Annotated in this window: 45 protein-coding genes, 1 tRNA gene and 5 pseudogenes; 34 read left to right on the forward strand and 17 right to left on the reverse strand. The window is 44.3% G+C overall.

Going from position 1 to position 54,133, the window contains the following annotated elements; all coding sequences use genetic code 11:
* Positions 1–116 precede the first annotated feature (116 nt).
* Positions 117–193 (forward strand) — tRNA-Asp (locus AAY47_RS09400).
* A 299-nt stretch (positions 194–492) separates the two neighbouring features.
* On the forward strand, positions 493–1,326 hold the full coding sequence (locus AAY47_RS09405) for an endonuclease/exonuclease/phosphatase family protein (protein WP_255334796.1): 834 nt from the start codon (positions 493–495) through the stop codon (positions 1,324–1,326).
* A 112-nt stretch (positions 1,327–1,438) separates the two neighbouring features.
* On the opposite strand, the gene AAY47_RS09410 is transcribed toward AAY47_RS09405, so the two are convergent.
* Positions 1,439–2,824: an amino acid permease gene (locus tag AAY47_RS09410; RefSeq protein WP_047769199.1), complete on the reverse strand. Its 1,386-nt coding sequence runs from the start codon at positions 2,822–2,824 to the stop codon at positions 1,439–1,441.
* Between the two features lie 166 nt (positions 2,825–2,990).
* Here AAY47_RS09410 and queE point away from each other — a divergent pair, with 166 nt between their 5' ends.
* A complete protein-coding gene (gene queE / locus AAY47_RS09415; RefSeq protein ID WP_047769201.1) occupies positions 2,991–3,662 on the forward strand; it encodes a 7-carboxy-7-deazaguanine synthase QueE in 672 nt (223 codons plus the stop codon).
* Between the two features lie 34 nt (positions 3,663–3,696).
* Here queE and queD read toward each other — a convergent pair whose 3' ends face one another.
* Complete coding sequence (gene queD / locus AAY47_RS09420; protein WP_047769203.1) at positions 3,697–4,059, reverse strand: 6-carboxytetrahydropterin synthase QueD; 363 nt, start codon at positions 4,057–4,059, stop codon at positions 3,697–3,699.
* A gap of 276 nt (positions 4,060–4,335) precedes the next feature.
* On the opposite strand from queD, the gene cysJ reads away from it, so the two are divergent.
* The 16 genes and pseudogenes from cysJ (at position 4,336) to rpoS (ending at position 19,905) form a co-directional block, all read left to right on the forward strand.
* A complete protein-coding gene (gene cysJ, locus AAY47_RS09425) occupies positions 4,336–6,144 on the forward strand; it encodes an NADPH-dependent assimilatory sulfite reductase flavoprotein subunit (protein ID WP_047769205.1) in 1,809 nt (602 codons plus the stop codon).
* A 1-nt stretch (position 6,145) separates the two neighbouring features.
* Positions 6,146–7,885 (forward strand): assimilatory sulfite reductase (NADPH) hemoprotein subunit, encoded by a 1,740-nt coding sequence (cysI, locus tag AAY47_RS09430; protein WP_152669794.1) that lies wholly within the window; start codon positions 6,146–6,148, stop codon positions 7,883–7,885.
* Positions 7,882–8,616, forward strand: coding sequence for a phosphoadenylyl-sulfate reductase (locus AAY47_RS09435; RefSeq protein WP_047769209.1), 735 nt, complete (start codon positions 7,882–7,884; stop codon positions 8,614–8,616). The genes cysI and AAY47_RS09435 overlap by 4 nt, the downstream gene beginning before the upstream one ends.
* A 42-nt stretch (positions 8,617–8,658) precedes the next feature.
* Positions 8,659–8,802: pseudogene (locus tag AAY47_RS21695) on the forward strand (Tn3 family transposase); the annotation flags it as partial.
* A 168-nt stretch (positions 8,803–8,970) separates the two neighbouring features.
* Complete coding sequence (gene cysG, locus AAY47_RS09440; protein ID WP_047769211.1) at positions 8,971–10,392, forward strand: siroheme synthase CysG; 1,422 nt, start codon at positions 8,971–8,973, stop codon at positions 10,390–10,392.
* 10 nt (positions 10,393–10,402) lie between these two features.
* Positions 10,403–11,311: a sulfate adenylyltransferase subunit CysD gene (gene cysD, locus AAY47_RS09445; RefSeq protein ID WP_047769213.1), complete on the forward strand. Its 909-nt coding sequence runs from the start codon at positions 10,403–10,405 to the stop codon at positions 11,309–11,311.
* A gap of 11 nt (positions 11,312–11,322) precedes the next feature.
* The gene (cysN, locus tag AAY47_RS09450; RefSeq protein ID WP_047769215.1) at positions 11,323–12,765 is read left to right on the forward strand and encodes a sulfate adenylyltransferase subunit CysN; all 1,443 of its coding nucleotides are present in this window, start codon (positions 11,323–11,325) and stop codon (positions 12,763–12,765) included.
* Positions 12,766–13,365, forward strand: coding sequence for an adenylyl-sulfate kinase (gene cysC / locus AAY47_RS09455; RefSeq protein WP_047769217.1), 600 nt, complete (start codon positions 12,766–12,768; stop codon positions 13,363–13,365). It begins immediately after the preceding gene.
* 210 nt (positions 13,366–13,575) lie between these two features.
* Entirely contained in the window at positions 13,576–13,869 is a 294-nt protein-coding gene (gene ftsB / locus AAY47_RS09460; protein WP_047769219.1) for a cell division protein FtsB, read from the forward strand.
* 31 nt (positions 13,870–13,900) lie between these two features.
* Complete coding sequence (gene ispD, locus AAY47_RS09465; protein WP_047769221.1) at positions 13,901–14,680, forward strand: 2-C-methyl-D-erythritol 4-phosphate cytidylyltransferase; 780 nt, start codon at positions 13,901–13,903, stop codon at positions 14,678–14,680.
* On the forward strand, positions 14,677–15,183 hold the full coding sequence (gene ispF / locus AAY47_RS09470; protein ID WP_047769223.1) for a 2-C-methyl-D-erythritol 2,4-cyclodiphosphate synthase: 507 nt from the start codon (positions 14,677–14,679) through the stop codon (positions 15,181–15,183). Before ispD ends, ispF begins: the two co-directional genes overlap by 4 nt.
* Positions 15,170–16,213 carry a tRNA pseudouridine(13) synthase TruD gene (gene truD / locus AAY47_RS09475; protein ID WP_047769225.1) on the forward strand — a complete coding sequence of 348 codons (1,044 nt, stop codon included), beginning with the start codon at positions 15,170–15,172 and terminating at the stop codon, positions 16,211–16,213. The genes ispF and truD overlap by 14 nt, the downstream gene beginning before the upstream one ends.
* Positions 16,214–16,331: 118 nt before the next feature.
* On the forward strand, positions 16,332–17,096 hold the full coding sequence (gene surE / locus AAY47_RS09480; protein ID WP_047769228.1) for a 5'/3'-nucleotidase SurE: 765 nt from the start codon (positions 16,332–16,334) through the stop codon (positions 17,094–17,096).
* Positions 17,090–17,716 carry a protein-L-isoaspartate(D-aspartate) O-methyltransferase gene (locus tag AAY47_RS09485; protein ID WP_047769230.1) on the forward strand — a complete coding sequence of 209 codons (627 nt, stop codon included), beginning with the start codon at positions 17,090–17,092 and terminating at the stop codon, positions 17,714–17,716. Before surE ends, AAY47_RS09485 begins: the two co-directional genes overlap by 7 nt.
* 149 nt (positions 17,717–17,865) lie before the next feature.
* Positions 17,866–18,855: a murein hydrolase activator NlpD gene (gene nlpD, locus AAY47_RS09490; protein WP_047769232.1), complete on the forward strand. Its 990-nt coding sequence runs from the start codon at positions 17,866–17,868 to the stop codon at positions 18,853–18,855.
* A gap of 54 nt (positions 18,856–18,909) precedes the next feature.
* Positions 18,910–19,905, forward strand: a complete 996-nt coding sequence (gene rpoS / locus AAY47_RS09495) for an RNA polymerase sigma factor RpoS (RefSeq protein ID WP_047769233.1) — start codon at positions 18,910–18,912, stop codon at positions 19,903–19,905.
* 347 nt (positions 19,906–20,252) lie between these two features.
* On the opposite strand, the gene miaE is transcribed toward rpoS, so the two are convergent.
* Positions 20,253–21,038, reverse strand: coding sequence for a tRNA isopentenyl-2-thiomethyl-A-37 hydroxylase MiaE (gene miaE, locus AAY47_RS09500; protein ID WP_200897759.1), 786 nt, complete (start codon positions 21,036–21,038; stop codon positions 20,253–20,255).
* 17 nt (positions 21,039–21,055) lie between these two features.
* Positions 21,056–23,617 carry a DNA mismatch repair protein MutS gene (mutS, locus tag AAY47_RS09505; RefSeq protein WP_047769277.1) on the reverse strand — a complete coding sequence of 854 codons (2,562 nt, stop codon included), beginning with the start codon at positions 23,615–23,617 and terminating at the stop codon, positions 21,056–21,058.
* A gap of 434 nt (positions 23,618–24,051) precedes the next feature.
* Between mutS and AAY47_RS22675 the strand changes: the two are divergent.
* The 5 genes and pseudogenes from AAY47_RS22675 to yjiA all read left to right on the forward strand — a co-directional run.
* Positions 24,052–24,213 (forward strand): annotated as a pseudogene (locus AAY47_RS22675) (type I methionyl aminopeptidase); the annotation flags it as partial.
* Between the two features lie 293 nt (positions 24,214–24,506).
* Positions 24,507–25,898: a phosphoethanolamine transferase gene (locus AAY47_RS09510; RefSeq protein WP_160300195.1), complete on the forward strand. Its 1,392-nt coding sequence runs from the start codon at positions 24,507–24,509 to the stop codon at positions 25,896–25,898.
* Positions 25,899–26,201: 303 nt separating this feature from the next.
* The gene (locus AAY47_RS09515) at positions 26,202–28,355 is read left to right on the forward strand and encodes a carbon starvation CstA family protein (protein ID WP_047769236.1); all 2,154 of its coding nucleotides are present in this window, start codon (positions 26,202–26,204) and stop codon (positions 28,353–28,355) included.
* A gap of 117 nt (positions 28,356–28,472) precedes the next feature.
* Positions 28,473–28,676, forward strand: a complete 204-nt coding sequence (locus AAY47_RS09520; protein ID WP_047769237.1) for a YbdD/YjiX family protein — start codon at positions 28,473–28,475, stop codon at positions 28,674–28,676.
* A gap of 20 nt (positions 28,677–28,696) precedes the next feature.
* Positions 28,697–29,659 (forward strand): GTPase, encoded by a 963-nt coding sequence (gene yjiA, locus AAY47_RS09525; protein ID WP_047769279.1) that lies wholly within the window; start codon positions 28,697–28,699, stop codon positions 29,657–29,659.
* 349 nt (positions 29,660–30,008) lie between these two features.
* Here yjiA and AAY47_RS09530 read toward each other — a convergent pair.
* Positions 30,009–30,575: pseudogene (locus AAY47_RS09530) on the reverse strand (tyrosine-type DNA invertase); the annotation flags it as partial.
* Positions 30,576–31,535: 960 nt separating this feature from the next.
* On the reverse strand, positions 31,536–32,861 hold the full coding sequence (locus AAY47_RS09535; RefSeq protein ID WP_047769282.1) for an amino acid permease: 1,326 nt from the start codon (positions 32,859–32,861) through the stop codon (positions 31,536–31,538).
* 37 nt (positions 32,862–32,898) lie between these two features.
* On the opposite strand from AAY47_RS09535, the gene AAY47_RS22680 reads away from it, so the two are divergent.
* The 4 genes from AAY47_RS22680 to AAY47_RS09555 all read left to right on the forward strand — a co-directional run bounded on the left by AAY47_RS22680 (position 32,899) and on the right by AAY47_RS09555 (position 35,536).
* On the forward strand, positions 32,899–33,183 hold the full coding sequence (locus tag AAY47_RS22680; protein WP_235428330.1) for a hypothetical protein: 285 nt from the start codon (positions 32,899–32,901) through the stop codon (positions 33,181–33,183).
* Positions 33,184–33,750: 567 nt separating this feature from the next.
* Complete coding sequence (locus tag AAY47_RS09545; protein WP_047769240.1) at positions 33,751–34,422, forward strand: CsgG/HfaB family protein; 672 nt, start codon at positions 33,751–33,753, stop codon at positions 34,420–34,422.
* A gap of 80 nt (positions 34,423–34,502) precedes the next feature.
* A complete protein-coding gene (locus AAY47_RS09550) occupies positions 34,503–34,871 on the forward strand; it encodes a DUF4810 domain-containing protein (protein ID WP_047769284.1) in 369 nt (122 codons plus the stop codon).
* Positions 34,871–35,536 carry a DUF799 domain-containing protein gene (locus AAY47_RS09555; protein WP_047769242.1) on the forward strand — a complete coding sequence of 222 codons (666 nt, stop codon included), beginning with the start codon at positions 34,871–34,873 and terminating at the stop codon, positions 35,534–35,536. The genes AAY47_RS09550 and AAY47_RS09555 overlap by 1 nt, the downstream gene beginning before the upstream one ends.
* A 61-nt stretch (positions 35,537–35,597) precedes the next feature.
* Here AAY47_RS09555 and AAY47_RS09560 read toward each other — a convergent pair whose 3' ends face one another.
* The 3 genes and pseudogenes from AAY47_RS09560 to AAY47_RS09565 form a co-directional block, all read right to left on the reverse strand.
* On the reverse strand, positions 35,598–36,938 hold the full coding sequence (locus AAY47_RS09560; protein ID WP_047769244.1) for an MATE family efflux transporter: 1,341 nt from the start codon (positions 36,936–36,938) through the stop codon (positions 35,598–35,600).
* Positions 36,939–37,283: 345 nt separating this feature from the next.
* A pseudogene (locus AAY47_RS21700) lies at positions 37,284–37,430 on the reverse strand (polyamine aminopropyltransferase); the annotation flags it as partial.
* 108 nt (positions 37,431–37,538) lie between these two features.
* Complete coding sequence (locus AAY47_RS09565; protein ID WP_047769246.1) at positions 37,539–37,895, reverse strand: YacC family pilotin-like protein; 357 nt, start codon at positions 37,893–37,895, stop codon at positions 37,539–37,541.
* Between the two features lie 814 nt (positions 37,896–38,709).
* On the opposite strand from AAY47_RS09565, the gene hpt reads away from it, so the two are divergent.
* Positions 38,710–39,255 (forward strand): hypoxanthine phosphoribosyltransferase, encoded by a 546-nt coding sequence (gene hpt, locus AAY47_RS09570; protein WP_047769248.1) that lies wholly within the window; start codon positions 38,710–38,712, stop codon positions 39,253–39,255.
* Positions 39,256–39,454: 199 nt separating this feature from the next.
* Here hpt and can read toward each other — a convergent pair whose 3' ends face one another.
* On the reverse strand, positions 39,455–40,108 hold the full coding sequence (gene can / locus AAY47_RS09575) for a carbonate dehydratase (RefSeq protein WP_047769250.1): 654 nt from the start codon (positions 40,106–40,108) through the stop codon (positions 39,455–39,457).
* Between the two features lie 185 nt (positions 40,109–40,293).
* Between can and AAY47_RS09580 the strand changes: the two genes are divergently transcribed.
* Together AAY47_RS09580 and AAY47_RS09585 are read left to right on the forward strand one after the other, a co-directional pair.
* A complete protein-coding gene (locus AAY47_RS09580) occupies positions 40,294–41,217 on the forward strand; it encodes an ABC transporter ATP-binding protein (RefSeq protein ID WP_047769252.1) in 924 nt (307 codons plus the stop codon).
* On the forward strand, positions 41,217–41,987 hold the full coding sequence (locus tag AAY47_RS09585) for an ABC transporter permease (protein WP_047769253.1): 771 nt from the start codon (positions 41,217–41,219) through the stop codon (positions 41,985–41,987). The genes AAY47_RS09580 and AAY47_RS09585 overlap by 1 nt, the downstream gene beginning before the upstream one ends.
* A 71-nt stretch (positions 41,988–42,058) precedes the next feature.
* Here the strand turns inward: AAY47_RS09585 and panC are convergent, their stop codons facing one another.
* The 7 genes from panC to sfsA all read right to left on the reverse strand — a co-directional run bounded on the left by panC (position 42,059) and on the right by sfsA (position 48,230).
* Positions 42,059–42,916, reverse strand: a complete 858-nt coding sequence (gene panC, locus AAY47_RS09590; protein ID WP_047769255.1) for a pantoate--beta-alanine ligase — start codon at positions 42,914–42,916, stop codon at positions 42,059–42,061.
* Between the two features lie 39 nt (positions 42,917–42,955).
* Entirely contained in the window at positions 42,956–43,747 is a 792-nt protein-coding gene (gene panB / locus AAY47_RS09595; protein WP_047769258.1) for a 3-methyl-2-oxobutanoate hydroxymethyltransferase, read from the reverse strand.
* Positions 43,748–43,779: 32 nt separating this feature from the next.
* A complete protein-coding gene (gene folK, locus AAY47_RS09600) occupies positions 43,780–44,262 on the reverse strand; it encodes a 2-amino-4-hydroxy-6-hydroxymethyldihydropteridine diphosphokinase (protein WP_047769260.1) in 483 nt (160 codons plus the stop codon).
* Between the two features lies 1 nt (position 44,263).
* Positions 44,264–45,622 (reverse strand): polynucleotide adenylyltransferase PcnB, encoded by a 1,359-nt coding sequence (gene pcnB, locus AAY47_RS09605; protein ID WP_235428331.1) that lies wholly within the window; start codon positions 45,620–45,622, stop codon positions 44,264–44,266.
* A 304-nt stretch (positions 45,623–45,926) separates the two neighbouring features.
* On the reverse strand, positions 45,927–46,811 hold the full coding sequence (gluQRS, locus tag AAY47_RS09610) for a tRNA glutamyl-Q(34) synthetase GluQRS (protein ID WP_047769262.1): 885 nt from the start codon (positions 46,809–46,811) through the stop codon (positions 45,927–45,929).
* 56 nt (positions 46,812–46,867) lie between these two features.
* Positions 46,868–47,323, reverse strand: a complete 456-nt coding sequence (gene dksA, locus AAY47_RS09615; RefSeq protein ID WP_047769264.1) for an RNA polymerase-binding protein DksA — start codon at positions 47,321–47,323, stop codon at positions 46,868–46,870.
* 196 nt (positions 47,324–47,519) lie between these two features.
* Positions 47,520–48,230, reverse strand: a complete 711-nt coding sequence (sfsA, locus tag AAY47_RS09620; protein ID WP_047769265.1) for a DNA/RNA nuclease SfsA — start codon at positions 48,228–48,230, stop codon at positions 47,520–47,522.
* Between the two features lie 103 nt (positions 48,231–48,333).
* Here sfsA and hrpB point away from each other — a divergent pair, with 103 nt between their 5' ends.
* The 3 genes and pseudogenes from hrpB to AAY47_RS09635 form a co-directional block, all read left to right on the forward strand.
* Entirely contained in the window at positions 48,334–50,814 is a 2,481-nt protein-coding gene (gene hrpB, locus AAY47_RS09625; RefSeq protein WP_200897758.1) for an ATP-dependent helicase HrpB, read from the forward strand.
* Positions 50,815–50,863: 49 nt separating this feature from the next.
* Positions 50,864–53,338 (forward strand): bifunctional glycosyl transferase/transpeptidase, encoded by a 2,475-nt coding sequence (gene mrcB / locus AAY47_RS09630; protein ID WP_047769269.1) that lies wholly within the window; start codon positions 50,864–50,866, stop codon positions 53,336–53,338.
* 240 nt (positions 53,339–53,578) lie between these two features.
* Positions 53,579–54,067 (forward strand): annotated as a pseudogene (locus AAY47_RS09635) (type I restriction-modification system subunit M N-terminal domain-containing protein); the annotation flags it as partial.
* Between the last annotated feature and the right edge of the window lie 66 nt (positions 54,068–54,133).

Below are 54,133 nucleotides of genomic sequence, written 5' to 3' on the forward strand. Positions count from 1 at the left end.
ACGCCGTAGCGCCGATGGTAGTGTGGGGTCTCCCCATGTGAGAGTAGGACACTGCCAGACATTGATTAAAAAACGTGTTGCCGGCCCAAAAGGCAGCACAGAGAAAGAAATTCGGTGGTGCGGTAGTTCAGTTGGTTAGAATACCGGCCTGTCACGCCGGGGGTCGCGGGTTCGAGTCCCGTCCGCACCGCCACCGTATTTAGAAAAAGCCCTGAGAGATGCCTCTCAGGGCTTTTTCTATTGCCTATATTCTTATCAATGATTTTAAATTCGTATTTTTCATATATACACGATAAACTTCAAGTTGCCATCCGCAAGACGACGCGAGGCCTTATATTTCCCCGCTGCGCGGGGAAATATAACACGCATCTTGACGTTAGATTGGTATATAGTTACACAACCATGTTGGTTTTTTAAGCGCTAGAGATTGAAATCAATTACCAAAATGTCATATTAATGGAGATAAAGGTGTTGAAGTAAGCTGGGGGAAACTTGATTAGGAATAGTCAGTTAAGAAAAAGTTGGGCGAGAAAAGATTACGCTCAAAAAAATTTTGCCATGAGATATGTTGCTGGACGGCCTGTGGAACGGGTTTTTCCTACTTCTAGGCAATTACTTGAGGATGCGTCGCTACCACGAGGGAAACCGCTCCTTGAGCATGATAGTGAGCTTTCTGTCGCCATCTGGAATATCTACAAACAACAACGGCCATCATGGCAACATGTTTTGGCTTCTTTGATTGAGAAAAGTGACCTTGTCTTACTGCAAGAAGCACAAACGACTCCAGCTTTCTTGAAATTCGTGACGGAGAGCGGTTTGGTCGCCGATCAGGTTCCTGCATTTGCTATTCCTCAACACCCATCAGGTGTGATGACATTGTCCTCGTCTTCACCCGTTTATTGCTGTCCACTGCGTGAAAAAGAACCGATATTTAGACTATCTAAATCGTCATTAATTACAATTTATCCATTGCCAGATAAACGCCAGTTAATGGTAATAAACGTGCACGCCATTAACTTTAGCCTTGGTGTTGATGTTTATAGTCGACAATTAAATAACATTGGTATTCATATAAACTTACACAATGGCCCCGTCATTTTTGCAGGAGATTTTAATGCATGGAGTCGGCAGAGGTTAAAAATATTAGAACGTTTTGCCCACCGTATGCATTTAAAAGAAGTCTATTTTGATGATGATCATAGAACGATTGTTTTTGGCAAACCGCTGGATTTTGTTTTTTATCGTGAATTAAAAGTTTCCCGTGCAGCAGTTGTAATGACGGGTGCTTCTGATCATAACCCATTGATGGTGAACTTCTCTTTATGACGATTTCTCTGTGTGATGATAACTGATGGATAAAGCGATTATCTGATCTCGCAAAGAAAAGATAAAAAAAGCGTCGGAGATTACCGACGCTTTTTAGACATATTTAAGTCGTTTACTGGTTAGAAGCGCGTTTTGCTGATAAGTTCTTCTTCACACCGAAGAAATAGGCTAGAGTCAGAATAAATACCCAACCTAGACCAACATATAGTGCGTCTCTTGTTTGTTCAAAATAGCCCAGCAATCCGATGATACTGACCATGAAGATGAGTGCGGTTGCAGGAGCGACAGGCCACATTGGGATTGGAAATTTCAATGTCTTGGCTTCTTCCGCGCTCATTTGGCGACGCATGGCAATTTGCGAGATTAAAATCATCAACCATACCCAAACAGTTGCAAATGTGGCAACAGAAGCAATAAGAATGAAGATCTCTTCGGGGATCAGATAATTTAGCACTACGCCAAGTAACAGAACCGCAGTCATGACAAGAACCGTCATCCAGGGCACACCATTACGAGTTAATTTTTTAAATGATTCGGGAGCTTGTCCTTCTTGTGCCATACCATACATCATCCTGCCGGCACCAAAAATATCACTATTGATAGCGGAAATCGCAGCGGTAATCACGACCACATTTAAAATATTTGCGGCTGAATTCATGCCTAAATTGGAAAATATCTGTACAAATGGGCTTCCATCCTGACCAATTTGATTCCATGGATAGATACTCATCAGGATACACAGAGTCAAAACATAGAAGATCAAGATACGAAACGGGACAGCATTAATTGCCTGAGGGATCGTTTTTTCTGGATTTTTTGCTTCACTGGCAGTGATACCAATGACTTCGATGCCACCAAAAGCGAACATAACAATGGCGAATGAAGCTATCACCCCACTGATACCATTTGGCATAAAACCGCCATGCTCCCATAAATTGGACAAACCGGTTGCATGCTCAGTTACTTGCCCGAAACCGTAAAACATAATGGCAAGGCCGCCGATAATCATGGCAATAATGGCAGTGACTTTAATGATTGAAAGCCAAAACTCCATTTCACCAAAGATTTTTACGTGACATAGATTCAAGGCACCAATAAAACATACAATCCCTAAAACCCAAATCCACTGATCAACATGTGGGAACCAGAGCTTCATATACGTGCCGAATGCAGTAACGTCAGCCAGGCAAACAAACAGCATTTCAAGAATATAGATCCAGCCAGTTAAAAAACCGGCCAAAGGTCCCAGATAATGGCTGGCATATTGCGAAAAAGAACCAGAAACAGGATGGTGAACGGCCATTTCGCCAAGTGCTCTCATCACAATAAATACGGCAGCTCCACCGAGTAAATAGGCCAACAATACCGCGGGGCCAGCTTGCTGTATTGCTGCTGCTGAGCCATAAAACAGCCCCGTGCCTATTGCAGAGCCTAAAGCCATAAAGCGGATGTGCCGCACGCTTAGACCCTGTTTAAGCTGATTTTCATTATTTTGCATTCGTTATTCCCATCTATCCTTTCAGCCTGAGAGTATTTAGGCATACGATGCTCTGTCTGGCATGAGATGCCAGCAAAAGCAACCTGGTACAATACCATAAAGATGGATGTTCGCGGGATAGATATCTGTAATAATAAGGGCAGTTTATTAAAACCAGAGTTTTTTTATGATTTACCCAATAAATGAAATCTTCCAAACTTTACAGGGAGAAGGCGTGTTTACCGGTGTACCTTCGGTTTTCATTCGATTGCAAGGATGTCCGATAGGGTGCAGTTGGTGCGATACCAAACATACGTGGGAAAAAGAGGCTGATAAACAGCAGCCGATGGAAAATATTTTGCTGAAATCGCAAGACAGCGATCTGTGGGGCGTTGCCACTGCAAGACAATTGCTGAACATATTCACTCGCCAAGGTTATAGCGCGAAACATATTGTCATTACCGGGGGAGAACCGTGCTTATATGACTTGCGTCCTTTGACTGAAACACTGGAAACTGAAGGCTATCAGTGTCAGCTAGAGACGAGCGGTACACACGCAATTCAGTGCTCTGATAAAACGTGGGTGACGGTTTCTCCGAAAGTGAAAATGCGCGGAGGCTATCAGGTCTTGCCTGAGGCTATGAAACGCGCTAATGAAATTAAGCATCCTGTCGGGCGGCAGCGCGATATTGAAGCATTGGATGAATTATTGACTATGCTTGATGGAAACCCTACTCCGGTTATTGCTTTACAGCCGATCAGCCAGAAAGAAGATGCTACTCGCCTGTGCATCGAAACGTGCATTGCCCGTAATTGGCGTTTTTCGATGCAGACCCATAAATACTTAAATATCGCTTAAATCTCATTCAGCACCAGGCTCTGGTGCTGAATCCTTATTCTCCCCGATAGATACAACCTGCGCTACAAGTCTCTTTAACCATAACAGCACTGAGTTGGGGCAACGTCGGTTTTAACTTTTCCCAAATCCACGTGGCCAACACTTCGCTGGTTGGATTTTCAAGCCCGGGAATCTCATTGAGATAGTGGTGATCGAGCTGTTCCCAGACAGGTTTAAAGGCAGCTTTGACATCGGCAAAATCCATGAGCCAGCCACTAAGCGGATCGACGTCTCCGGTGACCTCCAGCCGTACCATAAATGAATGCCCATGCAAACGCCCACATTTGTGCCCTTCCGGTACGTGTGGAAGGTGATGTGCTGCTTCGAATTGAAAATCTTTAAAGATGGTTGTACTCATTGTGCTTTCCCCTGATTTCAAAAGGTCGGCTATTCTACCTGAACTTTGCGAGCTTAACGTGATTTTTCTGGAAGTAAAAAGCACAACGCTTAACGGCTTTATTGATATATTAAATCTGTAAATAAAGTTAGGCGTTTTGGTTATGAGATATTGCGATCCTTTCTTTAAATACAGTTCCTATTCTGGGATAACCTTAATCAATTCATGTTGATGGCTGGATTGATTCCTACGTTTTTTACAACATGGATACTGGCTATAGCAAAAGGCACTGGGACAATGACCGCAAAACCACCTTCAATCGCATTACTACCTGTTTCTCCAGAGCAATTATCACGCTTGCAATCTGCAATTAGCGATTTTTCTCCCCATCAATTAGCCTGGTTGTCTGGCTATTTTTGGGGAATGGTGAATCATCAGCCACAAACTGGGGCAGAGACACCAGTCGTTTCTGCACAGGAAACAGTGACTTTGCTCTCCGCATCGCAAACAGGCAACGCCCGTCGCCTGGCTGAACAACTAAGAGATTCACTATTAGCGGGAAATATCAATGTAAACTTAATTAATGCGGGTGACTATAAATTTAAGCAAATTTCCCGGGAACGTGTATTGATTATTATTGCTTCAACGCAAGGTGAAGGCGAACCTGCCGAAGAAGCCGTAGCACTCCATAAGTATCTCTATGCCAAAAAAGCGCCATCAATGAAAGAGACGGTATATGCCGTATTTGGTCTTGGGGATACGTCGTATGAAAACTTCTGTCAGGCAGGGAAAGATTTTGACCGTCGTCTGCATGAGCTTGGTGCTCAACGCCTACTGGATCGTGTTGATGCTGATGTGGAATATCAAGAACAAGCTATTCAATGGCGTCAGCAAATTACGGATATCTTAAAGCAGCGCTTGTCAGTACAAGCAAATACTGTCACGCCGCCTGCCACTTTATCTACTATTTCAGCGCAGGTTCAGGAAACCCAACCGTATACCAAAGAAAGCCCTCTAACGGCTTCCCTGTTGACTAATCAGAAAATAACGGGACGTGGTTCTGACAAAGATGTTCGCCATATTGAAATTGATTTAGGGGATTCAGGACTGCGCTATCAACCAGGGGATGCACTTGGCGTTTGGTTTGAAAACGATCCGGCTTTAGTGGATGAATTAATAGCCCTGCTTTGGTTGGAAGGTTCAGAGCAGGTCAATGTGCATGGAAAATCACTTCCATTGCGTGAGGCGCTGATTAGCCATATAGAGTTGACCCAAAATACCGGTGTGATTGTTGGGAAATATGCAGCGTTGGCCAAAGATGAAAAACTGTTATCGCTCGCCGCTAATAAACAAGCATTGCAGCAATACGCTCAGACAACACCTATTGTCGATATGGTCAGGGCTGTGGCTTCACACCCAGAAGCCCAACAATTTATTGATTTATTGCGCCCACTGACCCCACGTCTCTATTCCATCTCCTCTTCACAATCTGAAGTGGAAAACGAAGTCCACATTACCGTGGGAGTCGTTCGTTATGACATTGAAAGGCGTGCCCGTACAGGCGGAGCGTCGGGTTATCTGGCGGATCGTTTGCAGGAAGATGACAACATCCGCGTGTTTATCGAACAGAACGACAATTTCCGTTTACCGGTTGATCCTAATACCCCCATCATCATGATTGGACCGGGAACGGGGGTTGCTCCGTTTAGGGCATTTTTGCAGCATCGTGACCGTCAGGGAGCTGAAGGTAAAAACTGGCTGTTTTTTGGTAACCCGCATTTTATTGAAGATTTTCTTTATCAGGTTGAATTCCAGCGCTATGTGAAAGAGGGCTTATTGACCCGCATTGATTTGGCATGGTCAAGGGATCAGCAGCATAAGATCTATGTACAAGACAAACTGCGTGAACAGGGAGGCGAAGTCTGGCGCTGGATTCAGGATGGTGCCCATCTGTATGTCTGTGGCGATGCGAGTCGCATGGCAAAAGATGTAGAACAAGCCCTATTGGACATTATTTCACAACATAGTGGCATGGATGCTGAACAGGCTGATGAATTCTTGAGTGAATTGCGCCTTGAGCGCCGTTATCAGAGAGATGTTTACTAATATGAGCAATGTGAGCAAAGAAAAAACAGGTACTTTGATCGTTGAAGGCAAACTTGCAGACAGTGAACGCATGAAGTTAGACAGCAATTATCTGCGAGGAACGATTAGCGAAGATTTAAAAAATGGGCTGACAGGCGGATTTGAGGGGGATAATTTCCTCCTTATCCGCTTTCATGGTATGTATCAGCAAGATGACCGTGATATCCGGGCAGAACGGGCAGAACAGAAACTCGAACCACGCCATGCCATGATGTTGCGTTGTCGCCTGCCGGGAGGGATTATTACTCCAAAACAGTGGCTGGGCATTGATCGGTTTGCGACAGAAAATACGCTGTATGGCAGCATCCGGTTGACCAATCGCCAGACGTTCCAGTTTCATGGGATTTTAAAAAATAATCTCAAACCCGCACACCAATTACTGGCACTAATGGGGTTGGATTCGCTGGCTACCGCCAACGACGTCAATCGTAACGTATTGTGTACATCCAATCCGGTGCAATCTGCTTTACACCAACACGCTTACGAGTGGGCAAAAAAGATATCGGAACATCTGCTGCCTCGTACCAATGCATATGCTGAAATCTGGTTGGATAAAGAAAAAATTGCAACAACCGATGAAGAACCGATTCTTGGTACTACTTATCTGCCCCGTAAATTCAAAACATCGGTGGTGATCCCGCCTCAAAATGACGTGGATCTCCATGCCAACGATATGAACTTTGTCGCCATTGCGGAAAAGGATCAATTAATTGGCTTTAACGTATTGGTGGGTGGGGGATTAGCCATGACCCACGGTGACAAAAAAACCTTTCCACGGCTGGCGAGTGAATTTGGTTTTATTGCACAAGAGCACACACTGGCCATTGCAGAGGCGATAGTGACCACCCAACGTGATTGGGGTAACCGGACTGACCGTAAAAATGCCAAAACTAAATATACCCTTGAACGTGTGGGTATCGAAACCTTCAAACAAGAGGTTGAAAAACGTGCTGGCGTGAAATTTGAAGCCATTCGCCCCTATAAATTCACTGGCCGGGGTGATCAAATGGGTTGGTTAAAAGGTATTGATGATCAATGGCATCTGACCTTATTTATTGAAAATGGCCGTTTATTGGATTATCCCAACCAGCCATTAAAAACAGGGATTGCAGAAATTGCGAAAATCCATAAAGGCGATTTTCGTCTGACGGCCAACCAAAACCTGATTGTGGCAGGGGTGCCTGAGAGTGAAAAATCGCGGATTGAAGACATTGCCCGTGCTCATGGTTTAATTGACGATAGCGTGACAACCTTGCGTCACCACGCTATGGCCTGTGTTTCATTTCCTACCTGCCCATTAGCGATGGCCGAAGCAGAACGTTTCTTGCCGACTTTTGTCGATTATGTTGATGCGTTAATGAAAAAGCATGGTGTGGACGATGAAGAGATCATAGTGCGCGTTACAGGCTGTCCGAATGGGTGTGGCAGGGCGATGCTGGCAGAAATTGGGTTGGTGGGTAAAGCGCTTGATCGTTACAACCTGCATCTTGGTGGAAATCGTATCGGTGATCGCATTCCCCGCATGTACAGGGAAAATATCACATCAGCCGAGATCCTTGAGATACTGGATGAATTAATTGGTCGTTGGGCATCAGGGCGTCATGTCGGTGAATGTTTCGGTGATTTTCTGATCCGCGCTGATATCGTCAAACCAGTATTGAATTCAGCTGTCGATTTTTATGATTGGCAGGAGGCGGTATGAACCGATTGAATTTATCGGAGCGGGTGGCACTGGCTCCAGAGCAGCAAACCCCGTCATTGGCAGAAATCAATCAACAGCTGGAGGTGCTGGATGCCCGTGAACGGGTGAGATGGGCATTGGAACATCTGTCTGGCGAATTTGTGCTTTCCTCTAGTTTTGGTATTCAGGCGGCAGTTTGTTTGCACCTTGTGACGCGGGAGTATCCTGATATTCCCGTGGTTCTTACCGATACGGGATACTTATTTCCTGAAACTTATCAATTTATCGATAAATTGACTGAAAAACTCAACCTGAACTTGAAGGTTTTTCGTGCAGAGCATTCTCCGGCGTGGCAAGAATCACGTTATGGCAAATTATGGGAACAGGGAATAGAAGGGATTAAACGTTATAACCAAATCAACAAAGTTGAGCCGATGGATCGTGCATTAGCATCTCTGCAAGCACAAAGCTGGTTTGCGGGGTTGCGTCGCCAGCAATCAGAAAGCCGGGCCAACTTACCTGTGCTGGCAATTCAACGGGGAGTTTTTAAAATCCTGCCTATAATTGATTGGGATAATCGCCAGGTACATCAATACCTGACAAAGCATGGCCTTGAATACCATCCATTCTGGGAGCAGGGTTATCTTTCTGTCGGGGATACGCATACCACCCAAAAATGGGAACCCGGTATGAGTGAAGAACAAACCCGTTTTTTCGGCCTGAAACGTGAGTGTGGTTTACATGAAAGTTAAATTAACCTCAGCTTCGCTTGAGCAGTCGGGCTAAACGGAGAGTTGGTGCAAATAATTCAAGTAGGGTTAAATAAAGGTGAAGTGCGTAATGCACTGGTGCAGGCAGTCTTCATGCATCGTTTGGGCGAAATAAGCGATCGCAGGCTGGAAAACCTGAGTGACTGCGCTGGTGGGCTACCGCTGCTTTTTTAGCTTATGCGATTCAGGAACAAATAATTACTTTTTGTCATTTCATAACCTGATCACAGCCTCATATATTCATCTTCTGGTCATCATAATAATTAAGAGCTATATCCTTTGTGACTTGAAATCCAGAGGATAGAACTTGAACAGGCTCTAACGCGGGATGGTATCGTGGATTATTTACCTTTATTTATTGAGCTTAAAGCCCGATCTGTACTGCTGGTTGGGGGGGGAGAAATCGCCTCTCGTAAAGCAGACTTATTACTTCGTACTGGTGCAGCGTTAACGGTTGTTGCGCCTGAGCTACATGCAGAACTGCAACAACGTCATCAAAGAGGAGAATTCGAGTGGTTACAGGAAACGTTTAAAACAGAATATCTTGATAGCGTATTTTTAGTGATCGCCGCTACAGACGATAACATCTTAAATCAACATATTTTTGCCGAAGCCAATCAGCGCGCTATCTTGACCAACGTTGTGGATAACCAACCGCTCTGTTCGGCCATTTTCCCATCAATTATTGATCGCTCCCCGATTATCGTGGCGATCTCATCGGCTGGAAAATCTCCGGTATTAACCCGATTATTGCGAGAAAAGCTGGAGTCTTTGCTCCCATTTAGCCTGGGTGCGATGGCAAATATCGCGGGGCGCTGGCGCGAACGCGTGAAAAAACGTCTCACCACCCTACGTCAACGGCGCCATTTTTGGGAAAAGGCGTTTAATGGGCGTTTTGCCACACTGATCGCCAATGGGCAATTACAGCAAGCAGAAGAGCAACTTGAACAGCAGTTAGCACAAGGTGATGCTCATTCCCAGGGAGAACTTGCGCTGGTAGGCGCTGGGCCAGGTGATCCGGGATTATTGACTCTAAAAGGCCTACAGGTGATCCAGCAGGCTGACGTCATTCTTTATGACCATTTAGTGAGTGCAGAAATTCTGGAGTTAGTTCGCCGTGATGCAGACAAAATCTGTGTTGGAAAAAGAGCGGGTGATCACTCCGTGGCGCAAGAAGAAATCAACCGACTTATCATCAAATTAGCGAATCAGGGGAAAAAAGTAGTTCGCTTAAAGGGAGGCGATCCCTTTATTTTTGGCCGTGGTGGAGAGGAATTACAGATTGCCGCAGCCGCAGGAATTCCTTTTCACGTCGTGCCCGGTATTACGGCAGCAGTGGGCGCTTCTGCTTACGCAGGTATCCCATTAACCCACAGAGAACACGCACAAAGCGTCACTTTTATTACCGGACATTGCCGTGAAAATGGCGATGAATTGAATTGGCCTGTACTTGCGCGGGGCAATCAAACATTAGCTATTTATATGGGGATCATGAAAGCCGCCTTGATCAGCCAACAGCTGATTTCGCATGGTCGGGATAGCAATACCCCCGTTGCCGTGATTGGTTGTGGCACTCGTCCAGAACAGCAAGTATTGACCGGAACCTTATCCGAATTGGAACGATTGGCACAAGAAGCACCATCACCCGCCTTGCTGGTAATAGGCGAGGTGGCTCAACTCCACCATCAAATAGGCTGGTTTGAGCGCGGAAACGCGGCTGATCAAGTAAATCGCCCCGCTGTGATTGATTTAGTATAAGGAGTGCCTGATGGACGAAAAAAGACTGACACACTTACAGCAACTTGAAGCTGAAAGTATCCATATTATTCGGGAAGTGGCGGCTGAATTTGCCAACCCCGTCATGCTCTATTCGATTGGTAAAGATTCCTCTGTGATGCTGCATCTGGCACGTAAAGCGTTTTATCCGGGAAAACTGCCTTTCCCCTTATTGCACGTAGATACCGGCTGGAAATTTCAGGACATGTACGATTTCCGTGATCGTACAGCGGAAAAATATGGTTTTGAGTTACTGGTCTACCGTAATCCACAAGGCGAGGCGTTGGGCATTAATCCTTTTATTCATGGCAGTGCTAAACATACCGATATCATGAAAACAGAAGGATTGAAGCAAGCACTGGATAAATACGGCTTTGATGCAGCATTTGGCGGGGCGCGGCGTGATGAAGAAAAATCACGAGCCAAAGAACGCATTTACTCATTCCGTGACCGCTCCCATCGTTGGGACCCCAAAAATCAGCGTCCCGAACTTTGGCGCAACTATAACGGCCAGATTAACAAAGGGGAAAGTATCCGCGTCTTCCCGTTATCCAACTGGACAGAGTTGGATATCTGGCAATACATCTATCTGGAGCAGATCGATATCGTTCCCCTTTATTTTACTCAGTTCCGTCCGGTTGTTCAGCGGGAAGGAACCTTGATTATGGTTGATGATGATCGAATCAATTTAAAAACAGGGGAAGTGATTAGCCAGCGTAAAGTGCGCTTTAGGACACTGGGTTGCTGGCCGCTGACAGGGGCGGTGGAATCAGAAGCAGAAACGTTGCCGGAAATTATTGAAGAAATGTTGATATCAACCACTAGCGAACGGCAAGGGCGGCTGATTGATAGTGATCAGTCAGGTTCTATGGAGCTGAAAAAGCGCCAGGGTTATTTTTAAGGAGTCCAGCTATGCCAGCACTTGCATATAATGAAACTATGGCTAGTCAGATCAAGCAACAAGGCGGAGTTGAAGCTTACCTTCGGACGCAGCAGGAAAAAGGATTACTGCGCTTTTTAACCTGCGGTAGCGTGGATGATGGCAAAAGTACCCTCATTGGACGTTTGCTGCATGACACCCGTCAAATTTATGAGGATCAACTTGCAACTTTACAAAGCGATAGCAAGCGGATAGGGACTCAGGGAGAGAAGCTCGATCTGGCATTATTGGTTGATGGATTAGCGGCTGAACGGGAACAGGGCATCACCATTGATGTGGCATACCGCTATTTTTCCACGGAAAAGCGGAAATTCATCATTGCGGACACACCAGGGCATGAACAATATACCCGCAATATGGCAACAGGCGCTTCAACCAGTCATCTTTCCATTTTATTGATCGATGCCCGCAAAGGTGTTCAGGAACAAACCCGCCGTCACAGTTTTATCAGCACCTTGCTGGGTATTCGTCACGTGGTGGTGGCAATTAATAAAATGGATTTAGTTGAATATCAAAAAGAGATATTTGAACAGATCAAGCACGATTATTTGAATTTCGCGGCACAACTCCCGACTGACTTAAATATCTATTTCGTTCCTGTCTCGGCGTTAGAAGGGGATAATATCGTTACCCGCAGCGAGAACATGGCGTGGCATACGGGAGAAACGTTACTGGATATCCTGGAATCCGTGGACGTAAAAACAAAAGCGGCAGAACAGCCCTTGCGTTTCCCGATCCAGTACGTCAATCGTCCCGATCTTGATTTTCGTGGATACAGCGGCACATTGTCTTCAGGAATTTTACGGCAAGGTCAGCAAATAAAAGTGATGCCATCTGGTGTAGTTTCTACGGTGGAAAGAATTGTTACTTTTAATGGTGATCTCACCTTTGCCGTACCCGGAGAAGCGATTACCCTCGTATTAAAAGATGAAATCGATATCAGCCGTGGTGACTTATTGATTGCCGTTGACGATCACATGAATGCGACCCGCCACGCTCTGGCTGATGTCGTCTGGATGTCGGAACAGCCACTGATCCAAGGGCAGAGTTTGGATATTAAAGTTGCGGGCAAAAAAAGCCGGGGCAAAGTCGATAATGTTCAATATCAGGTGGATATTAACAACCTGACACAGAAGGTCGCTGTTGAGTTACCGCTTAATGCCATTGGGCGGGTGGAATTTTCATTTGATGAACCTTTATTGCTCGACAGTTACGCACAAAATGCGGATACCGGTGGCATTATCCTGATTGATCGCCTAACCAACGTTACCGTAGGCGCGGGATTGGTGCGTGAAATTCACGCCGATGTTGACGAAGAGGTGAAAGTATACAGTGAGTTTGAGCTGGAACTTAACCGCTTAGTTCGTCGTCACTTCCCGCACTGGGGCGTACGTGATCTATTGGGAGGAAAATAAGTGGTTCAGGAGAATATCGTCTGGCATCCGCATGCTTTGGATAGGGCACAGCGGGAAAGCGCAAATGGTCATCCTGCATTGGTGATTTGGTTTACAGGGCTATCTGGCTCAGGAAAATCCACTCTTGCAGGGGCATTGGAGCAGGCATTGTTTGCACAGGGAATCAAAACGTACTTACTGGATGGTGATAATGTGCGCCATGGCCTATGCAGTGATTTGGGCTTTTCTGAAACAGATCGGCAGGAAAATATCCGACGGGTCGGTGAAGTCGCAAAATTGATGGTTGATGCAGGCCTGGTTGTCCTGACCGCATTTATTTCTCCCCAGAGAGCAGAGCGGCAAAAAATCCGTGAATCAATGGAAGAGGGGCAATTCATTGAAGTGTATGTCGACACGCCACTGGAGATATGTGAGAGCCGTGATCCCAAAGGACTCTATAAAAAAGCACGAGCGGGAACATTGCGCAATTTCACCGGAATTGATGCGGCCTATGAAGCGCCCGAACAACCAGAAGTCTATTTAGAGGGTTCACAGCCTATGGAATCTTCAATTGAAAAACTGCTTTTTGCCCTGAAAAACGGCAATATCCTGCCAACTTAACGACCAAACCCAACAAACTGTCATGAAACACATTATTATTGTTAGTGAAATAATGTGTTTCTACACTCAGTTAATTCAATATCTCGTGTCATTATCTCGTGCAATCCTGTTTTTGCTTGGCCTTATGAGTGGGTTTGCAAATGGTTTTGTGAGAGTCAGTGGCGTCATGCTTTCAGTTGTGGGATGATTAGCGAGTTTTCAGGGGGGGAGATGGGCAAACTAACGCTATTATTACTGGTTCTGCTGGGTTGGTTACAGTATTCGCTGTGGTTCGGCAAAAATGGCATTCACGATTATGTGCGGGTGAAGGCTGAAGTTGATAAACAAGAGGTTGATAACCTTAAACTGAAAGCACGTAACGAACAGTTATTAGCTGAAATTCAGGATCTTAAAGGGGGACAGGAAGCGATTGAAGAACGTGCCCGTAATGAGTTGGGCATGATTAAACCAGGAGAATCTTTTTATCGTATGGTGCCTGATACCTCAAAAAATAATGCGCAGTAACTTTAAATCAAGACAGTAAATAATAATCGAAATGAATAATTCACAACTTCATCCCCCTGCTGAAATCATCGCCTTGATCCCGGCTGCGGGTATCGGTAGCCGGATGAATTCAGATTGCCCAAAACAGTATCTGAAAGTTGCCGGAAAAACGATCCTTGAACATACCCTGACAGCACTGCTTGAGCATCCTCGTATACAACGCGTTATTATCGCGCTGAATCCTGCTGATACCCAATTTGCGCAATTACCTATCGCTTCTGATCCAAGAATAATGACTGTCATTGGCGGTGAAGAACGTGCTGATTCAGTATTGGCTGGATTAGATTATCTGAGTGATTTGGCTACAGACAAGGCAATCTGGGTCTTAGTGCATGATGCAGCCCGTCCTTGTCTGCATAGAAATGATCTTGATAGCTTGTTGCGGGTGATTGATCACAACACAGAGTCTCCTGACCTATGTGGCGGGCTTCTGGCATCTCCGGTGAGGGATACGATAAAACGCACGGTATCGCTATCAGTGGCAGGATCATCCACACTTTCTCCTCCCTTGATTGCTCATACCGTTGACCGTAACGGACTTTGGCATGCGTTGACCCCCCAGTTATTCCCTTTGCAGCTATTGCGTGATTGCTTGCTCAAGGCACTTGCAGATCAAGCCTGCATCACCGATGAATCTTCGGCGCTTGAACATTGTGGTTATCGTCCGGTACTGATCAAGGGACGAGCGGATAATATAAAAGTGACCCAACCTGAAGATTTGGCACTGGCTGAATTTTACCTATCCCGAAAAGCTAAGGAATCTATCGTATGAGAATTGGACACGGTTTTGATGTGCATAAATTTGGCGGAGAAGGGCCATTGGTCATTGGCGGTGTCCGCATTCCTTATGAACAAGGGTTAATTGCCCATTCAGATGGTGATGTCGCCTTACATGCTGCTACAGATGCCCTACTGGGCGCGGCAGCTTTGGGTGATATTGGTAAATTATTTCCCGATACCGATCCTGCCTTCAAAGGCGCAGATAGCCGTGAGCTACTGAAAGAAGCCTACCGTCGCATTCGTGCGAAGGGCTATCGGCTGGGAAACCTGGATATCACGATTATCGCACAAGCGCCGAAAATGCTGCCACATATTCCCCAGATGCGGGTTAATCTGGCAGAAGATCTTGAATGTCATATGGACGATATTAACGTCAAAGCGACAACAACAGAAAAATTGGGATTTGTTGGGCGTAAAGAAGGCATTGCCTGCGAAGCGGTTGCTTTGTTGGTTAAAGAGCAAACAGATAAAAGAAATCAGCATGACATTGAGTAAATTACATTGGCTTTATGGCCAGCCGGAAGCGACCGGTATTGTTAAAGCCACACCAGAAGATTTTATTGTTCGCGAAGATTTGGGATTTTCTCCTGATGGAGAGGGCGAACACTTAATGGTATATATCCGTAAAACAGGATGTAACACCCAATTTGTCGCGGATCAGCTTGCCTGTTTTGCCAAAATACCGGCTCGCGCTGTCAGCTATGCGGGATTGAAAGATCGCAACGCAGTGACGGAACAGTGGTTCTGCTTACACTTACCGGGGAAACAAGATCCGGATTTAGCGGCATTTCAACTTGAGGGTTGTGAAATGCTGGCAACGTCCCGCCAGAAACGCAAGCTGCGGATTGGCGCATTGAAAGGCAATGATTTCATTCTGGTATTAAGAGACATTTCTGACCGACAATCGGTGGAAAAACGCTTGCAGCAGATAGCGCAAACCGGCGTTCCAAATTACTTTGGTGAACAGCGTTTCGGGCGGGATGGACAAAATTTAGTTCAGGCCCAACGCTGGGCAGCTAATGAAATCCATGTCAAAGAACGCAACCGCCGCAGTTTTTATCTTTCTGCCTGTCGCAGCGCGATGTTTAATGCTGTTGCCAGCCGACGTATTGCCCAGGATGAACACCAAAAGGTAAAAAATGGCGATGCATTACAATTGACAGGGCGTAGTAGCTGGTTTGTCGCTGATGAATCTGAATTGTCGGTATTGCAGCACCGGGTTATGGGGGGAGAATTACAAATAACGGCTCCTTTACCGGGTGATAAGGCATTAGGAACGCAGCATCAGGCTTTGGATTTCGAACAACAATGCTTATTGGATTATGAGGATTTTTGGGGATTAGCCAAACGTGAACGTGTGGAGAGCGCCCGTCGGGCAATATTGGTGAAACCACTTAACTTGCGTTGGGAATGGCAAGATGACCAAACTGTCACTCTGTATTTCTCTTTGCCATCTGGTAGCTTTGCCACCAGTGTTGTTAGAGAACTGATCAATCCGGATCTCGGCTCTCGGCTCTTCCCTTGATGTGGCGTGATTGCACAGTACTCTACAAAACTGTCAACGTCATGCTAAGATCAAACACACACAGGGTAATTTACATTATCAACCCATTTTATTTTAGTAAAATCAATGAGATATATCAATGCTGCGGATATTGCTGAGTAACGATGATGGTGTCACTGCACCGGGTATTCAAACCTTGGCGACGACATTGCGGAAACACTATCATGTTCAGGTCGTTGCACCTGACCGTAACCGTAGTGGGGCGTCGAATGCCTTAACGCTGGATCGCCCTTTGCGCATCAATACACTGAACAATGGTGATATTTCTGTTCAGGAAGGTACACCGACGGATTGTGTCTATTTGGGCGTGAATAATCTGGTACTCCCTCGTCCTGACATTGTCGTTTCTGGCATCAACTGTGGCCCTAACCTTGGTGATGACGTGATTTACTCTGGTACGGTCGCGGCTGCAATGGAAGGACGCCACTTAGGCTTACCCGCATTGGCGGTATCACTCAATGGTGACCAACATTACGAAACGGCGGCAGAAGTGACCATGCGTTTATTAGCGTTGCTGCAAAAATCCCCATTGAGAGCAGGTAATATTCTGAATGTTAACGTACCTGATATTCCCCTTGAACAGATCAAAGGGTTTCGGGTGACGCGATGCGGTCGCCGTAGTGCTGCTGAGCAAGTCTATGCGATGGAAGATCCCAAAGGCAATATGCTCTATTGGCTAGGCCCTCCGGGAGAAAAAAGTGATTTTGGGCCTGAAACAGATTTTGCTGCGGTAGAAGAAGGATTTGTCTCCATTACCCCTTTGCAAGTGGACTTAACAGCTTATAAAGCCCAGGCGCGGATAAGTGATTGGTTGGCAAAAGTCGGGGATATTGGGGAATGTTAAACCGATCAATGAAAAATTTGCTGGCGCAGCTGCGTCAGCAAGGAATTCATCATGAGCCACTATTGGAGGTTATTGGCAAAGTCCCCCGAGAATGTTTTGTTGATGAAGCTCTCGCCCATAAGGCGTATGAAAACACCGCACTGCCTATTGGTCATGGGCAAACGATCTCTCAACCCTATATTGTTGCTCGCATGACTGAGTTGCTGAATTTAACCCCGGCCTCCAACGTATTGGAAATTGGAACAGGCTCAGGTTATCAAACAGCAATACTGGCCCACTTAGCCAAACGCGTTTTCTCCGTGGAGCGGATTAAAGGATTGCAGTGGCAGGCTAAACGCAGATTGAAGCAACTCGACCTACATAATATCTCAACCCGCCACGGTGATGGCTGGAATGGATGGCCATCAAAAGGACCCTTTGACGCTATTATTGTCACCGCCGCACCACCAGAAATTCCGCAGGCATTACTCCATCAACTTGCTGATGGAGGCGTGATGGTTTTACCTGTCGGCGAGCGTACTCAGTTACTGAAAGTCGTACATCGTTATGGGAATGATTTTCATGGCGATGTTATCGAACCTGTCCGTTTTGTACCCCTAATTCAAGGCGAACTAATATAATCAGCTAATTTATTTGGGGGGATAGTTTCAAATCAGCTGTTCTTTTTTCTGAATTTAAGCAAAATGTTTCGCTTTAAATCTTTCTTAATCCTAAATTTTCATAAATCATTATTATTTTCACTTATATTTGCCTTTATGGGGGATAAAGTATGAATCTGGAAAAACCAGTGAAAAAAATAAAGTGGATAATCGCCAGTACTGTGATGGGCGTTGTGCTGATAGGTTGCAGTAATACACCAAATCGTCCAGCCCCAATCGTGAATATCGATACAAATCGTGTTTCAGATAATCATGCGATTAAAAATCGTCAGCCAGTGAATAATGCTGCCAATAGCAGTTCATCTCAAGGGCGAATTATTTATCGCCGTAACTATGAAAATATTCCCAAAGGAAGCTACAACGGGAGAACTTATACGGTTAAACATAGCGATACTTTGTTTTATATAGCCTGGATTACAGGTAGTGATTTCCGTGATCTGGCTCTCAGAAATAATATTTCAGAGCCTTATAGCTTAAATGTTGGTCAGGTGCTGAGAATAGGTAATCTAACCTCCACAAATGGTGTATTAATAGCATCAAATAGTACTAAATCAAAAATTAGTCAGGTTGATTTTCAAAAAATTAATGCGTATCCTGCAAATATTGATAAACCAAAGTCAGGAAAAATGTTGCCAAAGGCAACCGTTTCTGATGGCGATAATTCCTATCCAAAAGTATCTATCGCAACAGATACAGGGGTAAATAATGCTATTAATGGTATTGATACTATTAATAGTTGGAGGTGGCCAGCAGAAGGAAAAATTCTTGAAAACTTCTCTGATTCTCAAGGAGGAAATAAAGGCATTGATATTGCGGGGAGCCGTGGCCAACCCGTATTTGCTACAGCCCGTGGGAAAGTGGTTTATGCCGGAAATGCATTACGTGGCTATGGAAATCTAATAATAATAAAACATAACGATGACTACCTAAGTGCTTATGCGCACAACGACACAATGCTGGTTCGTGAGCAACAGGACGTTCAAGCGGGGCAAAAAATTGCCACTATAGGTAGCACCGGAACAAGTTCAGTAAGATTGCATTTTGAAATTCGCTATAAGGGAAAATCCGTAAACCCGCTGCGCTATCTTTCGCAGCGATAAACCGGGGCAGGGATCTGAAATTCCTGCCCGCATTATCATGGGTAGGAGCAGCTGATGAGCCAAAGTACGCTTAAAGTTAATGAGTTGTATGATGATGCGAATTTAGACGAAAATAGCATGGAAGCTGATGACTTTGATGAAGCGTTGCTGAAAGATGAGGATGATATAACTGGTCTTGATGAAGATTTGGATTTGTTGCAAGGAGTAAACCAACGGGTTCTTGATGCAACACAGCTTTATCTCGGAGAGATTGGTTTCTCACCTTTGCTGACAGCAGAGGAAGAGGTTCTTTTCGCCAGACGAGCACTACGAGGGGATGTTGCTGCACGCCAACGCATGATTGAAAGTAACTTGCGCTTGGTAGTAAAAATATCCCGCCGCTATAGCAATCGTGGATTAGCACTGCTAGATCTGATTGAAGAAGGTAACCTTGGGCTTATTCGTGCAGTGGAAAAATTTGATCCTGAAAAAGGTTTTCGTTTTTCTACTTATGCAACATGGTGGATCCGTCAAACCATTGAACGTGCCATTATGAATCAAACTCGCACAATTCGCTTGCCTATTCACATTGTCAAAGAATTGAACGTCTATTTACGTACTGCAAGAGAACTGGCACACAAATTGGATCATGAACCCAGTATCGAAGAAATTGCGGAAAAACTGGATAAACCTATTGAAGATGTAAGTCGTATGATGCGGCTGAACGAACGCATTACTTCTGTCGATACACCAATGAGTGGTGATTCAGATAAGGCATTATTGGATATTTTATCTGATGAAAATGATTCAGGGCCAGAAACAACCATTCAAGATGATGATATGAAACAGAGTATCGTGAAATGGTTGTTTGAGCTGAACGCAAAACAGCGCGAAGTTTTGGCCCGTCGTTTCGGTTTGCTTGGATACGAAGCAGAAACATTGGAAGATGTTGGGAGAGAAATTGGTTTAACAAGAGAGAGAGTTCGTCAGATTCAAGTTGAGGGATTGCGCCGTCTTAGAGACATATTGCATACCCAAGGTTTGAATATAGAATCATTATTCCGTACTTAATTTTTTATTCCTGAGAACGTACACCTAAGAAATTTAAAATTGCAGCGTTAGTGGAAAATAGATGAGTTTCCAGAAACAAAGATAATTAGATCACTTGGTGATGGCAAGAGTAGCAGTAATTCTAAAAGTGATAATTGAAAAGATAAAGGAATAGAGAAGATAGGCAGTAATCTTAAGGTGGGCTTATTTAGCCCACCTTTTATTTACGCATTTATACTCGATAAACTTCAAGTTGCAATCCGCAAGATGACGCGAGGCCTTATATTTCCCCACTGCGCGGGGAAATATAACACGCATCTTGAAGCCGGATTGGTATATATTTTTATTACCATTTGGTGTGACATTTATCAAAGTGAGATAATCGGAACACCACTATGAAATTTAAAATCATGATCGTGAGTTTGAATAAGTTCTGCTTCAACCTGGCCGAAATAATTCACTCTTTCGGTAATATCTTCTTTGGATATTGACTGAGCAAGCATCAAATAATCTTGGTAATGCCGCGCTTCTGAACGCAGCAGAGAAATATAAAACTTACCCAAATCCTCATCCAGATGAGGAGCCAATTTTGCGAAACGTTCGCATGAGCGAGCTTCAATATAAGCACCAATAATTAATTTATCGACCAACGTATAAGGTTCATGATTGGTAACATGCTGAAACAGGGATTTAGCATAGCGGCTGGCACTGATACTGTCATAGTTTATCCCTCTGGCATCCATGATTTCTAATACTTGATAAAAATGATGCAACTCTTCCTTAATTAATAACACCATCTTATCGATGAGATCTTGACTATAACGTGATTTTGCCCGCGCGGTAATTTGCTTGGTGGCCTGATTTTTTCCTTTCAATGAATGGATATCCCCCATTTTTTTATAGACAAAATCCTCATAGGGCTGAAACCAAGCCAGCAGAGCATCCGCACTCTCAGGATCGACGGCATATTTACGAATTAAGAACATAGCACTTTGTGCTGCTTTCAATTCACACAGTAGATGATCGCGCAATAAAATGGGCAAATTCTCTGGCAGCCGCGCTTTTTCTACCCATTGGTCGGGAGTTTTGCACTGTAAAATTTGATAAATGGGCACTAACAGATTAGTATCAAACGTCATTGTTGTTCCCTGCATGGCTGTTTCATTCACGGCTAAACCATATCTTTCAGACGATAAATCCACTCTAATGCCTGACGTGGTGTCAAGGTATCTGGATTCAGGTTTTCCAATGCTTCAACTGCCGGAGGAGTTTCTTCTGTCAGCAGGGTTAACTGTGGTGTATCGACATGGCCTACTGCCGCATTATTGGAGAGTGATTCCAGCTCTTTCAATTTTTGGCGTGCACGTTTAATGACATCGCGTGGAACACCGGCCAGCGAAGCAACGGCCAATCCATAACTCTTGCTTGCTGCCCCTTCCTGTACACTGTGCATGAAAGCAATGGTATCGCCATGTTCGACAGCATCAAGATGAATATTGACGACCCCTTCCAGTTTCTCAGGCAGTGTTGTCAGTTCAAAATAGTGGGTTGCAAACAGGGTCATTGCTTTGATGCGATTAGCTAAATTTTCCGCACAGGCCCACGCCAGGGATAAACCATCATAAGTTGATGTCCCACGACCGATCTCATCCATCAAAACCAGACTATGTTCAGTCGCGTTATGCAAGATGTTGGCCGTTTCAGTCATTTCCACCATAAAGGTAGAACGTCCTGATGCCAGGTCATCGGATGCACCGACACGCGTAAAGATGCGATCTACAGGGCCAATAACTGCTTTTTCGGCAGGAACAAAGCTTCCAATATAAGCCATCAACGTGATCAACGCCGCCTGACGCATATAGGTACTTTTTCCCCCCATATTCGGCCCTGTAATAATCAGCAAACGGCGTTGTGACGAGAGCGTTAAGGGGTTAGAAATAAACGGTTCGCTTAATACTTGTTCGACAACCGGATGCCGACCGCCAGTGAGCTGAATACCTACTTTATCGGTTAGTATCGGACAGGTGTAATTTAGCGTTTCAGCACGTTCGGCAAGATTTGCCAGTACATCCAGCTCTGACAGTGCTTCGGCACAAGTTTGCAAATCGGCCAGATGAGGCAGTAACAGATCGAACAACGTTTCGTACAGGGCTTTTTCGATGGCAAGTGCTTTACCTTTGGACGTCAGCACTTTGTCTTCATATTCCTTTAATTCAGGAATGATATAGCGTTCTGCGTTTTTCAGCGTTTGACGACGAACGTAATGGATAGGGACTAAATGGCTTTGTCCACGACTGACCTGAATATAGTAACCATGTACCGAATTAAAGCCCACTTTCAGGGTATCAATGCCAAGTTTTTCACGTTCGCGGATCTCCAGTTTATCCAGATAATCACTGGCACCATCGGCCAGTGCCCGCCATTCATCCAATTCAGCATTATAGCCTGTGGCAATGACGCCACCATCACGCACCAGAACAGGAGGCGTTTCGACAATCGCATTCTCCAGCAGAATCTGCAATTCATCAAAATGTCCCACACGTTGCTGTAGTACTTGGATATAAGGGGCATCGGAGGATGTCAGGATCTGATGAATATCAGGCAATTGCTGAAAAGCATGGCGCATTCTGGCCAGATCACGGGGACGAGCAGAGCGGAGAGCAAGACGGGCAAGCACACGCTCTAAGTCACCGACCTGCCGCAAAAACGGCCGTAACTCATAACCGATTTCCTGTAATGCAGAAATCGCTTGATGGCGATTTTCCAGCATAACTTTATTGCGGGTTGGTGAATGCAGCCAGCGTTTCAGCATTCGGCTGCCCATCGGTGTCACACATTGATCGAGTACCGCCGCCAGCGTATTCTCAGTGCCACCGGACAAATTTTGTGTCAGCTCCAGATTACGGCGGGTGGCGGCATCCATAATAACCGTTTCCTGCTGGCGTTCCATCGTAATACTGCGAATATGAGGTAAAGTGGTGCGTTGAGTATCTTTGACATATTGCAGCAAACAGCCTGCTGCGCGCAGGGCGAGCATCGCTTTTTCCACCCCGAAGCCAATCAGGTCACGGGTGCCAAATTGCAAATTAAGTTGCTGTCTTGCTGTATCCAGCTCAAATTCCCACATCGGGCGTCGGCGCAAGCCATGACAACGTTCAATCAACGCCATATGCTCAAAGGTTTCAGGATAAAGCAATTCCGCGGGACGGGTGCGTTGCAATTCTGCGGCAATACTATCTTGATCGGACATTTCAGAAACGCGGAAACGGCCGGAAGTGATATCCAGCGTCGCGTAACCAAAGCCCTGATTATCATGCCAGATAGCGGCGAGCAGATTATCCTGACGTTCTTGTAGTAAAGCTTCATCAGTGACGGTGCCGGGAGTGACAATACGCACAACTTTGCGCTCAACAGGGCCTTTACTGGTTGCAGGATCACCAACTTGTTCGCAGATCGCCGCAGATTCACCGAGTTGTACCAGTTTTGCCAGATAGTTTTCGATTGCGTGATAAGGAACACCCGCCATCGGAATAGGCTGACCTGCCGATTGCCCGCGCTTGGTTAGGGAGATATCCAGCAACCTCGCCGCTTTTTTGGCATCGTCATAAAATAACTCGTAAAAATCCCCCATTCTATACAGCAGCATAATATCGGGGTGCTGCGCTTTCAGACGCAGATACTGCTGCATCATGGGGGTGTGGCTATCTATATCCTTTGCTGGAGATTCTTTCATATTGACTTGATTCAATTCTATTATTCCTGTTGACTCAGTTGGGCCATCGACGCTCAGTCAACCCATCTAAATGACAAAACCTAAATATAATCAGCTAAGGATGGAACACTAATAGACCTCATCCTGGGCGAAAACGCTATCTTATCACTGATAATCTGTGTGATTCATCTGTGGATGCGATGAGAAGATCTAAATGGTAGGTTAGCAGGATTACTCGCAGGAATGTATCAGATTTTTTCACAATTCAGCAGGATTGCGAAGCAGCTCGATTGTTGTTTGGTTTGAGTCATGCTGCCAAATAACAAATAATAAGAAAGCCGATGGCATACAGCACTTGAATTCTATCAGCGATATTGAGAATTGGTGGACTTAGAGGAGATTAGAAAAAGCCTGGATTTAAATAAATGTTGGCTTGAACTCTTCACTAATAGGATATTAAACTGCATAAAGATGGTTGGACTGTAACAACCAAAGATCGCCGGTTATCAGCTTAGTTTGAGCATACGATCTTGGTAACCCGTGATGGTTTTAACGTGTTAACGCTGCGGGATGAAGAACGCGAAATTTTTGCACGTTACCTGTCGATCACTCAATAAATGACAATTTATTATGTGATAGTGATTCCCAATACTGTGTTGTGCAGTGTTGGGTTTATAGAAATTTAACTACGGCTATGTGAAATTACAGGGTGATTATGTCTTGGCTTTATAAAAACAAGAATCTTTCTTGTTTTATTGTTCTCTTTTTTCTTATTTTTCTGATACATAAATGTTTAGGGTATCAATTAAAACTCATATATGTCTTTAGTGCCTTTGCACTCTTTTTATTTTTGGCTGCTATCAGTAGACGAATATATATCTTTTTGATTGCTTTTTTTTCCTTGATAGGAATGCTCTATACCCCGATTGGTCTCAATTACGGTTATCCAGACATCAATGCGGTGGGATCATTAATCTATACAAATAGGAATGAAACAGCGGAATATATTAGTGGCCTTTCTGTTTCAACCTATTTAACTGCGATAGCTATTTTTGTTCTGATGATATTTTCACTTAAGCTAAATGTCATCTTAACAGGCAAAAGTAAAAAGTGGCTGTTTACCCTGTTTTTTATTTCGGCTTTCTGGTCCCCGGCCAAAGGGTATATAAAATCGGGTTTTGAAGATAGCTCGGAACTTTTGAATACCAGTTTACCGGAAGTTCGTTTTTTCAGTGATGTCTATCAGAGCTACAAGCAAGTCATGTCAGAAAATCACCGATTTGCCAAGATAATTCAATATCGGGATGACTGGCAGCCCGTGGTGAAAGAAGAGAAATACGATACTTATATCATGGTGATTGGTGAGAGCGTCCGAAAAGATTTTATGAGTGTCTATGGGTTCCCGGATAAAAATACCCCTTGGTTGGATAATGCGAATGCCACCGTGTTAACCCACTATATTTCTGCGGCACCCTCGACACAGTTGTCGTTGACTAACTCTCTGGCCGTTCGTGAAGCAAATGAAATTCAACTGAACAACAGTCTTGTTTCACTGGCGAAAAAAGCGGGATTTGAAACTTACTGGCTGTCCAACCAGGGAATGAAGGGAGGGTTTGATTCTCCTGTCGCACTGATTGGGCAGCAGGCCACTCATTATACTTTTCTGAAAGAAGGCAATTCAGATGATCGCAGTTATATGCCGGATGAAAATTTATTGCCTTATATTCGCAAAGCATTAGGGAAGAATGAGCAAAAAAAGAAGCTGATTATTATTCACTTAATGGGTTCGCATCCACAACCTTGCACCAGAACGAATGATAAATACGGCACCTATTTTCATTCCAAAAATATTTCATGTTATCTTCAGAGTATTCATAATACGGACAGCCTGCTAGCTGACATTGAAAGTATTGCCAATAAAAATCAATTGCACTGGACAATGCTTTACTTTGCGGATCATGGTTTGTCGCTTGTGAATAAGAATACAGATAGCGAGAATCTGACCCATAACGATAGTAATAAGCAGAACTATCAAGTTCCCTTTATTATTACCGGTTATGACTATGGCATTAAAAATGCCGACAAGAACACAGCAAGCAAAAATATCATAGATGCTCACCGCAGCGGTTTGAATCTACTGTCTATGTTATCCACATGGTTGGGAATTGAAGAACCTCGCCTGGTATCCAAATGTGCCTGGTTTTCCAACCAAGTGTGTCCGAACCAACATACAGTGATTTCATTCAGTAACGAATATAAAGACTTTAATCACCTAAAGGATGACGCCATCAACTTCGATTGATGAATATACCTTCGTCTTGCAATTTATTGAGGAAGTGAGTTACCTCACAAAATCTGGCTCATGCTTTATATGTATGAACCACTGATTGGGGGATTTTGACCGCTTAATGTTGGTATTCAACCGCTGAGTAAGATCCTCTCCCTCTTATCAGGGAGAGTTTTATATCATAGTGCAGTGTGACGAGGAGTATATACCTTTTAATGGGTATCGCTTCCTGCCGGCTGTAGATGGTCGGTTTATGGAGAAGGAAGTAAAAATTAAATAATGACTTGCTGTTCGTCTTACTGTGGAAAAGGACGTTTTATGAAGAATAATAAATTGTTAAAACATATCCCCTGGATGATGTTGGGGATAATTGGCGCATTCTGTCTTGGAGTCGTTGCGCTACGTCGGGGAGAACACGTTAGTGCTTTGTGGATCATTGTCGCTTCCGTAGCCGTTTACTTGGTTGCTTATCGGTATTACAGCCTGTATATCGCCACGAAGGTGATGAAGCTGGATGCCACGCGAGCAACGCCTGCTGTTGTCAATAATGATGGTTTGAACTATGCTCCCACCAATAAAAATGTCCTGTTTGGTCACCATTTTGCCGCCATCGCGGGGGCCGGTCCATTAGTCGGGCCAGTATTGGCGGCACAGGTTGGTTATCTGCCAGGAACATTGTGGTTGTTAGCAGGGGTAGTGCTTGCCGGAGCGGTGCAGGACTTTATGGTGCTGTTTATCTCCTCCCGCCGTAATGGGGCATCACTGGGGGAGATAGTCAAGGAAGAGATGGGGCGTGTACCAGGCACAATAGCGCTGTTTGGTTGCTTCTTAATCATGATCATCATTCTGGCAGTACTGGCCTTAATCGTCGTGAAAGCATTGGCAGAAAGCCCGTGGGGCGTATTTACTGTTTGTTCGACAGTGCCAATTGCGCTTTTCATGGGGATCTATATGCGATATATCCGTCCGGGGCGTGTGGGTGAAGTCTCGGTGATCGGTATTTTCCTGCTAATTGCCGCCATTTGGTTTGGTGGTGTTGTTGCCGCAGATCCTTACTGGGGACCCGCGCTGACTTTTAAAGATACCACCATCACTTATGCGCTGATCGGATATGCATTTATCTCTGCATTATTGCCCGTTTGGCTTATTTTGGCACCGCGTGACTATCTGGCAACTTTCCTGAAAATTGGGGTTATTGTTGGTCTTGCAATTGGGATTGTCATCCTGAACCCTGAACTGAAAATGCCCGCCGTCACACAATATATTGATGGTACAGGGCCAGTCTGGAAAGGAACGTTGTTCCCATTCTTGTTCATTACTATTGCTTGTGGCGCGGTGTCTGGTTTCCATGCCCTGATCTCTTCGGGGACGACGCCTAAACTGTTGGCAAATGAAAAAGATGCCCGCTTCATTGGTTATGGTGCGATGTTAATGGAGTCGTTTGTGGCGATCATGGCATTGGTTGCTGCATCCATTATTGAACCGGGGCTGTATTTTGCGATGAATACCCCTCCGGCAGCTCTGGGCATTACCATGCCTGATTTGCATAATTTGGGTACTGCCGAAGCGCCAATGATCATGGCCTCTTTGCAAGAAGTCACGAGCCATGCGGCAACGACCGTCAGTTCCTGGGGCTTTGTGATTTCACCCGATCAAATTCTGCAAACGGCAAAAGACATTGGTGAGCCATCCGTTCTGAACCGCGCAGGGGGAGCGCCAACCTTGGCCGTGGGTATTGCCCATGTATTCCATCAGATCATGCCTGCGGCAGATATGGGCTTTTGGTATCACTTTGGTATTCTGTTTGAAGCGTTGTTTATCCTGACGGCGCTGGATGCAGGTACACGCTCTGGCCGTTTCATGTTGCAGGATCTTCTGGGTAACTTTGTTCCATTCCTGAAAAAAACGGACTCTTTGATTGCGGGTATTATTGGTACAGCCGGTTGTGTTGGCTTATGGGGTTATTTGCTGTATCAAGGTGTGGTTGATCCATTGGGTGGCGTCAAGAGCTTGTGGCCGCTATTTGGTATCTCTAACCAGATGTTGGCTGCCGTTGCGTTGGTATTGGGTACGGTTGTCTTGATCAAGATGAAACGCACCCGATATATCTGGGTAACGGTGATTCCTGCGGTTTGGTTGTTGATTTGTACCACATGGGCGTTGGGGCTGAAATTATTCAGTGATAACCCGCGGCTTGAAGGCTTCTTCTTTCTGGCGAAAGAATACAAGCAGCGAATTGCCGAAGGGGGTGCAGAATTAACAGCTCAGCAAATCAGTAACATGAATCATATTGTTATAAACAACTACACCAATGCGGGCTTAAGTATTTTATTCCTAATTGTGGTGTATAGCATCATTATTTATGGTATCAAAACTGCGGTCAAAGCAAGTAAGAACCCAGAGCGTACCGATAATGAAACGCCTTATGTTCCGCTTCCTGAAGGTGGGGTGAAAGTCTCTTCTACGCACTGATGTGATACGAAAACTGATACCAGCCAAGTCATTTCGTATCAGTAACAGCGATACCCCACATAATTGACTTTGTATTATGTGGGGTATTTTTATAGAACAAGCCTTGGAGAACAATTTATGTTTGGTCATCTTGGTCGGGCAGGCAAGTATTTGGGGCAGGCTGCCCGCATGTTGGTGGGCGTTCCCGACTATGACACCTATGTACAACATATGAAGGAAAACCACCCAGATAAGCCTTATATGTCTTATGAAGAATTTTTTCGCGAACGTCAGAATGCTCGCTATGGTGGCGATGGCAAAGGCGGGATGCGTTGCTGTTAGTGAAAAATCGGGAAACGAAAATGCAACCAATATCAGTCACGATCCTGAGCGGTTTTTTGGGTTCAGGCAAAACGACGCTGCTGCGTCATATCCTTAATGCCAATCATGGTTATAAAATCGCCGTCATTGAAAATGAATTTGGCGAAGTCCCTATTGATAATGAATTGATTGGTGATCGGGCAACTCAGATTAAGACATTAAGTAACGGATGCATCTGTTGTAGTCGTTCGAATGAGCTGGAAGATGCATTATTGGATCTGCTGGATAGCTTGGATAAAGGGCAGATAGACTTTGACCGCTTGATTATCGAATGTACAGGCATGGCTGATCCTGGCCCGATTACGCAGACTTTCTTTTCCCATGAAATTTTGTGTCAGCGTTTTTTGCTCGATGGCATTATTACGCTGGTGGATGCGGTTCACGCGGAACAACAGTTAGATCGTTTTTCCATTGCACAGGCGCAGATAGGATATGCAGACAGTATTCTTTTAACCAAAACAGATGTTGCTCCCGTTCATGATGCTTTAGTTGAACGTTTGCAGCGAATCAATGCCAGAGCACCCATTCACAAGATTATTCAAGGTGAAGCTGATTTAGACTTACTGTTCGATATCGAAGGTTTTATGTTGAATGACAAACTGACGGTTTCGGCACCTATTTTTCAATTTGTACCCAAACAACAAAATTCGGTTCAGTCGATTGTCATTAACTTGGCGTACCCAGTTGAACTGCCAGAAGTTTCTAACCTGATGGAAGCGCTATTACTGAGTTTCGCGGATAATCTCCTGCGATACAAAGGCATTCTTGCTATCAAAGAAGAACCCCGGCGGTTACTGTTTCAAGGGGTTCAGCGTCTGTATAGCGCAGATTGGGATAGAGAATGGCGCGATAATGAAGTACGTGAAAGTGTGCTGGTTTTTATTGGTATAGATCTGCCGGAACAGAAAATTCGTGAAAAATTTGCGGAATGGGTTGAAGCATAATTGATTGGGTAATCACTTTTTGTGGAATTTTAATTGATAATTTTTATTTCTTATTGAGCAGTGAAGTTATTTATATAAATTCGCTGCTCAAGTTTAAATGAAAATTTATATATTGACCGGTTGAGCTTAAGTTTTTTTAAAGAATAAACTCAGGTTATTTAACAGGTGGAAAACAATAAAAATAAAATAAATTTACAAATTGAGTTTGCCATACGTAAAAAAATAGTCCTTTATCTTAGATTTTCATGGCATTGTCTATTTTATCTGCCGGCAATCTCCACAAATTCATTAGTGGAGATTGTTACAATAACCGATCATGTTAGTGAAAACAGCAGAAAAAATAACACAACTATTTAGAGTGAGACTCCCAAATTCTGGAAAAACGTTTCACATTACTGGCGGTGTAAATTACAGTATGTGAAATATTACGGTGTCCGAGATAGTCTTGAATCAAGCGGGTATCACGCCCGAGATCAGCTAAAGCATAACCACAAGCGTGCCTTAACATATGCGGATGTGGAGAAACACTGACAGATGCCTGCTTTCCATAACGTTTTAATAAACCATAAACTTGTTGCCGTGAAACAGGACCCGATTTTTGAGAGAGAAATACCCACGGAGAATCGGCTTCACGCCATTTTTGACGAATATCTAGCCATTTATTTAACGCTTCAATTTCCTCTGGAATTAAAGGATGTGTGGTTGAAAGCCCACCTTTTAACCGTCTGATGTGAATGATCGCTGAATTCAAATCGAGATCAGATAGGCATAGATTACATAACTCACTTACCCTAAAGCCGTGAATGAAACACATTAACAGCATGCAATAATCCCGCTCTGCGTGACGTCCTTGTTTTGTTGCTGCCAAAATTGCGTCTATTTCGTATCGGGTTAAAAACTTACGTTGTTTCATGAAATTATCATTCCTATGAAATCAGAGAGATAAATTGTGAACAGCAAGGTATTTGAGTTAATCGAATACAACAAAACATTAATGTTTTTTAAACATGATTAGCTAAATACCTGATTAATTTAATTGGAATAACGCAAATAAAAAGTTGCTGCTTATTTTTGTCTTATTTTTAATGAAAATGCTAATTGAAATCGTATAAATACGTGTTATGTGATTCTGATACACAGAATGAGGCAATCATAAATAGAATTCCATATATAAAAACAGCTCTATTGAACTTTACAACTAATCATTTAGCTTGGTTTGTTTTTTAGTTTTTTATTCTTTTAAAAATCCTTTTAAGTGTATTGGGTTTGTATTTTTACTGCATTTAGTGGAAAAAGTAAATGATTTATCTAATTTGTTTAGATAACGCTTTATTATTGATTGAAAATTAACTCTTATCTGGTGTTTTTGAAATAATATTTTTATTTTTTGTTTATTATTGGATTTTTATTCTGAGTGACTGCGTTTTTGAGAGAAAAAAGGGGAAATATTGAGGGAGGTTAAGGGATAATGCTTGGAATAACATCAGGTTAAAGTAAGGGTTTTCGTTAACTTGATAACATTTGTTATAGTTTCTTTTGTTTATTATATTTTTATTTGGACTGCGCTTATTGGTTGTTTTTTGTTCATTTTGTGAAATTAAATTAAATAGATATTTTTCATGATTAATTAAATATATACCCATCCAACTTCAAGATGCGTGTTATATTTCCCCGCGCAACGGGGAAATATAAGGCCTCGCATCGTCTTGCGGATTGCAACTTGAAGTTTATCGAGTCATCCTTAAAAGGATTCTTTAATAAATAAATGAAGGCGATTTTGTAGGACGTTGATTAGTTAAATGTGCCTTATATCCCCTAACAGAGAAAGACGAGGATATAGGGCGCACGGGGTAAACCTTAATTATAAGCCCTCATATCAGGAGAAGGCCAGGAAAGGGGAAATACAGAGCAAGATCCCAGTAAAGATGATCAAGATGAGCGATATCCCTTTGTAATGGTGTAGTTCAGGGAGCTTGTAGACCAAATAAGCCGGGATAAGGCAGCCAACAATGCCAAATATTGGGCTACAAATAGAAGTAAAACTTAATACCGGGACATTCAGGAGGATTGCGCCCCATGCCAATAAGATGGCAAAAAACATGATGCCTTTTTGTACCCACTTTTTATTGATCTTTTCGGCCGGCATCAGGCGACTAAGAATATTCATGGCAATGCCTTGGCTGGCTTCGCAAAACCCAAGGTAAACACCAAAAAACGCAGTCATCACGGCAAAGACATTGAGCATGATACTGACGGCAATAACCCAACTGCCGGGAAAGAATTGGGCGGCAATGGCTAATGCTGAAATATTCTGTTCATAGGCTTTGAGCGCTTCGTCATGTCCCATTGCCAGCGTAAAAGAGATGGCATAGAAAAATACGGTACAAAACAGGATACCAAAGGCAATGTTCATAGCTCGCAGAGCCTTGTGACGGGCAACTTCACGGTTTTTCTCCCGATTGCGATAAGAAATCACCATTGGGCTAAGTGTTTGGATAAACAGGATGGATGTGAGCGTAAAAGGTAACGTGATGATGGCTTGTTTGATCAATAGCCTCAGGGAAGGTAATGCCCCGATATTGTAAAGATGCCACATACCGATCATGGAAAATCCTAATGCCGCGATAACAAATAACTTTGTTATGACCATTAGACTGGATATTTTGAACAGTAATCGTTCACCCCGGGAAGCGATAGCGACTAATACACAGATTAATACCAATCCATAAAGCGGATTTTTCGATATTAATTCATCAGTGATCCCAAAGGTTTGCAGGTAAGAAGCACTATCATTGGTTATCGCAGTGGAATAAACAAACATCCAGATCACCAGCATAATAAAGTAGAGGATTCCTAACAGCATGCCCCAATTTTTACCAAGATAACCACTGATAACACTAGGATAATCTTTGCATTCTGGTGACTCGGCAAGGGTATTGATGAAGAGCCGTTGAAAGAGATACATGGCAGGATAACCAATAATGGAAGAGAGCAGAAAAACCCACAATCCCATCAATCCAACCTGAACAGGCAAGAAAACAATTCCGGCCCCGATTGCCATACCAATACTCATAATGACCCAACCGGTATCGATATGGTCAAATTTTATTGCTTTTTTCCACTCTGCCTCCGTCATGTTGGCGCGTTTGGCCGATGGCGATAACTGTGACGTGACATCATTGTTGTTTGTTGCTGTTTTCATATCTTTTAGTAAGTGAATTATCGTTTGCTGATCGTCAATGATTTCGATTTCAGGGAAAAAATTTTCCCTAAACATGCCATCTGATATGGCGTTTGGAGAACAATGTCTTCATAAAGAAGAAATTGCTAAGGGATACTGCGTAAAAAGAGTTGCTGTTTTTATCGTATTGATAAACAACGCTATTTATTCGCTATACGAAGGTATTTGTGATATTGACCATTGGAACAATTATAAAGAAAAGTTGAGTATTTTCTATTACGCTTTTATCACGTCTGTATCTGTTCAAAACACCTTGTCAGGATTTAATCCTTTTAATTATTAACATTATGCTGTATTTCAGCATATTAATCTAGATTTTTTTACTAGTGAACGGAGGCGATACCTATCTTAATCCTGCTTATTGATTAAAAATGAAAGGAAAACATAATTTAATTAGTCAGCTTTCTTTTACTATATCAATCCAACTTCAAGATGCGTGTTATATTTCCCCGCGCAGCGGGGGAATATAAGGCCTCGCGTCGTCTTGCGGATTGCAACTTGCAGTTTATCGAGTATATGTTTTATCTGAAATTAACCCGATCTAATTAATTTGATGGAATAAAGCTGATTTATAGATAATGATGAAAAAACTAAAATGTAAAGGTCTTAACGCTATTTTTCTATTTTTAGTAACAGGAGTTAAAATTAAGTTACCAAGTGATTGCTCAATAAGTATTTTTAATGATTTAAAATAAATCAATAACTTGATTTTATCCGGCGAGTTCTTATTAATTAAATGGACTTTTACTGTAACTATATTTATTATTCCACTTTTATATTAGCGATACGATATGTTCTGTATAAAAAATAGAGCAGACTTATTTGAACCATCATTCAGGAAGATATAATAATGAAAAGAAAATTCACATTGGCTTCACTTTGTCTGGCCTCCCTCATGCTGGCCGGTTGTGCAACGGAATCTTCATCAACACTTCCAGTACAAAAAGTCACTTCTTATAAAACGACCTATGCCGGCATTCGCAGCCCGATTGCCGTGGGTAAATTCGAAAACCGTTCAAGCTACCAAAATGGCATTTTCTCTGACGGCATTGACCGTTTAGGAAACCAGTCAAAAACTATCCTTATAACGCATTTACAACAAACAGGACGTTTTAATGTATTGGAACGCACCAACCTGGCCGAATTGAAAATGGAAACGGACTTACAGGGTAAGGTTCAAAAATTAAAAGGAGCTAATTACATTATTACTGGTTCTGTGACTGAATTTGGCCGTAAAGAAGTGGGTGATCACCAGCTATGGGGCATTTTGGGGCGTGGCAAATCACAAATTGCTTATGCAAAAGTGATGCTGAATATTGTGAATGTAGAAACCTCTGAAGTTGTTTTCTCTTCTGCGGGGGCAGGGGAATATAAACTTTCCAGCCGTGAACTGATTGGATTCGGTAGTACTTCCCGCTATGACTCTACCTTAAATGGCAAGGTATTGGATCTGGCGATCCGTGAAGCAATTAATGATCTGGTCGCGGGTATTGATAATGGTGCATGGAAGCCAACTAACTAATTTTTAAATATAACACGCATCTTGAAGTTGGATGGGTATATATATTGATAAGTGAAATGTTTTTTAGGGAAAACAGCGGTATGTATTTGATAAGAAAGACGGGGATGTTGCTGGGAGTACTATTAGTAGCGGAATCATTAGTGGGATGTGTCAACGCACCTAAGACCATATATGAATGGGGAAATTACCAATCAACCCTATACCAATATTACCAGCAGGATAAAACGGGACCACAAGAGCAGATTCAGGCATTGCAAAAAGTGGCTGAACAAGCTAAGGCTAAAGATAATCCGGTTCCACCGGGTTTGCATGCACAAATGGGATTGCTTTACAGTAATATCGGCAATATTGAGGATGCATTCCAGCAGTTTGAGATAGAGAAAAATCTATTTCCTGAATCAGCACCTTACATGGATTTTCTGTTAAGCAAGAATAAGGGAGTGAAATAATGAAGCGTTTTCTGGGGGCGATTGGTTTCTTATTTCTGCTGGTACTAGCAGGGTGTGCTAACAATAAACCGTATGATTATTCAGCCTTGAGAGAAAGCAAACCTAAATCTATTTTAGTTCTGCCTGCCATAAATAAGTCTGTAGAAGTGCAGGCTTCTGGCAGTTTTCTGTCTCAGGTGACTTACCCACTGGCAGAATCCGGCTATTATGTTTATCCCGTTGCGGTGGTTGAAGAAACCTTCCGCCAAAATGGTGTCACAGAAGCGCAGGATATCCACGATATCAGCTATAAAAAACTGTATGACATATTTGGCGCAGATTCCGTTCTTTACCTGAATATTACCCAATACGGTACGCAATATCAGGTGATTAACAGTGATACCCGTGTCAGTGCGACAGCGCGTCTGGTGGATTTGCGCACGGGTAAACAACTGTGGAATGGCTCCGCGACAGCATCTTCCACCGAAAATGATAATTACTCCAGCGGCGGTTTGATCGGGATGTTGGTATCAGCAGCCATCACCCAGATCGCAAATACCGTTATGGACAGAGGTCATGATATTGCAGACATCACCAGTAATCGTTTGTTAAGTGCGGGTGGATATGGATATGGCCACCTACTGTATGGCCCACGTTCAGAATTCTATGGTAAAGAAAAATTATAGGATTTGATGGGAATAAAATGCCGCAGATAAATTTGCGGCATTTTTTACTGTTATTTTTTAACTAGACATCCAATCGCTTGGCTTGCCATCTTTTAGACTTCCAACGCCAAGAGTTCACTAACCCGCGGATCCATTCGTCGCAGAAGAATCCTATCCAGATCCCCAAGATCCCCATTCCCATAGTAATTCCTAGAAAATATCCGACTGGAATAGAGATCCCCCACATACAAATTAACGCGGTATAGAGTGGAAAACGAGCATCACCGGAAGCGCGCAGGGCATTGACCATCACAATGTTGAAAGTGCGTCCTGGTTCCAAAAATACCGAGAGCAGGAACAAAGGCAGCAGAAGTTCAACAATCTTCTGATCTTCTGTCATGAAATAGAGTAGTGGCTCCCTGAAAATCCAGAACATTAAGACGATGCCTACTGTAACAATCACACCAATTCTCAGGCTCTTCACCCCCCGAAGATAGGCGTCTTCAAAACGCTTTGCTCCAACAAGGTGACCCACCATAATCTCATTGCCAATGCTGATAGAGATACCAAACAACATAATGAACAGAGATAGTTGGAAGTACAGCGTTTGCGCGGCCAGAGACATTTCACCCATCAGGCCGATAAATGCCTGTGCAGTCATATATTGTAGGATCCACACCAAATTTTCACCCGCAGCGGGTAAACCGATGTGCAGGATTTTTCCCAATATATTCTTGGACCAGCTCACGAGCAATTTAGGTTCGAGTTTGAGCTTCAAACCACAAAACAGTAATCCGAAGAGCAGAATAACAGCCACAGTACGGCCAAATACCGTAGACCACGCTACGCCTTCAAGCCCATATTGAGGTAGTCCAAAGAATCCATACAGCACGATCATATTGCCGACAATGGTCAGCAAGTTGGCAATCAGCGTGACATACATGGCCGATTTCGACTTGCCATAAACCCGCATGCAGGCGGCCAGAATAATTGAAATCGCTTCGGGGATCAGACAGATACCAAGAACATGCAGATAAGCGAACCCCTCTTCCATCAGATTTTCAGGCAGGTTCATGAGATGCAGGATCTTATAACCGAAGAACACGGTGACCAGCGCACAACTCAAACCCAACAGAAAATTAAAGGCGATGGAAATATGAATCGCCTGACCTGCTTTATTGCGTTTCCCTGATCCCAGATATTGCGCGATGACAACACTGCAACCTACGCTAATGAAGTTAAAAATTGTAATAAAGAGATCAAAGACATGATTACCCACTCCCATTGCAGCAAGGTAAGCAGTAGAAATATGGCTGACCATATACGTATTAATTAATAACGTCGCCATATGCAGAAAGATATCAATGAAAATCGGCCAGCTTAATGAAAAAAGCGAGCGATCAACAACATCAGACTGATGCATTAGTAAAACCTATTTATTAGAAGTGAAATGGAAGGGCTTTCGCGGTGTGACATACCCAGAAAGCATAGTTGATTTTACAGGGTTTATTGATGATTTGATAGGCAGACAAGCGATTTATGTCTTCATCTCCTGCGGTAATTGCCGTAGGAGTCAGGTGTTGTGGCATTGTTTTCCAAAAGAGTCTGATAAACACGGTAAATTTGGTTATCTTACCGTTGAGTTGTTAAGCCCAGATCATGCTCCCAATGCTTAGATATTGTGAGAAACTCCCCGCTTTTTATTATGGGTGAGTATGGCTAAAGTTGATGTGGTTTGCCGCTACTGTCACAAAACAGAAGAGGTTAAAAGTGCCATGATGCAGCCTGGGGCTGTATTTTCAAAAATAATGAGATCTTGATGCTCTGTTTTATCGTGATATAGCAGGTTTTCAACTGCGAAATACTGACCGAAATTGGGATGCAACGTTTCATACCAAATTCCTTTTTGTGACATGTTCCGCTCTTCCTTCATTGTGATCTTCATCGGCATTGGCTGCACATAGTAGCCGGTAATTCACATATCCGTCACTTGGTTTTAACATGAAATTAATCTTGGAAGTATTTAAAAGGAACTTTTTATATAGGAGAGCAGGCTGAGGGAGTTCTTTGCAAGAGAACGGCATTTAACCTCATGAGGTAAGTTGATATCCTTTAAGTCATTGTAACCTAATTGATTTAATTCTTGCATTAACTGACTATCATAGTTACTGAGATCCCACTTGTTACGTTGGGCAAAATAGATAATTGTACGTTTAATTTGAAAATCTGGGATTTGGCTATAGCCGCAGTCATGTTTTAGATAGATATAGACGGCTGTCAGATCAGCGAGATCTTCAGCTTCATTCTCAGACAGCGCTGTTGCTGGTTGAGCAAAACTAAACAGAGCCAGAATGTACGCGAATAAGGCAATTTTTTGCATAATTTCTATTATACTGATTTTCTACCGTTTTACTTAAATTAACATATTAATATCTTTGTTAGCCAAACTTTATTTGCTTCAATTTAATAAAATGACCATTTTTTCTGCCAGTGAGCTTATGTTATTGAGCACGATATAAATAGTCACATTCATTTTTAGCTTTGATTTGTGATTGTTAAAAAAATCAACTGGTTATTTTCCTCTCAGCCTGACCGCGTTTGAACCAGTGTCAAGCGGTATCTGGATGCATATGCAATCATTGGCCGATTTAGCGAAATAATTTCTCTTCCAAACGAAGAAGCGGGATAGCTTGCTGTCTTAGCCGCACTTGTTGCTCAGTCGTGAGCGTGCGTCATCTGTTTTCATTCATACAGGATATCAGATATGAATTTATTCCGGTTAAAAAATGTTCTATTTCAGGGGGGGATCCCGCCCGATATGCGATATAAGTGAATTCAAGTTGCCAGGAATGGCAAAAATAATATTGATAGCCAGAATGGGAGCGTCCATGACGGCAGATCCCTCCCTCTAACTGTAAACAAGGTGGATAGGTTACAGCAATCACTATCTAATACATGACTCATGGTACTACGAGTGTGTAGCCGCATTCACCTCAAACCCCTATTTGTAGGTAGTCATAGATTCACCCTTCTTTTACTGTAGGTGATGAATTCTGATATGCTTTGCAAAATATTTTGTTCTCATGTTTTCTTGTGTGTGCGTTTTTGTGTGGTGAACGGTATATCAATCGGGGTATCACTTTGGGTAAAACGCCACATGGTTTATTTAAATTTTTAATTAAAAACATATATTTATGAGTGAATTAAAACATATTGTAGAAGTAATGATCTCCGAACAAGAGGTTAAGCAACGTATTGCTGAGTTAGGGCAGCAGATTACAGAACACTATCGTAACAGCGATCGTGAATTAGTGTTGATTGGCTTGTTAAGAGGGTCGTTTATCTTTATGGCCGATCTATGCCGTGAAATTCAGGTTCCCCACGAAGTGGATTTTATGACTGCATCCAGCTATGGCAATGAGATGAGTTCTACCCGCGATGTGAAAATCCTCAAGGATCTGGATGAAGACATTCGTGGTAAAGATGTGCTGATCGTTGAAGATATTATCGACTCAGGCAATACACTGAACAAAATCCGCGAGATTCTGGCGCTGCGTGAGCCTCATTCACTGGCGATTTGTACTTTATTGAACAAACCCTCTCGCCGCGAAGTCGATGTGCCAGTTGAGTGGATGGGTTATTCAATCGAAGATAAATTTGTCGTCGGTTACGGCATTGACTATGCACAGCGTTATCGCCATCTGCCTTATATCGGACATGTCATCTTGCTGGAAGATTAATTTTTGCAATCAGCAAAAATAATCAATTTGGTATATACCAATCCAACTGCAAGATGCGTGTTATATTTCCCCGCGCAACGGGGAAATATAAGGCCTCGCGTCGTCTTGCGGATGGCAGCTTGAAATTTATCGGGTAGAAGCAAATGGCAGCTTTGGGGCTGCCATTTGTTTTTCTAATAATAGATTGCCTTTCGGGTTACTATTTTGTCTGAGATAACTTGGAAATAGCCTGACGGTAATTAAGTTCCAATTTTTCACGGCTGTCAGCGGTAATATCCAGATCATGTAATTCACCATCCTTCAAACCATATACCCAACCGTGGATCATCACTTTCTGCCCGCGTTTCCATGCAGATTGCATAATGGTTGAGTGGCCAAGGTTGTAAACCTGTTCAATGACATTCAACTCACACAGGAGATTCAGCCTGTCGTTAGGCGGTAACTCACCCAGCATGGAACTGTGTTTGTACCACAAATCACGGATATGGAGCAGCCAGTTGTTGATTAAGCCCAATTCAGTGCCATCCACAGCCGCTTCAATGCCACCGCAACCGTAGTGACCACAGATGATGATGTGCTCAACCTGCAAAACATCAACGGCATATTGTACAACAGACAGACAGTTTAAATCGGTATGGATAACAAGGTTAGCGACGTTTCTGTGTACAAAAAGATCGCCAGGGGCTGCATCAATCAGCTTTTCGGCAGGTACTCGGCTATCAGAGCAGCCTATCCACAGAAAATGGGGTTTTTGTGCTTTTGATAATTCTTTGAAGAACAGGGGGGTTTCTTCGTTTACGGACTTTGACCACTGTTTGTTCCTGGCAAACAGCTCTTCAATTTTTCTCATCATAACTAATAGCCTAGTAACATTTTTGAGATAGAATCATATACAACATTAATTGAGAATTTAATATTTAATTGAAGTATGTTTTTTTATTGGTCCCCTATTATTGCGAAGAAATAGGGGGAAAATAATGGCATACTTTCTCTCTTGCAGCAGTCAGAATTAGCAAATAATAAAGGTATTTTTTACTTATGGCTTACGCATTGGAATTGACGCAGCTCACGAAAGTCTATGAGAGTAGAGTGAAAGCGCTGCGGGGGATTGATTTGCGTGTAGAAGAAGGTGATTTCTACGCGCTTTTAGGGCCAAATGGCGCCGGGAAATCGACCACGATAGGGATTATTAGTTCCTTGGTTAATAAAAGTGGGGGGACGGTCAGGGTTTTTGGCTACGATATTGATACGGATCTCATTAATGCCAAACGGCAGCTTGGCCTTGTTCCACAGGAATTTAATTTCAATCCATTCGAAACAGTGATTCAGATTGTCTTAAACCAGGCGGGATATTATGGCGTTCCACGCAATCTGGCGCAGGAACGGGCTGAAATCTATCTTACTCAATTGGATCTATGGGAAAAGCGCAACGAGCGTGCCATTCGTTTATCTGGCGGTATGAAACGGCGTTTAATGATTGCCCGTGCCTTAATGCATCAGCCGAAGTTGTTAATTCTTGATGAACCTACAGCGGGCGTGGATATCGAACTGCGCCGATCGATGTGGGAATTTTTGAAAGAACTGAATGCGCAGGGAACCACAATCATCTTGACGACCCACTATCTTGAAGAAGCTGAGATGTTGTGCCGAAACATCGGCATTATCCAACATGGTGAGCTGGTGGAAAACACCAGCATGAAAAACCTGCTCAGTCAACTTGAACGTGAAACATTCTTGCTGGATTTATTACCAAAAGAAGCAAAGCCTGTTATTGACGGCTACGATTACCGTCTGATTGATGCAGTCACGCTGGAAGTGGATGTAAAACGCGGGCAGGGATTAAATGATGTTTTCTCCCAGCTAAGTAAGCAGGGTATACAAATCAGCAGTATGCGTAACAAAGCGAATCGCCTGGAAGAGTTGTTTGTCGGATTGACCAATAATAGCCAAGGAGAGAGGTAATGATCCAATTATACTGGGTGGCTCTGAAAACCATTTGGATTAAAGAAGTCACCCGCTTTGGGCGTATTTGGGTACAGACATTACTGCCGCCGGTGATCACGATGTCTCTTTATTTCGTTATCTTCGGCAATCTGGTCGGTTCCCGCATTGGCGAAATGGGGGGAGTGGGTTATATGCAATTTATTGTGCCTGGGTTGATAATGATGTCAGTGATCACCAACTCTTACGCTAACGTTTCTTCGTCTTTCTTTGGCGCTAAGTTCCAGCGTAGCATTGAAGAAGTACTGGTCGCTCCGGTTCCAACCCATATCATTATTGCTGGATTTGTTGGAGGGGGCGTAGCGCGTGGGGTATGCGTTGGCATCCTGGTGACACTGGTTTCCCTATTGTTCGTACCGCTACAGATACATTCATGGGGAATGGTGGTGATCACTTTGCTGGCCACATCAATCTTATTTTCATTGGCGGGGCTATTGAATGCCATTTTTGCGAAAACGTTTGATGATATCAGTATTATTCCAACATTTGTGCTGACCCCGTTAACCTATTTGGGGGGCGTATTCTACTCCCTTACCCTGTTACCTGCTTTCTGGCAGATAGTGTCAAAACTAAATCCCATCGTCTATATGGTCAGTGGCTTCCGTTATGGTTTTCTCGGTATTATGGATGTTTCTCTGGCGATGACGTTAGGTATGCTGGGGCTTTTTATTGTTGGATTCTATCTATTGGCCTGGTATCTGATTGAATCAGGGCGAGGGCTGAGAACTTAATAGCCAAAAAATTTAATACTCCGCCGTTGATTGCGGCGGAGTGACGGTATGCACATATCCCACAATTAAAATCAGTCAGCCAAATCAACTTGCTGATTATCAATCAGCCGGGTTTGCCCTAACCATGCCGCCATTAGAATTACGGCTTTTTTACTTTGTGCCGTTAATGGCATCAGGTTTTCTGCATCACGAATAAATAACTCATCCGGCATAAAGCCTTCTTCCCGCAAATGTGCAGATGCCAGCTCAATGAGTCGTTCAGTATCGCGTTCACCATTTTTCAGCTTTTCTGCCATACATTGCATAACTTTATTCAGCAAAGGCGCAAATTTTTTCTCTTCAGCGGATAGAAGGCTATTACGTGAGCTGAGTGCCAATCCAGTTTTATCACGGACAATCGGCACGGAAACCAAGGTAATATCGTAAGCCATATCTGCAATCATCTTGCGGATAATCTGTAATTGCTGGAAATCTTTTTCGCCGAAATAAACCAGATCGGGCTGGATCAGGTTAAACAATTTGCTGACAACGGTAGTGACGCCCCGGAAATGTCCTGGTCGGCTGGCACCTTCAAGAATATGGGAGAGTTCGGGGACTTCGACAAAAGTTTGGTTGCCGTTTAAACCATGTGGGTACATCTCGTTAGCATTAGGGGCGAATATCAACTCGACATTGCGGCGGCTTAGTTTTTCGCAATCTTCCTGCAAGGTTCGAGGATAATTGACCAGATCGTCTTCTCGATCAAATTGCATCGGATTGACGAAGATACTGACGATAACAACGTCAGCCTGTGCTTTGGCAGTATCAACTAACGCCATATGACCATCATGCAGGTTTCCCATCGTAGGGACGAAAGCAATACGTTTGCCCGCCTGACGCCAGCGCCGGATTTCTCGGCGTAAAATGGGGATCGTTTCTATGATCAGCATTGCTGTACTCCTTTAATTAGTCGTCATGCTGGAGAATATTCAGTTGAACGAGTGTGCCGGGTCGGGATAGGTGCCGCTTTCTACTTGTTCAATGTACAGGCGAATGGCATCCCTCATATTGCCAGCTTCATTGAGGAAATCTTTAGCAAATTTAGGTGGTTTTGCGGTAATGCCCAAGGCATCATGCATCACCAGAATTTGACCGTCAGTCATATTGCCCGCCCCAATGCCAATAACCGGAATGTCCAGTGCTTCAGTAATACGCTGCGCCAGTGCAGTCGGAACACATTCTAGCACCAGGAGTTGCATACCTGCTTTTTCTAAGGCAATCGCATCGTCAAATAACTTTTGGGCTGAGGTATCATCGCGGCCCTGAACTTTATAGCCACCGAGGACATTGACGGATTGTGGTGTCAAACCTAAATGACCGCAAACGGGGACGGCTCGTTCGGTCAGCATTTTGACGGTATCACATAGCCAATCTCCGCCTTCAATTTTGACCATATTGGCACCAGAACGCATGAGTGCCGCCGCATTACCAAAACTTTGTTCGGGGGTTGCGTAGCTCATGAAAGGCATATCTGCGATGAGAAAAGCATGAGAGGCACCAGCACGAACACTTCGGGTGTGGTAAGCGATATCTTCAACGGTAACGGGCAGGGTAGAGTCAAATCCCTGTATAGTCATGCCGAGTGAATCACCAATGAGCATGACGTTAATACCTTGTCCGGCGAAAAGGTGGGCGAAACTGGCATCGTAAGCGGTGATGGTTGCAAATTTGCGCTTTTCTTTTTTTAACTGACTGAGATCAGCCAGGGTGGTTGATTTCATCATTCTCTCCTGAATAGTGATACCCTCTATTTTTATAACCAAAGCGTCAGGTCATTTTCTGGCACTTTTTTTAATTGCGCTGTCAGGGTTTCTCCATCGGGAAACACAAGGTCAGGTGCAATTTCTGCCAGTGGATAAAGCATGAATTCACGCTGTTTTAACCCATAGTGGGGAACTGTCAAGCGTTCGGTGTTGATGATGTGATTACCAAACAACATGATATCCAAATCGAGCGTTCTCGGTCCCCAGCGTTCGTCTTTACGAACGCGTCCTTGTTCCCGTTCGATCGCTTGGGTGTGATCAAGCAATGTTTCTGGTGATAACCGCGTTTCCAATGCGACGGCTAGGTTGAGGTAATCTGGTTGATCCTGTGGTCCCATTGGTTTGGTTCGGTAAAAAGAGGATCGAACAATGAAAGTGGTATCAGGGATCTTTTTCAGGGCAGCAAGCGCGTTATTGACTTGCTGCAAAGGTTCGGCCAGATTGCTGCCAATGGCAATATAGACGCGAGTCATATTAACCGTTATTCCTGTGATGGCGAGTGCGTCCAACACGACGGGGGCGTGTCCGGCGGCGAATGGGTTCGTTGCCCAGATCAGATATCATTTCGCGCTGTTGTGGTGATGTTGACTGTTGGAATTCAGTCCACCAATGTACCAGTTCTTTCAGGTCATGGCGTGGCTCAATGCTGGCGCGCAATTCCAGTAAGTCATACGCCGCACGGAACTTCGGATGTTCCATTAACTTATTTGCTCGTTTTCCCTGACGGCGTGGCAAACGAAGCTGGAGTAACCAGATATCGCGCATGGTGGTGGTATAACGTTTCGGGATCGCAATGGAACGACACTGTTCATCAAGAATATCATTCATTGCTAACGCAAAGGCGTCGTAATACTGTAATCCACCTTCCTGTGTCAGCTTTTCCGCATGTTCAATCAAGGGATACCATAGCATGGCCGCAAATAAGAAAGCGGGATTCACTCTCTTGTCACTTTGTAAGCGAAAATCGGTATTTTTCAGCACTTGTACTAACAGCTTTTCCATTGACGAATCACCACGTTGGGTGAAACCCGGTTGAATAAGTGGAAACAATGACTGGAACAGGTGATATTCGCGCAGCAGTTTATAAGTCCTGTAACCCTGTCCTGTCTGTAACAGTTTCAGCGATTCTTCGAACAGACGTGCCGCTGGAATATCCTTCAACAGAAATGCCAGGCGCGGGATAGGTTCAGCGGTAGCTGGCTCGACAGTCATACCCAGTTTGCTGGCAAAACGGACAGCCCGCAGCATACGCACGGGGTCTTCCCGATAGCGCGTTTCAGGATCACCAATCAGGCGAATGATACCTGCGTTCAGATCGGCCATGCCCCCGACGTAATCCCGCAGTGAGAAATCTTCAATGCCATAATAGAGGCTATTGATTGTGAAATCACGACGAACGGCATCTTCTTCTACTGAACCAAAAATATTATCCCGCAGTAACATGCCGCTTTGAGCTTTATGTGACTGGTTCCGGTCATTGCTTTCAATTTGATCATGTGGCCCGCGGAAGGTGGCAACTTCAATCACATCAGGGCCAAACATGATATGGGCAAGGCGAAAGCGACGTCCGACAAGGCGACAGTTACGGAACAGTTGACGAACTTGTTCAGGTGTAGCATTGGTGGCTATATCAAAATCTTTGGGTTTTTTGTGCAGCAGCAGATCACGAACTCCACCACCGACCAGATAAGCTTCAAAACCTGATTTATTTAGGCGATACAGAACTTTCAAGGCATTATCACTGATGTCCTTGCGTGAAATTGGGTGCTGGTCGCGTGGGATCACCGTGATCGGAGAGTCCGAACGTATTGCCTTTACGGGTTTTTTCTTCATTTTGTCGTTTTCGGCATGTGATGAAGATGAATGATTCCCTCTGCTACGTTTACGCAGAGGACTGCTCTCTGTTTGAGCAGAATGGTCAGATACGGTGACTGGCCTTTCACTGACTGCCGGTGCGTCGCGCTTTGTTCTGTGATCGCGGATTAATAAATTACGACAGAAAGTTGCTACTCGGTTAAAAATGGTACACCTCGGTAGTGACTGATCAATTAAAACAAAAACAGCCGCCAATCATAACTTACTGGACATTTTTTGAGAATGCTTACAGTACCAATAGAAAGACTTTATTTAACTTAGTCTATTCACTAGGTTTTTTTGGCGGAACCGCGTTTATATTCCAACCGACGATAGCTTGCTGTAGCAGTTGATCTGTGGTGAGATCCTGCCAGCCTGCAATAGTGGGCTGATTCAGAAATGATAACGCATCAATAAGCAATGGTCTTGGGTCGCTCAATGGGATCGGCTGGGCATGATTTTGCTTAGAAAGTTTATTTCCCTCTTTATTTAGCACGAGAGGTAAATGCACATAATCTGGTGTTGCAAAATTCAAATGCTGATACAGAGATAGCTGGCGAACCGTGGGATCAATTAAATCAGCTCCTCTGACAATTTCAGTGACACCTTGAGAGTTATCATCAATAACAACGACAAGATTATAGGCAAATAAACCGTCTTTGCGATAAATAATAAAATCTTCCTCAGCCATTTTCGTAGGCACGGTGATATGGCCTTGCCATTTATCGTAAAAACCATAAACCGGATGGCGTTGTTTTAGACGAATGGCAGCGTTGTGAGCGGGCAGAGACAAATGTCGGCAGTGGCCATGATAAAAGCCGCCCAGTTGTTGAATGTGTTGGCGGGTGCAGGTGCAGTAATAGCTATCACCTTGCTGTTTTAATTGATCGAGGATGGCACGGTAAGCGTCATGACGCTGGGATTGATAGAGTACTTCACCATCCCAGTAAAGACCATAATGCTCAAGAGCTTGCAATATCCGCGTGGCGGCTCCGGGAATTTCCCGTGGGGGATCAATATCATCAATACGCATCAGCCATTTCCCGTGACAGGCACGGGCTTGCAGATAACTGCCCAATGCAGTCACCAAAGAACCAAAATGGAGATCGCCGGAAGGAGATGGCGCAAAACGGCCAATATATAACGAGGGATGTCTGGATTGAGTCATCGTCGATTCAACATAGGGGCATACGGCGCATTTAGCGCCGTACTTAACCCTATTGGTTAGCCAGCCATTTGTTTTTCACGAATTTCGGCCAACGTCTTGCAGTCAATACATAAATCGGCTGTTGGCCGAGCCTCTAAACGGCGGATGCCGATTTCAATCCCACAGGCTTCACAATAGCCAAAGTCTTCTTCTTCGACCTTTTTCAGCGTTTTTTCGATCTTTTTGATCAACTTACGCTCACGATCCCGATTACGTAATTCAAGACTGAACTCTTCTTCTTGCGCCGCACGGTCAACTGGATCAGGGAAGTTTGCTGCCTCATCTTGCATATGAGATACAGTACGGTCTACTTCATCCCTGAGTTGATTGCGCCATGCTTCCAGAATCAGCCTGAAATGCTTTAACTGGGCATCGTTCATGTATTCTTCGCCTGGCTTTTCCTGGTAAGGTTCTACCCCAGCGATGGCGAGAATGCTCAAGGACGAGGTTTTACGTTTTTGCCCTTCTTGCATAATGCTTCTCCTTACACACGCACTATCAAACGACCCCCCGATAAGAGGGGGAAAAAAAATAGGCCGCTATAAATAGCAGATGACTGCGAGGTTGGCAATTGTTCCTGCCATTAGTTTTGCAATGGTGTGAAGGCAGGCATGTTTACTGCCTAAATATGTTGCAAAACCCCTCTTGTCCGTATGATTTGTTTACAAATTATCCCATTGATACGAAAGGTAATTTGTCACTTATAACCATCCCGTTTTCTGTCATGCTGGCCTTATAACAGATTACTTCGACCCCTGATTGGCATGCTTGTTCCAAAAGAAAAGCATAATCATGGTCAATATGTTTTGCTGCTGCAACCTGGCTGATCCCAGAATGTAAAACAGCAAATAACAAAACAGCCCGCTGGCCTTGTTGTGCTATCAATGATAGCTCACGTAAATGTTTTTGCCCTCGAATTGTGACCGCATCAGGAAAATATCCATAATTTTCTTGTAACAATGTGACTGACTTGACTTCAATATAGCAGCTAACTTTTTGTTTTGATTGTAACAATACATCTATGCGACTTTTCTCTTTGCCATAGCCAACTTCACGACGCATGTGCTCATATCCAGATAATTCCGAGATAATATTTTTTTCAATAGCTTGATAGGCCAGGGCATTGGCTCTGAGGGTATTGACACAAATCCAGTGACCATCCTGGGTTTGCGTGAGTTCCCAGCTATTGGGGTACTTGCGTTTGGGATTATCGGATGTGGAATACCACACGGTATCCCCTGGCGTGGCACATCCTGTCATGGCACCCGTATTGGCACAATGTATAGTGAGTATTTCTCCTTCTGGCGTGAGGACATCCGCAAGAAAGCGTTTATAACGGCGGATTAAGGTAGCCGGTTTCAGGGGAGGTGAAAATTCCATAAACTTTCCTTCATAACCCGTGGGCGAATGAAATCAAAGGCGCTAATGCTACAATGGCATCCACTGAAAGTTAATTCATTATGGTGATCCTTTGTTATTGCCCATGTGTAACCTATTACCCATTTATGACGTGGTTGGCTCCGTTATTGCTGCATTGCAAACGTCGAAGCAAGTGTTATTACATGCGCCAACGGGCGCTGGAAAATCGACCGGATTGCCATTGGCAATTTTACAGCAGGCGCAGTTGCCGGGGCGCATTATTATGCTGGAACCGCGGCGCATTGCTGCACGGAGTGTGGCTGAACGCCTTGCCGAACAACTCAATGAACCTGTTGGTATGACCATCGGCTACCGGATGCGTTCGGAAACTAAAGTCAGTGTTGCAACACGGATTGAGGTTGTGACCGAAGGGATTTTGACGCGTATGCTGCAACAAGATCCTGAATTGAACGGCATCTCTTTGGTCATTCTTGATGAATTTCATGAACGCAGTTTACAGGCCGATCTTGCATTAGCACTGCTGCTGGATGTACAGGAAGGGTTGCGCGATGACCTGCGTATCTTGGTGATGTCGGCAACATTGGATAACCAGCGCCTTTCTTCTTTATTACCCGATGCGCCTGTGATTGTGTCAGAAGGGCGTAGTTATCCGGTAATCAGGTCATATCATCCACTTCCTTCTCATCAACCTTTTGAACAATCCGTTGCATCGGCGGTACTGCGTTTATTGCAACAGGAAACGGGATCGTTATTGCTGTTTCTGCCCGGTGTCGGTGAAATTCAGCGGGTATTGTCGCAATTGGCCGGTAAGATCAATGACGATACGCTGTTGTGTCCATTGTATGGGGCATTGTCGTTGACAGAACAACGCAAGGCAATCACACCGGCGCCAGTGGGGATGCGTAAAGTTGTACTTGCTACCAATATTGCAGAAACCAGTTTGACAATTGAAGGTATCCGGTTAGTGGTAGACAGTGGACTGGAACGCGCCGGCCGATTTGAACCGAAGAGTGGCCTGACACGCTTAATGACCCAACGCATCAGCCAGGCATCTATGGTTCAGCGGGCAGGGCGGGCTGGACGACGAGAGGCAGGTGTCTGTTGGCACTTATTTAGTCAGGATCAGGCAGAAAGAGCCAGAGAGCACAGCGAGCCGGAGATCTTGCATGCAGATCTAAGCGGTCTACAGCTCTCTTTACTACAGTGGGGGTGTCGTGACAGTAACCAGCTTCATTGGTTGGATAATCCACCACAACCCGCATTAGCGGTTGCAGGTTCCCTGTTGCTGCGCCTTAGGGCGTTAGACGACAACCAGCAACTGACTTCCCGTGGTTGGCAAATGGCGGCATTCGGCAGTGAACCCCGTTTGGCGGCGATATTGTGTTCAGCTCAGGAGAGCGAAGATAAAAAAGGCGAAGGCTGGGCAGCATTGATAACAGCAGCGAAATTGGTCGCCATTCTGGAAGACCCCCCGCGTCGTGGACAGCCTGACCTACTCTATTGGATGACAGAGAATCAGCGTCATTGGCAGCAACGAGCCAATCAGCTGGTCAGGAATTTTACAAATCAACGGGCGGATAAAACAAGCCATACTGAAAACCTGAGATTAGATCTTGTGCCTGAACTCCTGGTGCAGGGTTTTCCAGACCGGATCGCTAAAAACCGCGATAATCTTGGCCGTTTTCAGTTAGCCAATGGCTTGGGGGTGGCACTGGAACGTGAAGAGCCGCTGTCGGGAGAGGCTTGGTTAATGACTCCCTCATTACAGCAAGGAAACAGCCATCCTGATGCACAGGTTTTGCTTGCCTGCCCGTTGGCGATTGAACAGACTATAAAGCAATACCCTCATCTGTTTACTGAGCATACAACCGTAGAATGGGATGATAATAAAGGCTCATTACGGGCGTGGAAGCGTTTGCAATGTGGGCGATTAATTGTTAAAGCCCAGCCACTGGCAAAACCTTCGGCAGCGGAATTACAAGAAGCCTTGCTGAATTGGGTCAGGCAGGAAGGATTATCGGCGTTGAATTGGTCACCGGAAGCGTTGCAGTTGCGCATCCGCCTGCAAAGAGCGACAGAATGGCTACCGGAGGTGGAATGGCCTGCGGTTGATGACGAAGCATTGTTGAACTCCCTTGAACAGTGGTTGCTGCCCGCCCTGGGTGATGTTGATGACTTAAAAGGCTTGCGCCAGATTGAGTTGTCCTCCTGTCTGAGGGGATTGCTTGATTGGCAACAGCGGCAAATACTGGATAATGAATTGCCTGCTAATTACACTGTGCCAACGGGCAGCAGGATCACTATCCGGTATTTCCATGATAAGCCTCCTGTACTGTCAGTGAGAATGCAGGAAATGTACGGAGAGCAGCAAAATCCAGCATTGGCGAAAGGACGGGTTTCAGTTGTCATTGAATTGTTATCTCCCGCCCATCGTCCATTACAGATCACGCAAGACCTTGCCGCGTTTTGGCAGGGAACGTATCGTGAAGTGCAAAAAGAGATGAAAGGGCGTTACCCCAAACATTTGTGGCCGGATGATCCTGCCAACACCGCACCGACCAGATACGTGAAAAAACGGCTGTAATTGTTTGTATTTATCTACCTGTATTTAATAAATAGTTGGAGAATTCGTTATGTCTGATGATGATCGTCAGCCAATCGGACGTAAGGGTAAAAAATCAGAACTTCGTCGTGGGCGAACATCTGATAAACGCAATCGGCGGGATGACTATGATGATGAAAATGATGATGTTGACGACAACGATGAGGATGAAGTCATGACGAAAAAAAGGAAGAGCGCCCGCAGTCCTAAATCCCGCCCGCCTAAAAAAAGAGGGCACTGGTTTTTGTGGTTGCTGCTGAAAATCTTTATTGTACTGGCGGTACTCATTGTCATTTATGGCTTCTATCTGGATAACAAAATCCGCAAGCGTATTGACGGAAAAGTCTGGGATTTACCGGCCGCAGTGTACGGACGGATGGTCAATCTTGAACCCGGCATGAATTATAGCAAGGATGAAATGATCCACTTGCTGGAAGGCATGCAGTACCGAAGTGTGACAAAGATCACCCGTGCAGGGGAATTTGTCGTCAGGGGGAATAGCATAGAGATGCTGCGCCGCCCATTTGATTTCCCTGATGGTAAAGAAGAGCAAATTCAGGCTCGACTGACTTTTGATAATAACCATCTTGCCAGCATTGAAAACATGGAAAACCAGCGGCAGTTTGGTTTTTTCCGTCTTGATCCCAAATTGATCACCATGATGCAATCACCGAATGGTGAACAGCGCCTGTTTGTCCCGCGTTCCGGCTTTCCTGATTTACTGGTTCAGACGTTGCTGGAAACAGAGGATCGTTACTTTTATGAACATGATGGCGTCAGGCCGCTTTCCATTGCCCGTGCGTTTTTGGCTAACCTGACGGCAGGACGTGCGGTTCAGGGGGGGAGTACCCTGACGCAGCAATTAGTGAAAAACCTGTTCCTCTCCAATGCACGTACCTTTAGCCGTAAAGCGAATGAAGCATATATGGCGTTACTGATGGATGCGCGTTATAGCAAGGATCGCATTCTGGAATTGTACTTGAACGAAGTTTTTTTAGGACAAAGTGGTGATGAGCAGATCCATGGTTTTCCATTGGCAAGTCTGTACTATTTTGGTCGCCCGATTGATGAATTGAGTTTGGATCAGCAGGCGTTGCTGGTGGGCATGGTCAAGGGGGCCTCGTGGTATAACCCATGGCGTCATCCTAAAACGGCGCTGGAGCGGCGCAATGTGGTTTTGAAAATTCTCCAGAACCGGAACATCATCAATCAGGAACTGTATGATTTACTGAGTGCCCGTCCATTAGGGGTAAAACCGAAAAGCGGGGTGATTACACCACAACCCGCCTTTATGCAATTGGTTCGTCAGGAATTGCAGGGAAAGCTGGGCGATAAAGTCAATGATTTGTCAGGGGTAAAGATCTTTACTACCCTCGATCCTGTTTCTCAGGATGCGGCGGAAAAATCCGTTGAAGAGGGCGTTGCTGCCCTGCGAAAAGTACGCAAGATGGATGATCTGGAAGGGGCGATGGTCGTTGTTGACCGTTTCAGCGGTGAGGTTCGCGCTATGGTTGGCGGCTCCCAGCCGCAATATGCTGGATTTAACCGGGCATTGAATGCCCGTCGTTTGATTGGCTCGCTTGCTAAACCTGCTACGTATCTGACGGCACTGAGCCAGCCGGATAAATATCGCCTGAATACCTGGCTGGCGGATGAACCTCTCTCTGTCCCTCAGGCGGGGGGAAAGCCCTGGGAACCGAAGAACTTTAGCCGTACTTTCAGCGGGCGTGTCATGCTGATCGACGCGTTAGCGCGTTCGATGAATGTGCCGACCGTGAATTTGGGACTGGATGTCGGGTTAGACCGCATTTCCAGCACCTTGATTGCATTGGGTATTCCTGCGAAAGAGATCCAACAGATCCCGGCTATGTTATTGGGCGCGATTAACCTGACGCCAATGGAAATGGCACAAGAATTCCAGACGATTGCCAGTGGGGGTAATCGGGCGAAACTTTCTGCGTTACGCTCCATCATTGCTGAAGATGGTACGGTGATTTACCAGAGTTATCCACAGGCAGAGCGTGTTGTACCGCCACAGGCCGCCTATCTGACGCTATACGGTATGCAGCAGGTCGTGGAGAGGGGTACAGGGCGTTCACTGACAGGGAAATATGGCAAATATCACCTGGCAGGTAAGACCGGAACAACGAATGATCTGCGTGACAGCTGGTTTACAGGCATTGATGGCAAAGAAGTCACGATTGTCTGGGCTGGGCGTGATAACAATGGGCCGACCAATTTGACCGGAGCGACAGGTGCATTGACGATTTACCGTCGTTATCTGGAAAATGAAACGCCACTGGAACTGAATAACCGTCCACCGGAAGGTATTGTGGATATGTCCGTCAATGAAGATGGCAGTTTCAACTGTGAAGGAAGCGGTATCAGAGTATTACCGGTTTGGACTGATGATCCTCAGAAGTTATGCCAGCAATCGGCACAACAGCCTATCGAGGAGAATGAAGAAGAAGCGCCTGGCTGGCTACGTGAGATGTTTGGTCAGTGATAAGTTATTGGTAAATCATACACTAAGCAGTACCGTATACTTTAGATAGAAAAAGGGCTTCATTGATGATCTGAACATCGTCGCTAAATTAATATCAAAACCACGGATGTCCAAAATGCCCCAAGATGACGACTAAACTTGTAGCGATTCAAAATGATTAGAACGTCTTTACTCGTTATAATACCGGCCTGATTATGGGCCGAAGGCCATTCAAAAACGGATTAAAAGTGGAGTTTCACAATGACAAGTACCCAACAACGAGCCGAACTACAGCGTCAAATTTGGCAAATTGCCAACGATGTGAGAGGTTCAGTTGATGGCTGGGATTTCAAACAGTATGTACTCGGTACGCTGTTTTATCGTTTTATAAGTGAAAACTTTGCAAACTACATGGAAGGCGGTGATGAGAGTATCAACTACGCTGAGCTTTCAGATGATATTATCACTGACGATATTAAAGATGATGCCATTAAAACCAAAGGCTATTTTATTTACCCAAGTCAGCTGTTTGCTAATATTGCCGCAAATGCTAATAAAAATGATAATTTAAACAAAGACTTAAATTCCATTTTTGTAGCTATTGAAAGCTCTGCCAGCGGCTACCCATCTGAAGACGAGATCAAAGGGCTTTTTGCTGATGTCGATACCACCAGTAACCGTTTAGGTAATACTGTTAAAGACAAAAATATCCGCTTGGCCGCTGTCTTAAACGGTGTGGCAGGGCTTAAATTTACGCGATGCTCGACTTTTATGATGAGTTGAAATGACATAGCCGCTCCTTTATAACTTTAAGTC

The organism is Xenorhabdus griffiniae, from assembly GCF_001028135.1.
GTDB lineage: Bacteria > Pseudomonadota > Gammaproteobacteria > Enterobacterales > Enterobacteriaceae > Xenorhabdus > Xenorhabdus bakwenae.

Bases quoted from the DNA above. Each gene is read 5' to 3' on its own strand.
- AAY47_RS09410 (WP_047769199.1), bottom strand. From the start codon at position 2,824: ATGCAAAATAATGAAAATCAGCTTAAACAGGGTCTAAGCGTGCGGCAC.
- queE (WP_047769201.1), top strand. From the start codon at position 2,991: ATGATTTACCCAATAAATGAAATCTTCCAAACTTTACAGGGAGAAGGC.
- queD (WP_047769203.1), bottom strand. From the start codon at position 4,059: ATGAGTACAACCATCTTTAAAGATTTTCAATTCGAAGCAGCACATCAC.
- cysJ (WP_047769205.1), top strand. From the start codon at position 4,336: ATGACCGCAAAACCACCTTCAATCGCATTACTACCTGTTTCTCCAGAG.
- cysI (WP_152669794.1), top strand. From the start codon at position 6,146: ATGAGCAATGTGAGCAAAGAAAAAACAGGTACTTTGATCGTTGAAGGC.
- AAY47_RS09435 (WP_047769209.1), top strand. From the start codon at position 7,882: ATGAACCGATTGAATTTATCGGAGCGGGTGGCACTGGCTCCAGAGCAG.
- cysD (WP_047769213.1), top strand. From the start codon at position 10,403: ATGGACGAAAAAAGACTGACACACTTACAGCAACTTGAAGCTGAAAGT.
- cysN (WP_047769215.1), top strand. From the start codon at position 11,323: ATGCCAGCACTTGCATATAATGAAACTATGGCTAGTCAGATCAAGCAA.
- ftsB (WP_047769219.1), top strand. From the start codon at position 13,576: ATGGGCAAACTAACGCTATTATTACTGGTTCTGCTGGGTTGGTTACAG.
- ispD (WP_047769221.1), top strand. From the start codon at position 13,901: ATGAATAATTCACAACTTCATCCCCCTGCTGAAATCATCGCCTTGATC.
- ispF (WP_047769223.1), top strand. From the start codon at position 14,677: ATGAGAATTGGACACGGTTTTGATGTGCATAAATTTGGCGGAGAAGGG.
- truD (WP_047769225.1), top strand. From the start codon at position 15,170: ATGACATTGAGTAAATTACATTGGCTTTATGGCCAGCCGGAAGCGACC.
- surE (WP_047769228.1), top strand. From the start codon at position 16,332: ATGCTGCGGATATTGCTGAGTAACGATGATGGTGTCACTGCACCGGGT.
- AAY47_RS09485 (WP_047769230.1), top strand. From the start codon at position 17,090: ATGTTAAACCGATCAATGAAAAATTTGCTGGCGCAGCTGCGTCAGCAA.
- nlpD (WP_047769232.1), top strand. From the start codon at position 17,866: ATGAATCTGGAAAAACCAGTGAAAAAAATAAAGTGGATAATCGCCAGT.
- rpoS (WP_047769233.1), top strand. From the start codon at position 18,910: ATGAGCCAAAGTACGCTTAAAGTTAATGAGTTGTATGATGATGCGAAT.
- miaE (WP_200897759.1), bottom strand. From the start codon at position 21,038: ATGCAGGGAACAACAATGACGTTTGATACTAATCTGTTAGTGCCCATT.
- mutS (WP_047769277.1), bottom strand. From the start codon at position 23,617: ATGAAAGAATCTCCAGCAAAGGATATAGATAGCCACACCCCCATGATG.
- AAY47_RS09510 (WP_160300195.1), top strand. From the start codon at position 24,507: ATGCTCTATACCCCGATTGGTCTCAATTACGGTTATCCAGACATCAAT.
- AAY47_RS09515 (WP_047769236.1), top strand. From the start codon at position 26,202: ATGAAGAATAATAAATTGTTAAAACATATCCCCTGGATGATGTTGGGG.
- AAY47_RS09520 (WP_047769237.1), top strand. From the start codon at position 28,473: ATGTTTGGTCATCTTGGTCGGGCAGGCAAGTATTTGGGGCAGGCTGCC.
- yjiA (WP_047769279.1), top strand. From the start codon at position 28,697: ATGCAACCAATATCAGTCACGATCCTGAGCGGTTTTTTGGGTTCAGGC.
- AAY47_RS09535 (WP_047769282.1), bottom strand. From the start codon at position 32,861: ATGAAAACAGCAACAAACAACAATGATGTCACGTCACAGTTATCGCCA.
- AAY47_RS22680 (WP_235428330.1), top strand. From the start codon at position 32,899: ATGATTTCGATTTCAGGGAAAAAATTTTCCCTAAACATGCCATCTGAT.
- AAY47_RS09545 (WP_047769240.1), top strand. From the start codon at position 33,751: ATGAAAAGAAAATTCACATTGGCTTCACTTTGTCTGGCCTCCCTCATG.
- AAY47_RS09550 (WP_047769284.1), top strand. From the start codon at position 34,503: ATGTATTTGATAAGAAAGACGGGGATGTTGCTGGGAGTACTATTAGTA.
- AAY47_RS09555 (WP_047769242.1), top strand. From the start codon at position 34,871: ATGAAGCGTTTTCTGGGGGCGATTGGTTTCTTATTTCTGCTGGTACTA.
- AAY47_RS09560 (WP_047769244.1), bottom strand. From the start codon at position 36,938: ATGCATCAGTCTGATGTTGTTGATCGCTCGCTTTTTTCATTAAGCTGG.
- AAY47_RS09565 (WP_047769246.1), bottom strand. From the start codon at position 37,895: ATGCAAAAAATTGCCTTATTCGCGTACATTCTGGCTCTGTTTAGTTTT.
- hpt (WP_047769248.1), top strand. From the start codon at position 38,710: ATGAGTGAATTAAAACATATTGTAGAAGTAATGATCTCCGAACAAGAG.
- can (WP_047769250.1), bottom strand. From the start codon at position 40,108: ATGATGAGAAAAATTGAAGAGCTGTTTGCCAGGAACAAACAGTGGTCA.
- AAY47_RS09580 (WP_047769252.1), top strand. From the start codon at position 40,294: ATGGCTTACGCATTGGAATTGACGCAGCTCACGAAAGTCTATGAGAGT.
- AAY47_RS09585 (WP_047769253.1), top strand. From the start codon at position 41,217: ATGATCCAATTATACTGGGTGGCTCTGAAAACCATTTGGATTAAAGAA.
- panC (WP_047769255.1), bottom strand. From the start codon at position 42,916: ATGCTGATCATAGAAACGATCCCCATTTTACGCCGAGAAATCCGGCGC.
- panB (WP_047769258.1), bottom strand. From the start codon at position 43,747: ATGAAATCAACCACCCTGGCTGATCTCAGTCAGTTAAAAAAAGAAAAG.
- folK (WP_047769260.1), bottom strand. From the start codon at position 44,262: ATGACTCGCGTCTATATTGCCATTGGCAGCAATCTGGCCGAACCTTTG.
- pcnB (WP_235428331.1), bottom strand. From the start codon at position 45,622: ATGAAGAAAAAACCCGTAAAGGCAATACGTTCGGACTCTCCGATCACG.
- gluQRS (WP_047769262.1), bottom strand. From the start codon at position 46,811: ATGACTCAATCCAGACATCCCTCGTTATATATTGGCCGTTTTGCGCCA.
- dksA (WP_047769264.1), bottom strand. From the start codon at position 47,323: ATGCAAGAAGGGCAAAAACGTAAAACCTCGTCCTTGAGCATTCTCGCC.
- sfsA (WP_047769265.1), bottom strand. From the start codon at position 48,230: ATGGAATTTTCACCTCCCCTGAAACCGGCTACCTTAATCCGCCGTTAT.
- hrpB (WP_200897758.1), top strand. From the start codon at position 48,334: ATGTGTAACCTATTACCCATTTATGACGTGGTTGGCTCCGTTATTGCT.
- mrcB (WP_047769269.1), top strand. From the start codon at position 50,864: ATGTCTGATGATGATCGTCAGCCAATCGGACGTAAGGGTAAAAAATCA.